This is a genomic window from Winogradskyella echinorum, from assembly GCF_014297365.1.
In the GTDB taxonomy this organism is placed as follows: Bacteria; Bacteroidota; Bacteroidia; order Flavobacteriales; family Flavobacteriaceae; genus Winogradskyella; species Winogradskyella echinorum.
The window spans coordinates 173,014-230,684 of sequence record NZ_JACOQD010000002.1; the positions used below are offsets into that span (position 1 = coordinate 173,014).

Below are 57,671 nucleotides of genomic sequence, written 5' to 3' on the forward strand. Positions count from 1 at the left end.
TTTTTACAATGGGTAAAGAAAAAACGATACCAACGCTAAGTTCTTATGAAATTTCGAACTTTCATTTGCATCAAGTTGAATGGTTACCTATAATAACGAACACAAAACACCCAGATTTTCATATTAACAGAATTGATGACATCGTAGATAAGGTTAATTTTCAAGTGCTTCCGCATCGAAAGACGTTTTATGATTTTTTCTTTCTCAAAAAGGGATCAGCTATAAGAACAAAAGGACTTAATAGTTATACCATTACTGCTCCAGCTATTTTTTTTCTACCAGCATATCAAATTACGGAACACAAAATGATGAGTGAAGATGCTGAGGGCTATTATTGTCATTTTAATGAAAAGATGATACAAGATATATTTCCTAAAGTAGTTTTGAATGAGCAATTTGTTTTTTTTCAATACCAATCAAATCCCGTTATACCAATAAATTCAAAAACCCTTTTAATTGTTGAGGGTCTTATGAGGCGTTTGTTTATGCTGTACCAAGAGACAGAATACAATAGAAACCTCGTTGCGCTATATCTCATAGCTATATTTGAGGAAATAAAGTCTGTTTCTACGATTTCAGTTTTAAAAAGTAGAAAGTCTAATTACGAAATTACTAAACGATACAAGCATGCACTAACCAAGCATATTTATGAATACAAGAGTATTGCGGATTATGCCAATATGTTGAACGTCACTCCTAACTATTTAAATAAATGCGTGCGCACTGCGTTAGGTAAAACGGCTCAAGATCTTTTAAAAGAAATGCTGATATTAGAGGCGAAAACTTTAATAAAGCATTCACAACTTAATATTGCTGAAATAGCGGTAAAATTAAGTAACCAAACTCCAAGTAATTTTGCCCGTTTTTTTAAAAAGCAAACAGGGATGTCGCCAAAAGAATATGCATCAAAAAATTAATTTAATACTGCGCTTTACTTTTTTTTTAATATCTATCTCAAATAATTTCATACAGTATTATATAGTCTTTTAAATTCTATCGAGTTGAATTCTATATAAAAATAGAATTGTTTTATTAACAGTTTTTATACATACTGATAAAAAATTTTAAAAAGGTTAATTATTATCTTTTTTTAATCGCTTAAATTCTACCTAGTTTGTAAAACTAATTTAGTTTCTTAATATGCTTTCCTTTTTTAGTTTTTATGCTGACTTTTTGTTCTAATCAAAAAAAATAACATAAAACATGATTTTTATCATGAATGAATATATTTAAATTAAAAATGATAAATAATGATTGATTTTGAATAGTTTTTGCCATTTTTTGATTCTTTATGTGTTTTGATATATCCTAATTTTGACAGGTGATATATTGTGATAAATTAAATAATACATTTAAATTATTGTTTAATTCTTAAAAAATAGCTCATTCTAACTAATAACAACAACATTATGAAAACAATCTGTAAACTAGCTTTAACACTATTTTGTTCTTTTTTAAGCCTCAATGCAAGTTCGCAAAACAGTGAAATAACTGGTAAAATTTATGATATAAACAAAATACCATTACCTGGTGTTTCTGTTTATATTGAAGGAACGTCCAAAGGTGCAGCCTCGGATTATGAAGGGCTTTTTGTCATTAAGGATATAGATGACGGTGACTATACTCTAGTCGTTTCTTATCTTGGTTTTTCGACACAAAATATTAAAGTCTCGGTACCATTAAGTGCACCTTTAAACATTACACTATTAGAGGACGCGTCACAATTGGACCAAGTAGTAATCACAGGTGTTTTTGATGCACGGTCAAAAATGGAGTCCTCTATTGCTATTTCTACAATTGGGACGAAAGAGCTAGCAAGAGTTGCACCAACAAGTTCAGCTGATTTACTTAAAAATATACCCGGTGTATTTGTAAATCAAGCTCGAGGTGAGATTTGGAACTCAGTTTATTCTAGAGGTTTATCTGCAAATTCTATTGACAACATTAATGGATACAGATATGTGTCACTTCAAGAAGATGGCTTGCCTGTTACAAATGTTGAGTTATTTCCAGATTTATTTTTAAGAGCAGATGCCATGACAAAACGTGTTGAGGCTGTAAGAGGTGGAACAGCTTCCATTTTAGGCGCAAACGCACCAGGTGGAATTTTTAATTATGTATCAAAAACAGGTGGTGATACTTTTTCTGGTGAAGTAAGAGCAAAATACGGACTTGAAGGCAATGGACAAAACCCTTATCAAAGAGTTGATCTTAATTTTGGTGGACCACTTGCTAAAGGTTGGACCTACAATGTCGGTGGGTTTTTAAGGCAATCAGATGGAGCAAGAGATCGTGGATACGCTATTAATAAAGGAGGGCAAATCAGAGCAAATTTCTTAAAAAAATATAATACTGGTTCGTTACAAATAAACCTGAAGTATTTGAATGATAAAAATGATAGAATGGCTTTTATACCTTCTAGAAATTGGGATGATCCAGATATTGCAGACGGATTTTCTAAATATGATTCTTATGCACTTTATGAATTTGATATTGATATACCATTTAACGAAGAGGGTACTAGAAATTTCGACCCGACAAATTTATTACATAACATTGATAAAGCTATAGGGTTTAATTGGAAACAAGATCTTGGAAACGGTTTTTCTTTAAAAAATGATTTTAAATATTCTAGAAAAGATGACGAAAGAAATGGTACTGCTGTTGTAACACCAATAAGTGTATTAAGTACGGCGTTTTATGGTATTCCAGGTGGACTAATTGGAGGTCCAAATCCTGCAAGAACTGGTACATATATTTTTACCGACCCAACAACAGGTACAGATTTTGGAAGTGTTGATTTTGGATGGGGTCCAGGGCCACAAATAAGTCTAACTCCTGGCTTTAATCAAAATTTTCCAGGTGCAAATGTGCAGGATCATTCATTATTGTTTATGCCGATGTTCTACCAAGATATAGATAGAAACGAAATAGCAAATCAATTAGTGTTTAGCAAAAAAACGGAGAAAAGTAGTTTTAACTTAGGAAGTTTTTACAGCCGATCTAAATTAGATGTTACTAACTGGAGTAAAGGTATGGGACTAAGTGGAGGCTTAATTCAAGATCGCCCTGTACCAGCACAAATTAGATTAGAAGCTAATAACGGAAATACGTATCAGGTTACAAGCCCTGAAGGGTTTATGAATGTTGGTTGGTCAGGTTCTGACAATGGGGAAACCACACAAGGTATTTTCGCATTATTCTTCGGTCATAATTGGAAAATTACAGAAAAACTTACGTTAGACTATGGAATGCGATATGAGAGCGTAACATCAGAAGGATTTAATACTATAGGTGTTCCAAATCCTCAACAAGGTGATGCCTCTTATGGAGGTCGCGATGGAGATCCTTTAACTCTTTGGGATAACGGAGGAGGAACGGAAGGTGCGCCAGTTAACTATGATTATGATTTAAATAGCTTTTCATATACTGCTGGTTTAAATTATAAATTTAGTGATAAACAAGCCATTTATGCAAGATTTGCTAGAGGTAACAAAGCACCTTCAACATTCTTTTACTTAGATTTAAATGATGACAATTTGGTTGCTAATACCCCTGCTCTTTTAGAGGAAATTACTCAGTTTGAAATAGGATTTAAGTTAAATACTGATAAATTAAAAATGGTGGCAACACCTTTTTATAGCAATTTAAATAATGTTCCAAATATTCAAACATTTTCTAATCCGGATGGGACAAGATATTCGCCAGACTTTCAATTTAACGAATTTACCACTTTTGGATTTGAGCTAGAAACCACTTACAGAATAACAGACAAATGGTTAGTTAGATTAAATGGGGTTGTTCAAGATGTAACTGCCGATAAATATACAACTTGGGCAGAAGGAGATGATGGGCCAGATGATGATGTTATTCTTAATTATTCAGGTAACGAGGGGGATAATGCTGCTAATCTAATATTTAATATTAACCCTATTTATAATGGTGAAAAGTTCTATGGCTCACTTAACTATAGCTATATGGGAGCAAGACAAGCCAATGTGCCAAATGCTTTTCTATTACCTGCATTTGGTAATATAGATTTAGCTTTTGGTTATGATTTTTCTAAAAAATTCGGCTTACAATTAAATATTAATAATGTACTTGACAAATATGGAATATTAGGATGGCAAGGACCAGGAGGTTTTCCACAAGCCTTAAATAGAGATAATGTCCTTCCAGAAGATGTTACTAATAATCCAAACGCCATATTTTCAACACAAGGTAGTATGCCAAGAGCTTATTTCTTGACTGCGACCTATAGATTCTAATTCTTTTTAATTGATTGTATTTAACTAAGGGTACAAAGTTTATATAATTTAGTATCCTTAGTTTTATGAAATAAAAGGAATTATAACTTGCATATAAAATTTTAAAAGAAAACTATGAGAATACTTGTTTTAGGAATTGCGATGGTGTTTTTTCTCGGATGTAAAGAGGGGAAAACAGAAAAAAAAGAAGAAACTGAATCCCTGAAAAAGCCGAATATTGTCTTGATAATGGCTGATGATATGGGTTTTTCAGATTTAGGAAATTATGGTTCAGAAATAAATACACCTAGTCTTGACCGACTAGCATCTGAAGGCACAAGAATATCGCGTTTTTATACGAATACCATTTGTGCCCCTTCACGTACAAGTTTGCTTACAGGTCAATATCCGCACAAAGCAGGTATGGGATTTTTTAATGAAGATTTTGGTGTACCTGGGTATGAAGGGTATCTTAATAAAGAATCTTTGACCTTAGGTGAGGTATTTAAGACTGGAGGCTATGCTACCTACATGGCTGGCAAATGGCATGTTGGTAATGAAAAACCTCATTGGCCTTTACAACGAGGTTTCGATAATTTCTTTGGATTTTTAGATGGCGGTGCTAGTTATTTTGATACTAAGCCTTTACTAAAAGGTCCGCCTTCAACAGCATTCTTATATGAGGGTAATGAGGTTTATAACATAAATAAGGAAGACTTTTATCTAACCGATGAATTAACCAGCAGAGCTATTGATTTTGTGAAAGATAAACCAGAAGAAAAACCATTCTTTCTCTATATGGCTTATAATTCACCACATTGGCCTTTACATGCAAAACCTGAGGATATTGCGAAGTACAAAGGCAAATATGATGCGGGTTGGGATGAGTTACGTAAACTTCGTTTTGAAAACATTAAAAAACTAGGCCTAGTCAATGAAGACTGGAATATTTTTAAAGATAAATTATTACCACCATGGGATAGTCTAAGTGCAGAAGAAAAAAGCGAATGGACCTTGAAAATGGAAGTTTATGCTGCAATGGTAGACAATTTGGATCAAAATATTGGTAAACTTTTAAATTACTTAGGTACTTCTGGTCAATTAGATAATACAGTGGTCATATTTCTTTCTGATAACGGAGCAGAAAATATGGATGTTGGTAAAATGCCTTTTACTGTTAAACGAAATGAAGGACCCGTTGGTACAGCTGGTTCTATGGAAGCTTACACAAAAAACTGGGCTCAAGTTTCAAATAGTCCTTTAAGAAGCTACAAATCTTCTCCTTATGAAGGCGGAGTAGCTACTCCGTTCATAATTCGATATCCAGGTCAAAAAGAAAAGAGCAATATATTAAAGGGCGGCACACATGTTATTGATATTATGCCAACCTTATTAAATATTGCTCAAATTGATTATCCAGAAACCTATAATGGCATAAAAGTTAACTCCCTAGCAGGTGAAAGTTTTCTGCCATTATTACAAGGTGAAGATTGGAAAAGAGAACAACCCATTTGTTTTGAATGGTTTGGTGATCGTGCGGTTTGGTTGGGAGATTTAAAAGGAGTTTCAGTGTATCCAGGAAATACATGGGAGTTATATGACCTAGCTGCGGATAGAACAGAAACAAATAATATTGCAGACTCACAACCAGAAACCATTGCAAAAATGGATGCTATTTATAACGAATGGGCAAATGCCAATGGCGTTTTTGCATGGTCAGAGGAAATGAGTAAAAAAACACCGTTTAGAAAATCACCACACTAAAAATATAAGAAATGAAAAAACTCTTCTCGTATGAAAATGGCATAGTGAGCTTAATGGCACTAACCTTTGGTGTGTTGTTTTTTGACAGGCTTGCACTTAACTATTTGGTGCCTTATGTAGCAAAAGACCTAAGTCTTAATAATACTCAAATAGGCTTATTAGCTGCTGGTTTATCATTAGCTTGGGCCTTTTCTAGTTATTTTACAACGGCTTGGTCTGAGTCTAAAAACAAAAATAAAATTACTTTTATTTTAGCAATTTTCATTTTTTCTATTTGCTCTTTCGGATCTGGTTTAGCGATTGGTTTTGGTACATTATTGGTGGCCCGTTTAATTATGGGTTTGGCTGAAGGTCCAGTAATTCCATTGGCGCAGGTCTTTGTGGAACGGGAGTCAACACCTAGTAGACTTGGTCTTAATGTAGGTATATTACAAGCCGTTGGTGGTGCCTTATTCGGTTCCATTTTAGCACCAGTAATTTTGATTCAGATAGCTGAAAATATGGGTTGGCGTACAGCCTTTTATATAGCAGGTGTTCCTGGTTTGGTATTAGGTCTAATTGCGGTCTTCTATCTTAAAAAGTCGACTACAGAAAGTAGAGGTGCTAAAAACAATACAGGTTTTGCACTAAAAGAAATTTGGGCTTATAAAAACATTAAATGGGGAACAGCTTTGGCTTGTTGTGTTTTTGGATGGTGGTTTGCTACCATTCCTTTTATTACCAAATATTTTACTGATGTACAAGGCATGTCGGCAGGTGATATGCAAAAGACCATGGGTTTACTGGGAGTTGCCATGCTTTTGTCATCTCTTTTTTTTCCAGGTATATCAGATAAAATCGGAAGAAAAAAAGCACTCTATATCGCTATTAGTTTAGGTATATTTTATCCTTTTGTGGTATATTTTTTAAATGGATCAAGTATTCATTTACCAGCTATGTTTTTAAGTTATGCTATGGTTGGTGCGATACCATTAGTTGCTGCTATAGTACCCTCAGAAGCTGTACCTAATCATTTAAAAGCTAAAGCGATTGGTTTTGTGACTGCGGTTGCAGAAATTGTAGGTGGTGTAATTGTACCTGCTATATCTGGAGCACTTTCAGATATATTTGATGAATCAGCATTTTTATGGGTAGCTGCCGTATTAGCAGTATTATCCTTGTTTTTCCTTTCTAAGTTAGAGGAAACAAAAGGTAAAGAATTTCCTGCAGAAGAGGTTAATTAAAAAGATGATGAAAAAAGCAAATACATACAAATTAAGATTAGAACTCTTAGAACTATTAAGACCAGATGATACGATTTACGAGCCTATTGAATTAGAATTTGGAAATCATGACAACATATTTGCCATTATTGAAAAAATGAAAAAAAGAAACCGTTTTAAAACAGAACAAGATTCGGTTGAATTTGCAATTGGACTTAAACTTTTTAGTGAAGTTATGTTAAAAAACAAAGACAATCCACTATTTGAAGATTTCAGACCAGCTTTTGGTGAATTAATGAAAAAAATAAAGTCAAGTTAATAATTTATGCAGCTAGATCCAAGTTTTAAAAAAGTTTTAGAAGATTATGATAAACGCGTGAATGATGAAAATCAGTTAATGGAATCATTATCTAAAGTTGATGCAATGAAACGTCGAGATGAGTTTTTACTTCCTGTTGGTGAAGATGCCGCTATTTTCATGAATACTTTAATAAAATCAGCTAAATCTAAAAGTATTTTAGAGATAGGGACCTCTTACGGGTATTCAACACTTTGGTTAGCTGAGGCAGCTAGAACAAATGGCGGTAAGGTTATTACTTTAGAGAATAATTTAGATAAAATAATGTATGCCAAAGATAAAATATCAAAAGCTGGTTTATCAAAATTTGTCGATTTCAGACATGGTGATGCTTTATTAAACATAAAAAATGCTACAGAAACTTTTGACTTTGTTCTTTTAGATTTATGGAAAGAATTATATGTGCCTTGTTTCAATTTGTTTTCGCCTAAATTAAATGATGGTGCATGGGTATTGGGTGATAATATGATTTTTCCACCTATTTCTAAAAAAGAATCAGAAGCTTATCAAAATATAATTAGAGCGAAAGAGACTTTTACATCAATATTGTTACCTATTGGAAGTGGTATAGAAGTAAGTCAATATCACTCATGATGGAATTATTTAGAGGTATCCTTTTTTTTGCATTTTGCTGCTTTTATTCTTGTAATAAAAGTGTTAAGGTCTAGAACCTGTGAGCTACCAACAATTTGAAAAATTTGTAATTGAAACGGGTTATGTAACCGATGCAGAGAAATATAAATGGTCTATTAATATGTAAAAACAATTGACATCTCTTAATTTAAACTAAAGAAGTTTTGAATGTGAAATGAATATTAATTTTAGACATATCTATAAAATACTATTAAAAGAGTTGATTTTGAATATAATTAGCTGATTACTGATTAACTAAAACAACAGAGAAGAATTAAATTTGAATTAGAAAATTCTTATTAAAAAATAAATTTTTATAAAATGGCAAAGAACCCACATTATTTTTCGCAATTAGCGCACATTGAAGTGCTTACTGAGAACTTAGATAAATCTGTAGAATTTTTCAGGGATGTTGTTGGAATGGATGAAACAGGAAGAACCGAAAAATCTGTCTATCTGAGAGCATGGGGTGATTACTTTCATCATACCTTAAAATTAACGCAAAGTAAAACATCAGGTTTAGGTCACTTAGGATGGCGTGCTGATAGTCCTGAAGCTTTGGAAGAGGCAGTGGAATATTTAGATAGCATTGGAGCCGGTCTAGGCTGGGAAGAACCAGATTTAGGTCACGGAAAAGCCTATCGTTTTAAATCTCCTGAAGGACATATGCATGAAGTATTCTGGGATGTAGAATGGTTACGTGAAGAAGGAGAAAGAGGAAGTATTTACGCAGACCGATATTCTAGTAATCGTCTAAAAGGTGCAAACCCTAGAAGATTTGACCATGTTACCTATATGGTTTCAAAAGGAGCCTATCCTGCAGAAAAAGCATTTTGGAAAGGCTTAGGGTTAAAAAACCCTGATGAAATTCGTATTGAAGACCATATTCCACCTATTGGTGGCTTGCATACCATTGCCAATCTATCGCATGACATCGCAATTTTTACAGACCCAAATATTGAACCTAATGAGGCAGTATTAAACCATATTTGCTGGAATGTAGATAGCAGAGAAGAAGTTCTGTTAGCTTTAGATTACTTTATAGAAAAAGGGCACAAAAGCGTAATGGGAGCACCAACCAGACATAAGGCTGATGAAGGTTTCTTTATATACATACGTGACCCTGGAAGTGGCGTTCTATTTGAATTCTATGCCTGTGCCAGATTGGTGTTTGCACCAGACCATTTAGATGTGCATTATTTAAAAGATAATCCTAATGATGCTTGGGGCTCTGTAAATCCGTTTGCGGAAATGGCAAAAGGGAAAAAACTAGGCCTTTCAGAGGATGGTACGGTTAAGCCTGTAGATATTTAAGTGGTATCACAACTATTGAATTGTAAGCAAAAGAAAATAAATAAAAATAGATAGCGGGTACTCATTAACATTAAGGTTATTAGAGTACTAATATCAAAATTAAAAATACATTATGTGGCATTTTTTTCCGGGCAAATATATGCCTTCGTACCAAGTAAATAGAGCGTTAACCCAAGCCCATTATGGCGGTGGTGAATTTGCAGAAATTTTGGAAGTAGCAGGTAATATTGACCCAGACAATAGAGAGACCTTTAATATAGCTTGGTTAAACAAAGGCAACGAAGTTTATGAATGGGCAGAAGATTACGAGAATAAGAAAGCTTTTGTTTCTGCAAGAAGAACCTATTTAAGAGCGTTCAATTATCTGCGTACGGCTGAGTTTTTCATGAATCTGCATGATGACCGAAAAATTAAGACCTACGTGAAAGCACGTCAGGCATTTATTAATGCAACAAAATACTTTGAAGAGAAACCACTAACAGTAGAAGTCCCTTTTGAAGGTTCTTTTTTACCTGGGTATCTTTTCAAGCCTAAGGGCGTAAAAAACCCACCAGTTATGGTTATGTTTGGTGGATTAGATAGTTTGGCTGAAGAACTCTATTTCGGAATTGGAGACCACTTGATGGAAAGAGGCATCGCTTTATTAGCAATGGATGGACCAGGTCAAGGCGCAGCGTTACGTCTAAACCATATTCATTCTAGACACGATTATAATGTGGCCGGTACAGCTGTATTGGATTGGGTTTTAGACAACTTAAAGGATGAAGTGGACACTACAAGTGTGGGTATTGCAGGTGTATCGATGGGTGGCTATATGGCAGCTCGTTGTGCAGCATTTGAGCCACGTTTTAAAGTATGTATGATTTTTGGTGCCGTTTGGTCTTATTATTCCGTTTGGGCTGGCCGAAGTGGTAAACATCCGCTGGCGGAAATTGTACAGCATATTATGGATGAGGATACCTACGAAGGAGTGCTTAAAAAACTAGAAGGCTTTACACTGGAAAATGGCGTTGCAGAAAAAATTTCAATGCCTACATTCATTATGCATGGCGGTGGCGATAAGCAAAATTTTGCAGAACATGCCATCACACTAGAAAAGCATTTGACTTGTGAGCATAAAATGAAAATTGTTCCAGAAGGAGAAAGCGGTGCACAACATTGTCAAGTAGATAATTTTATGCCAACGTTAGATATGTACGATTGGATTGCTGAAAAAATTCATGCATAGCTCTTCGTATTACAGTATAATTTAAAAAAGAAAACACATGGCAGCAGTAAAAAAGGTACTTGTAGTTGGAGGAGGCATTGGTGGTCAATCTGTGGCAATTGCTTTAGCCCAAAATGGTGTTGAAGTTGAAATAGCAGAAAGACTAGATGTATACAATGTATATGGTGTAGGAATCATTCAACAAATGAATGCTTTAAGAGCACTAGATTTATTAGGTCTAGCAGATGAAACTATGAAGCAGGGATACCCATACGGGCAATTAAAAATGAATACCGCAACAGGTCATTTTATTGGTCTTGCAGGAGCACCACCAATGGGAAAATACCCAAGCCATAATGGTATTTCAAGACGTACTTTGCATGAAATCATGTATGAAAGAGCTATCAAACTTGGTGTTCACTATAAAATGGGAACTACAGTAAGTCATATCGAAAATGATACAGATGACGTTACCGTAACTTTTACCGATAACACTAAAAAAACCTATGATATCTTAATCGCTTCAGATGGTATAAATTCTGATATGCGTAAATTGATTTTTGGTGATTTTAAACCAAAATATATGGGTGTTTCAGTTTGGCGATATGCTTTTAAAAAGCATGAAGATTTAGATACTGCATATATGTATTATGGAAAGCGCAGTAAAATTGGGTTTATACCAATGTCAGAAGATAGTATGTATATGTTTTTGGTATCTGCTGAAGGAGCAGATAACCCATGGATTGAAAAATCAGCTTATATTCCTATGCTAAAAGAGTATTTAGCTGAGTTTCCTATTAAAATTGCTCAAGATGCCAGAGAACAAATTACAGATCCAGATTTAGTAAACTATCGCCCAATAGAAGCTAGTCATTTGCCAGACCCTTGGTATAAAAACAGAGCTATAGTTATTGGCGATGGTGCGCATGCAACTGTACCGCAATTAGGTTCTGGTGCTGCATTAGCCTTGGAAGATGGTGTAGTTTTGGCAGAAGAATTAGAACAGGCTGGTACAGTAGAAGAAGCATTTAAAGCCTTTATGAAAAGACGTTATGAACGCTGTATGGCTATTGTAACAGCATCTGAGACTCTCGCAGAATGGGAATTATTAGAGTTTGAAGGAAATCAGTTACCTGAAGGAGCAAATATAGGTCAGGTTATTGGTAAGGCAATGGGTGTTTTAATGCAGCCCATCTAATAAAATTGAATAGCTATGAAATTAGTAACATTTGAAGATAAACTAGGCACTGTTCATACCGGATGGCTTAAAGGAGAAGGCGTAGTCGGCATGAAAAAAGCAGACCCAAATTTGCCAAATGATATGCTTAGTTTTATAGATGACCATGAACGCTATTTCAAAATTATAAAAGATAATAATCTAGAAAATGTAGCACCTCATTATCAACTATCAGAAGTAAAACTATTGGCTCCATTAACGAATCCAAGAAGTTTTAGAGATTATGTTGCTTTTGAGGAGCACATGTTAAATGCTTCAAAGACTTTTGGGCATACTGTTAGCCCAGAATGGTATAATATTCCTATTTTCTATTTTACCAATCACCAAGCTATTTTTGGGCCAAATGATGAAATTAAACGACCAGAAAAAGAAACCAAATTTGACATAGAATTGGAGCTAGCTGTTATTATTGGTAAGAAAGGTAATGATATTCAGGATGAAAATGCAGATGATTATATTTTTGGATATACTATTTTTAATGATTGGACTGCAAGAGCAATTCAAAGACAAGAAATGACCGTGCCTCTTGGGCCGCACAAAGGCAAGGATTTCGCCAATGCTATCGGACCATGTATTGTAACTAAAGATGAGTTCGAGAAATATAGATGTACGATTTCAAGAGAAACACATCCAGAGCATTTGCAAATGCCACATACTACAGATGGTCGTTTCGATTTAAAAATGACGGCACGAATAAACGGCGAGACTATCTGTGAAGGAAATTACAAAACCGTGTATTGGACTTTTCCACAAATGATAAAACGAGCTTCAGAAAATAATGTGTCTTTAATGCCAGGTGATATTTTAGGGAGTGGTACTGTTGGTTGGGGAAGTTTAATTGAAAAAAATTTTTCAGTACATAGATCATTAGAGCCTGGAGATATTGTAGAATTAGAAATTGAAAATATAGGAATATTAAAAAATACAGTAGTTTGATTTATCTTTAAAAATAAAAAACTCAAAGAAAAGCTAAACTCGAACTTCTATAGAGATATTAAATAAAAAATGTCAAGAGGGCTAAAATAATATTTAGCTAAAATTGAAAAAAATAATCTTGACATTTTATCCATTCCACACACATTTACTCATTCAATTTTTCTATTAAATAAATAGGTGTTGTGAATCTCACAAGTTCGATTTACATCCACTCCTCTACCCTTTATTCATGTGATTTCTATTTTATTATATCGGTATTAGTGAATCTCGTGCCTCGATTTCAGAAAAAGAGTGTTTTACTCAAATTAATAATTGCGTATTATGGATTCGTGAACCAACAGAGTTGGTTTCTTGCACTACACTTATTTAATAAATAAGTGCTCGTGAATTTCAAAATCAGAGATTTCTCGATTTCATTAACATCATAAAGCAACTTTTTAAGATAAAGTTTTTCAGGAACAATATACTAACATGCGCTTTTAACCACATCGAAGATTCATGAGTTCCTTAATTTAAAATAGAAATCTTACGAATAAAGCCCATGTTGTACAAAACGCAAGTACATTATGAAACAATAGATTATCATAATTTGACCTGTCGCCTGTGTTGAGCGTAATCGAAGTATAAAATGGCATTAATCATTAAAATATATGCTTTAATGTATTAATTGCTTTCTACTCAAAAAAAATGAAAAGTTATTTACTAATACCAAACCATAAAGTAAATAACTTGACAATACTATGTTATGTCCTTATCTTGCAATTTCGTTACATTTTCCAAAACCAATGATATAAAATGACCTACAACATAATAGATGTTGAAACCACAGGACAAGGTAATCGCATAACCGAAATTTCTGTGTTTAAATATGATGGTGAAACAATTATTGACGAGTTTACATCATTAGTAAATCCGGAATGTCTTATTCCACAGCATATTACAGCACTTACTGGCATTGATAATGCTTTGGTGGCTAATGCTCCTATTTTTAAGACTATAGCACAAAACATACTAGATATCACTGAGGGCTCTATATTTGTTGCTCACAATGTTAACTTTGATTATAACGTAATTAATGGAGAATTTAAACGTATTGGGTTAGATTTTGAAAGAAAAAAACTTTGTACAGTACGTTTATCTCGTCGCCTAATTCCTGGTCATAAGTCTTATAGCTTAGGTGAAATTTGTAAAGCGCTAAACATCAATTTAGTAGATAGACATAGAGCTCGTGGTGATGCTGAAGCTACAGTTGTTTTGTTTAAATTGTTATTAAAACAACCTAATGCTGAAGCCGTATTTAAAGAGTTTTTGAATAAAAATTCTAGACAATCTACGTTACCTCCTAATTTACCAAAAGCAACATTTGAAGCTTTGCCCGAAGTAGCCGGTATCTATTATTTTAAGGATAAAAAAGGGAAAATAATCTATGTTGGCAAAGCCAACAATATCAAAAAGAGAGTACTGAGTCATTTTTATAGTAAAATTAAAAAAGCACAAGATATGGTGCGAGAAACTGGTGATTTGGATTTTGAAATTTCGGGCAGTGAATTAATTGCCTTACTTATGGAAGATGCAGCTATAAAGCACCACTTCCCTATTTATAATAAAATGGCAAAACGAGCAGTTCAGTCCTTTTCTATTTGCTCTTATGAAGACAGAAATGGTATTATTCATTTGGCAAGTAATAAAAGTCGCTTTGTGCCCAATCCTATTGTAACATTTTATAATGTGCGAGATGTAAGGTTATTTATGGAGAAATTATGTTCTAAGTTTAATCTTTGCCCAAAATATTGTCATTTACAAGAAGCTGTTTCTGCATGTTCGCATTATAGTCTTAAAGATTGTAAAGGGGTTTGTAGAGACCAAGAAAATGTTGAAGATTACAATAACCGAGTGCTAGACGCTATACACTTTATGTCTAATCAGAAAGAAGATGTTATTCTTAAAGAAAAAGGACGACATACCAATGAAGACGCCTTTGTAATGATAAAAAATGGTGAATATTTAGGCTATGGATTTGTAGATAAAGAGGAACAGATAAATCATATTGATGATTTACAAACCTATCTAATTCCTCAGAAAAACAGTGTTGACATTCAAAAAATACTAAGAAACCGTTTGTTTCAATTAAGTTAATTTCTATTTATGGGTTTAATATATAGATAGAATCGTTATTTACGGCTTTAAAAACGTAAAATAAAACGTTGTCCCTTGGTTTTCTTGGCTCTCTAACCAAATAGCACCTCCATAATAATTAACAATTTTTTTAACAATAGATAGTCCAATACCTGAAGAGGAGCTCGTATTTTCGAGTTTGGTAAAAACTTTAAATATTTTATCGAAATAATTAGATTTAATACCAATTCCGTTGTCTTTTACATAAAATTCAAAAGTGTCAGTTTTCTCTACACAACCTACTTCAATTATACCTTCATTTTTATCGGAATACTTGATAGCATTTTGTATTAAGTTTTGAAATATCTGTTTAAACCTCCAGGCATTGCCATATAAATGAGGCAAATTATCTTGAATATTAAGAGTAATAGTATTTGGAATTAATAGTGTTTGTTTAACTTCTTCTAATATGAGGTTAATATCAATTTTACTGTCTTCAGACTCTAGCCTATCTACAGTAGAATAATCTAAAATACCTTTTATTAGATTATCCATTTTCTCTACATTGAATAAGGCAAGATTTAATGGTTTAATGTCGTTTTCATCTAAAGCATCTTTGTGATCATTGATAAACCATGTAATCAAGGTATGAATATTTATGAGTGGAGCTTTTAAATCGTGAGATACTACATGTGCATATTCATTTAATTGTTCATTTTGACGTGATAAATCTTTAAGTAGTTTTTCTCGCTTTTTATCTTGTTCTATTATATGTTCTTCATTTTCTTTTCTTTGAATAATGTTAACCAACATACTGGCATAAACAAATAGAATTTCTTTTTCGTTTTCGGCATATTTATTAATCTTCTTTACCGCATCAAAACCTATAAACCCAATTAACTCATTATTTTTAATTTTTGGAATTGCAATTAGACTTTTAATACCTTGAGGTTCTAATACTGCACGTAAGCCATTTTCTCCGTCATGAGGAAGAAGACTCACATCTTCAATATAAAAAGCCTTACCTTTTCTGTGTGCATCTACCCATTGCGGTATAAATTCTACAGGAACATTTTGTAAATTATTAATTTCTGGATCTATACCTTCGGCACACCATTCATAAGTATTAGATGTGGTATTATTTACAAAATCATAAGAAAAAACATAACTTCTATCTGCCTCTACAAATTCTCCAATTTGCTTTAAGGAATCTCTAATTAGTTTATCTATATCTGTTAAATCTGCATTGATATATGTTGTAGAAATACTTATTAATAAATTTTGAAAACGTAACTGTTTTTCTATAATTCTATCTTTTTCGGTCTTGTTTATCGCATTGCTGGCATCCATATCTTGTAAAGTCGTTTAACTAAAGTCTTGATTTAATTAATAATTAAGAGCAAATATAAATTTACAAAGTATTATATAAGGAGACAATTTTATTTGAATCATAAATTATTTTAAGTAATTAACTCTAAAGCATTTAACACAAATATTCTATGAAGGTTTATAAATGCTATGTCTTAAAAAACTAAAAATTATTTATAAAATAGAGAAGTTTACAATAGAATAAACTAATATCTTCGCGCGCAATATGTGGATGTACCTTGGACTTTTAGCGGCTTTGTTTTTAGGATTGCACAATCTGTGTAAAAAGCATGCAGTGCAAGGTAACGAAGTGTTTCCTGTTTTATTCGGTACTATATTTTCTGGATTTCTTCTACTACTTCCACTTTATTTTGGATCTTTATTTTATAAGGATAGCTTGCTAGAAATGCATCTTTACATTGCCGATATTCCATGGCAAACACATGGTTTTATTGCTATTAAATCTGCGATTATGGCATCCTCATGGATTTTGGCATATCAAGCATTAAAACATTTACCAATTACAATCGTAACTCCTATAAGATCTGCAGGTCCGTTTTTTACCTTTTTAGGTGCTATAATAATATATCAAGAACGACCTAACTTTTTGCAATGGATTGGTTTCTTTCTTATTATATGTTCAGTAATATTATACTCACGTATTGGAAAGAAAGAAGGTATAATATTTAAAAAGAATAAATGGATTTTCGCGATTATTGGGGCGACCTTTTTAGGAGCTTCCAGTGGCTTATACGATAAATTTTTAATTCAAGAATTAACATTAACACCACAAACCTTACAATTCTGGTTTTGTTGGTATACAGTACTGATTTTATTAGTCATTTTAGCTATCACATGGTTTCCATATAAAGTAAAACGACAAGCATTTACATTTCGTTGGACGATTATTGCTGTAGGAGTCTTATTGGTTGCTGCAGATTACTTTTATTTTAAAGCGCTTCAAGATCCTGAGGCTCTAATAATGTTATTATCGGCAATTAAACGCAGCCAATTAATCATAGCTGTGGTTATTGGTGGATTAGTATTTAAAGAACAGAATAAACGTAAGAAGCTAATGCCTCTTACAGGAATTCTATTTGGTGTCTTCTTGATTTTGTATTCTTAAATTGTTTTGTACACCCTAAAGTTATAAACCTTTGTTAAAAAAAGAATGAACATTCATTTTTATATATAACTTTGTACTACAGAATAAATAATCATGGCTAAACTTCAAAAAAGTATCGATAAGCGAAATGCGCTTTTAAAAGCGACTATTGAGTTGGTAAACAATAGTGGTTTCCATGCAACACCTATGAGTAAGATTGCAAAAATGGCAAACGTTTCGCCTGCAACCATCTACTTATATTTTGAAAATAAACAAGACTTGGTTAACCAAACTTATTTAGAAGTAAAAACAAAATACACAGATTTTGTATTTAAGGCATATGACGAAAACACGTCTGTAAAAACCGGCTTTGAAATCATTTGGAAACGCATTGCCGAATTTAATAGTAACGAATGCGAATATGCCTTTTTTTTAAATCAATGTAACAACACACCAATGATTGACGAACCGAGCAGAAAAGAAGGTATTAAGTACTTACAGCCTCTACTCCATCTTTGGCAACGCGGAAAGGAAGAAGGTGTTATAAAACCTGTATCAGACTATATTTTATATGCTTATTCTATAAATCCTTTGTCATTTTTAATCATGGCTCAAAAACGTGGTGAATTTCAATTTACCAAAGCACATATTGACGAAGCGTTTTTAGCTGCTTGGGATAGTATAAAACTATAAAATGAAAAAAACAGCAATTATATTAGGTGCAACTGGTTTAACGGGTTCTATTTTATTAGAGAAACTTATTAAAGACCATCGGTACGAAACGATAAAACTATTTTCTAGATCGAAAATTGAAGGATTACCTTCTAAGGTGAAACAGTTTGTTGGCGATATTTTAGAATTAGAAAGTTTTAAATCCGATTTTACTGCAGACGAAGTATATTGTTGCATTGGTACCACTGCCAAAAAAACACCAGACAAAACGCTCTACAAAAAAATAGATTTTGGGATTCCGGTGACTGCTGCAAAGCTTTCTAAAGTAAATGGAATACCAACATTTATAGTTATTTCTGCATTAGGCGCCAATGCTAAAAGTTCTATTTTTTATAATAGAACCAAAGGTGAAATGGAACAGGCTGTACGTTCAAAACAGATTAAAAAGACTCATATTTTACAACCCTCTATCATTGGTGGCGATAGACAAGAAAAACGCATTGGTGAAAAAATAGGATTGATGGTGTTTAAAATTCTTCAACCGCTTTTTATAGGAAAATTGAAAAAATATAGGATTACACCAGCTGAAGCTATTGCACAAGCTATGGTCAACTTGGCGAATTCAAATATTTCAAAAACCGTCATAACATCAGAACAAATAACAAAAATTTAAACATTTATAAGACTATGGAATTATTAGATAAATTAAACTGGAGATATGCTGCCAAAGCCATGAATGGTGAAAAAGTGCCTCAAGATAAAATAGATAACATAATAGAAGCGGCACGTTTAGCGCCAACTTCGAGTGGTTTACAACCTTTTGAAATTATTGTAATAACAAATCAAGAAGTGAAAGAAAAGATTAGACCAATAGCATGGAATCAGTCTGTAATTACGGACTGCTCTCACCTACTCGTTTTTGCTGCTTGGGATACCTATACAGAAGATAGAATTAACTATATGTTCGATCTTACAAACGAGATTAGAGGTTTTAAAAACGAAGGTTGGGAAAACTACCGTCAAATGCTCCTAAATGCTTATCCGCAAAAAGATTCCGAAGAAAACTTTAATCATGCTGCTAAACAAGCTTACATTGCATTTTCACAGGCTATTATAGCAGCTGCCTACGAAGGCGTAGATGCAACACCGTTAGAAGGTTTTGATGCAGATAAGCTAGATGAAATTTTAGATTTAAGAGCAAAGGGCTTGCGCAGTGCTGTAATGTTACCGATTGGTTATAGAGATACAGACAATGATTGGTTGGTAGATCTTGTAAAGGTGAGAAAACCTACAGAAGATTTAGTGACTGTCATTGCATAATTAACACATAAAAAATAAAGAAAAAGATGAACAATTTTGAATTTAAAAATCCAACCAAAATAATTTTTGGAAAGGATACAATAGAAAAACTAAAAGAAGAAATTCCTGCAGATGCTAAAGTATTATTACTTTATGGAGGAGGAAGTATTAAAAAGAATGGTATTTACGACCAAGTAAAAACAGCCTTAGCAGACGTTGATGTTACTGAGTTTGGAGGCATACCTGCAAATCCAGAATACGCCACATTAATGGAGGCTTTAAATGTAATTAAAGAACAGAACATTACATTTCTTCTAGCTGTTGGTGGTGGTTCTGTAATTGATGGTACTAAGTTTTTATCTGCTGCAGCAGTTTATGATGGTGAAACCCCTTGGGATATTTTAACGAATAATATAAGAACACAAAAAGGCATGCCTTTTGGAACTGTGCTCACCTTACCAGCAACAGGTTCTGAAATGAATTCTGGCGCTGTAATTACTCGCGAAGAAACGAAAGAAAAATTGGCAATGGGTGGACCAGGTTTGTTTCCAGAATTTTCAATTTTAGACCCTGAAGTTGTAAAATCAATTCCGCAAAGGCAATTGGCAAATGGCTTAACAGATGCGTTTACACACGTTTTAGAACAATACATGACCTATTCTGTTGATGCTAAATTACAAGATCGTTTTGCAGAAAGCATTTTGCAAACTCTCATTGAAATTGCACCAGATGTAATGAAAGACGAGTTTGATTATAAAGCTGCTTCAAATTTTATGTGGAGTTGTACAATGGCACTCAATGGATTGATACAAAAAGGTGTGCCAACAGATTGGGCAATTCATGCTATGGGACACGAATTAACAGCGTTATACGGTATTGACCATGCAAGAACACTGGCCATTATAACCGAAAGCCATTACAAATATAATTTTGAGGCTAAAAAGGAAAAATTAGCGCAATATGGCGAACGTGTTTGGAATATTACAGAAGGAAGTATTGATGATAAAGCCTATGCAGCTATAGAGAAAACAACGGCGTTTTTTAAATCATTAGGGATTGACACCAAACTATCTGATTATACTAACGATTACGAAGGTACAGCAGAAGAAATTGAAAAACGTTTTACAGATCGTGGTTGGTTAGGATTAGGCGAACACCAGTCGTTAACGCCAGAAAAAGTTGAGAAAATTGTAAAAATGGCCTATTAAAGTTATGGTTAAAAAAGGATTAAACATTATAGCATTATTGCTAACGGTTTTTACGGCATTTAGTTGTAAAGATACAAATGAAGAAACACCTTCTAAAAAAGTTTTAAAAGAAAACATTGAAATACAAAAAGAAAAAGAAATGAAAATATTATTCGTATTAACATCTCACGATAAGTTAGGTGATACAGGAAAAAAAACAGGATTTTGGGTTGAAGAATTTGCCAATCCATATTATACGTTATTAGACAAAGGAGCAGAAATTACAATAGCAACTCCAAAAGGTGGAGCTGCACCAATTGATCCTAGTAGCGATGCACCAGATGCTGCTACTGAAGATACAAAGCGCTTTGATAACGATGCTGAAGCCAAAGAAAAAATTGCTAATACTAAAGTATTGGCAGATATGAATCCAGATGACTTTGATGCAGTATTTTATCCTGGTGGCCATGGTCCATTATGGGATTTGGCCAATGATAATATCTCTGCTGCCTTAATTGAAAAATTTAATGCTCAAGAAAAACCTATAGGTTTTGTGTGCCATGCACCAGCAGCATTAAAAAATGTAAAAGACGTAAACGGAGATCCATTGGTAAAAGGTAAAAACGTAACAGGTTTTACAAATAGCGAAGAAGCCGCTGTTGGTCTTACTGATGTTGTACCGTTTTTAGTAGAAGATATGCTAAATAACAATGGCGGAATTTATTCTAAAAAAGAAGATTGGGCTGCGTACGCTATACAAGATGGAAATTTAATTACGGGTCAAAACCCAGCATCATCGCAATTAGTAGCTGAAAAATTATTAGAAAGTTTAAAGAAATAAGGCTTATTAAATAAATAAAAGGTTATCCATTATGGGTAACCTTTTTTGTTTTGTAGAATTTGATATTTGTTGCTTTAACAACTTAGTAATTAAACCAAAAATCTTACTGATGCACAGTCAATACAGTATTAGAATTTAATTTACATATAGTGGCGATAACATTAGATTTTACAACACCTATTTTTCTAAATAAATCGGGTTTATTATCTACAACGCACATTATTTCGTTAATATGACTAAAAGCGTAATCCTTTAATCTGAAGGCTGGTTTTAAAAATTCTAGTTCAATAGGTTTGTTAGAAAGCTGCTTTAGATATGTTAATAATAGCTCTAAATTTTCTGATGCTTTCTCAGATAGATTTTTCTTTTCTTTTAGTGCTAAGATGCCAATTTTAGTGTTGGTGTTTTCGAGCGCTTTGATAAAACGTTCAATTTCACCGGTGTTAATTTTTTGTTGAAAATCGGACGCTATGGTTAGCGTAATGCCATTGCAAGTTGTGGCGTGTGGTGGCACAATTAAAACTGGGCAAGATCTTACCTTTTCTAATATATTCTCAGTTGTGGTGCCAAGTGTAGAAGTACCATTACCTGTTAGTACAACTACATCTATGCCTATAGTCTCTACACTAATATTTATGCCATCTACAATATCTCTATGTTCTGAAATAGCATGGAAAGAATGGTTTTTATTAGATTTTAAGGTGTAACGTGTGACTAATTTTCCGAGTTTTTCTAGAGAATCTTCTTTTGGTTTTTCAAACCATTCATCGTCGGCCTGAAGCATTTCAAATGCATTTAAACCAGAATTAATATATCTAAACGTATTTAAAAAATAAAACTCACAATTTACCTTTTTAAAAAGATTGGTGATATAGTCCGCAGTTTGGTAACTATTTAGCGAGAAATCTGTGGGAATCAAAATTTTTTTCATCGTTCTAAGGTTTTAATGGTGATACTTCTTTTATCATACTTAGGCTAACCGCAAAGTCAATCATCTTTGCGGTTAATTGCATGCAAAACCTTCTTAACGCTAACTAGCTTTTTATTTAACCAATCACAATTTTGCTTACCTAAGTATTTTCTACTTTTTATTTACTTCCATATCTTTTTAAGAGCTTGTAAATCTGATTCTTAAATAACTTTATCTCTTCTAAAAATTGAAAATAGTTTTGTTGTCTTTGTTTATGATATTTTAATCTTATTTCATTGTATTCTCCTTTACCATATTCGTATTCAGTTTTAATTTCTTGCTCATATTTACAGATTGATGCCATGTTTAATATGTTCTTTCTTCGCATGGCTTTAATTACATTAGAAACCGAACTGTTTTTTATCAATTGTTTTTCTATAATATTAAGATGGTCTAACTCAGTATTAAAATCTTCGAGCATAGTGGTCCAAAGATTGATTTCATTTAAATCTTTCTTTAGACATAAGCGTCTATGTTCGTCTATTTTATATGCAGATATTGTGCTCAAATGTTAGTGTCTTTACAATGATTTTTCTATTCTTGAAAGCGAAAATTTACCCTGAACTTTATCAAAAAACGCATCTTTTAATCGTCTGTATTTATCTAAATGATAGAGATAACTTCTGCGATAACTCTCGTGTTCTGTTATATATATCATATCGCATTGCGTGTCTTCGCATTCTGCTATATCTGTTCTCGAATTTGCATATTTTAAAAGTGCGTTTAACAAGGTGTTATTTTCGGATTTCTTTTTTTCAAAACGCTCAATGATATCGTGCTCTCCCAGATTGTCCTTCAAATCTTTATTACAGATAATTATAAGGTTTATAAGTTCCTTTTTAATGTATTTTAAGTGATTGATCCAATTATCTAATTCCATAGTATTGATTTTGTGTGTAACATCAATACTGGTGTCGTGGTCAAATATGTTAGTATTTAGAGTTTCCATAGTTTAAAATTTTATATCACTATATCCATATCGCTAAAGGTTTCATGCTGTTTAACCTCTTTAACAGTAATCTGTTGAGTACCATTTGGAAAGTTCCATATAATAGCATCTTCTTGTGAGTATCCAATTAATGCAGATCCCATCGGTGTTAGCACAGATATTTTATTGTTTTTTACATCTTTATTCGTGGGTATTACCAGTTGCACTGTTTTTTCTATTCCGTTATTAAAGGCAACTGTTACTATAGAGTTAAAGCGTATAACATCTTTCGGCATTTCTTCTTCATCTGCGATGTGCGCTGTTCTTAACTCTTCAGATAATTTCATTAAACACTTCTGAATTTCGTGGTTTTCTGCATAGCCAGAAATGTTGAGTATGCGTTTTAAATAGACATACTCTTTTTTTTCTAATATTAAACTTCCGTATTTCATGGGTTGAGTTTTTAATTTTTATGGAAAAATACCTCTTTGTATGTATGCTTTTTCTATGCGTTCAATAGCGATACAGAAAGCAGCTGTACGCATATCAATCCCTTCATTTTTAGAGTAATCATAAACTTTATCAAAAGATTCTTTCATCTTTTTATCTAGTTTGGCCATAACCTCGTCTAACTGCCAAAGTTCACCGTTTCGGTTTTGAAGCCATTCAAAATAACTACCAATAACACCTCCCGAATTACATAATATATCTGGGATTATAGTGATACCTCTTTTTAACAAAAGCTTCTCCCCTTCTACATTTGTTGGTCCATTGGCACCTTCTGCAATAAGTCTTGCTTTAATTCGAGAGGCATTTTCTTTAGTAATTTGATTACCTAAGGCTGCAGGAATACAGATATCGCAGTTTAATGTGAAAAATTTGTTTTTATCTACAGGTTTGGCACTAGGAAAATCAACAATACTTCCATCATTAATTTTAGTGTACTTAAACAAGTCCTCTACCTTTATACCCTTTTGGTTTTGAATACTGCCATAAGCATCTTGAACTGCTACCAATTTTGCACCATCTTTCTCTAAGAAATGTGCTGCCCAATACCCAACATTACCAAAGCCTTGAACAATAAACTTCTTACCGTCTAGACTCTTGTTGTTCTTCTCTGCCCAAAATTTAATGGACAAGTACACTCCATAACCAGTGGCTCTATCTCGTCCTTCTAAGCCTCCACTGCCATCTGGTTTACCTGTAACAACATGCTGATTTGCAGTACGTTCTGCAGGAGGACGCGTACTCATATATGTATCTGCAATCCATGCCATAGTTTGGCTATTAGTGTTAATATCTGGTGCAGGTATATCGTGTTCTGGTCCAATATTGTCTGCCAAAGCAAAAGTGAAACGTCTGGTAATACGCTCTAACTCTTCTTTAGAATATTTTGCTGGATCTAGTTTTATACCACCTTTTCCACCACCATAAGGTAAACCTGCTAAAGAAGTTTTCCAGGTCATCCACATGGCCAACGCTCTTGCGGCATCAATATCTACTGTTGGATGATAGCGCAAACCACCTTTATATGGACCTAAAGCGTTATTATGTTGTACTCTGTAACCCGTAAAAATCTCCACATCACCATTATCCATTTTTACTGGGAAATTTACTATGATTTCATTGTTGGTAATGCTTAAAATTTTTCTAATGTTTGGATGAAGACCAATTTGATCTGCAGCACTGTTAAACTGGTCCATAACATTATCCATCATACCTCTAACAGGTACCTTTTTTAAAGGTTTCTTCAAATCTGCTGTTGCTATTGTCATCTTTATATATTTTAGCTAAATTGATTTTAAAATTGTCTATTACTTGAAATATCTATTGGTAATAGATCGCTCATTGTATTTTTGAGAGATGTATTTGTTTCTTAATACTGTATCAGATGTTTTAGGTCTCGAATTTTTACAAGTCATTGCTGAAATAATTGCATTATAAATCATGATATTTTCTATTTAACTGTTAAACTAATTCTAGTGTTTTTTCTTCATTTTCTTTTGGTTGTACCATAGTCTTTATAGCGTTTGAATCTGTTACCTCTTTGTCATATTCGCTACAAGACCATACCTTGTCTTTTTGCATCGTTAATACGCAGTTATTGCGATATATGCAACTCGGACAAATACTAATGTTGTTCATATTAAAACATATTAATGTTATACACATACCAAAAAGGCAATGTCTATACCATAAAATTTTAATAGTAAGGTTTTTAAAGACCAAACCCTTTAAAATAAAGGGTTTGAAGTTGTGTGATGTGTGTTTTGATAAAGAATAGAGTTGATACTTAATTACCCAGTTGGGTAAAAAAGTATCAGTTAGGAATGGCTATTCTGAAAGTTTTTGACGAATGGTTTTTCGGTCTATTTGAAGAATTTCTGCGGCTTTAGTTTTATTATTTCCTGTAGCTCTTAATACCTTTTCTATATATTGTTTTTCAATAACTTTTAGTGGTACCAATGCTTCTTCAGAAAACATTATGGTGTACTTTAAATGATCGGGTAGATGTTCTACATCTACAACCTTGTCGCACATAATAACTGCACGCTGAATGATATTTTCTAGTTCTCTAATATTTCCAGGCCAATTATAACGTTTTAAAATAGCTAGAGCATCTGGTGTGATTTTTAAAAATCGGTCTTTATACTCAATACCGTATTTAAATAGAAATTTATCAACTAGCAAAGCAATATCATCCTTTCGCTCACGCAATGCCGCAATATGAATTTCTACTACAGTTAGTCTGTAATACAAATCTTCTCTAAAGCTTTGTTTCTGTATCATATCTTGCAAATCGCTATTTGTAGCTGCGATGATACGAACATCTACTTTTACGGCTTTTGTAGACCCTACACGAACCACTTCTTTTTCTTGTAGTACACGTAATAATCGAGATTGTACTGCCAGTGAAGCGTTTCCTATTTCATCCAAAAAAATTGTGCCTCCATTTGCCGCTTGAAAAAACCCTTCTCTATTGGTTTCTGCACCTGTAAAAGCACCTTTTACATAACCGAATAACTCTGCCTCTAATAAATTTTCTGGAATACCACCACAATTAACCGCTATAAATGGTGCTCTAGAAAACTTACCTTGATAGTGAATGGCTCGCGCTACTAATTCTTTACCAGTACCACTTTCACCTTTAATAAAAACAGTCGCCTTATTATCTTTTACACGTTTAATAACTTGTATAACCTCATTTATTTTTTCAGAATTACCAATAATGTCACCATAAGCTTCAGATTTATCTGCGGACATGTTATTTGATTGAGATATGTTTGCTCTTGAAGTAACTAAAGATTTATCTACAGCAGATTTTAACTCGTCTTTTGTAAAAGGTTTGGTTAAATAATCTACTACTCCAGATTTAATTACAGACAAAGACCCTTGAACAGATGGATAACCCGTAACTACCAGTTTGGGTAATTTAGGATAATGCTCAGACACAAATTTTATAAGTTCAAAGCCATCTACCTCTGGCATTTTTAAATCGGTAATTAATAAATCAATTTGTGTGTCTCGCAGAATAGTAACTGCCTCTTTTACAGAAATGGCTTTAAATACATGGTAATTCCAAGATTGTAAATGACGCTGCAATAACTCCAGAATATTTATATCATCGTCAACTATAAGTATATTTTCTTTAAGTAATTGCATAATTCAATTAGTCTTTTGGCAATGTTACTGTAAAGATAGCACCTTTTTTAATGTTATTTTCTGCTGTAATAGTACCTTTGTGTGACGCTACAATGCCATGAACAACACTAAGCCCTAAACCCGATCCATCTCCTAATGGCTTAGTTGTAAAAAATGGCTGAAAGACTTTTGCTAAGTTTTCTTTTGAGAAGCCAGGACCTTCATCAGAAATTTTCAAGACGATAGTCTTTTTTGTGCTTGTAGTTTCAATGGTTACTTTTCCGCTTTTTGGAGAAAAGTATATAGCATTCATTAATAAGTTGAAAACAATCTGTGTTAATTGTATAGGGTCTGCCTTTAACCATATAGCTTCGTTATCTGTTTTTACCACATATTTTACCTGTTCTTTTTTAAAGGTTGCATCTAATAATTTAATGGCATTTTTTATTTGTTCTATAAGGTTGACGTGTTTCATTTCTTGAGGCATTTCACAAGCAAAAAACATTAGTTTTTTCACCACTTCCCTAGAAAATATTGCATTCTTAATAATTTTATCTACATCTGAAATTGCTTTGGTATTCGATTCTAGATCGTCTTTAAGTAGTTCTGAAAACCCAAGAATGTTCGCCAAAGGTGTATTGAGCTCGTGAGCAATACCTGCTGTAATTTCTCCTAAAATACTTAATCGATCAGCATGCTCCATTTGACGCTTCAGCGAAGCCTCATTTTTTTGGATTTCTATGCGCTCTAAAAGGTTGCCTAATTTAAGCGCTACGCTATCTAATAATAATTGTTCTTCTTTTAGAAAATTAATTTCTTTAAACTCTGAAGTATTTAAACGTGCAGTAATTTTACCCTTTTCAGTATTAAAAATTTTAACAATAGAAGCAATCGTAAGATGATCGTCAGAAAAAGAATTAGTCTTAATGGACACGTCATTATAAGCAATTAATATATCTGTTTTATCTGGATATTGAAATGCTTTTTTAAGACTAAACGCAATGGCTTTTAAAGTATCTTCAATAAGCTCAAAATCGGTATTAGCTATAATTGAAGACACCTCATAAAGACAAGTAAGTTCTTTGATTCGTTCTTTTAATGCTTGTTTAGTCTTACTCATTATCAGGTGTTTTATCTTCTATATTTTAGCATTAAGCAAATTAGTTTTACTACGCGTTCTGCAATTCTGAGATAAGATATTAAAAGAATTTGAAATGTTTTCACATTTTAACAAGTGCTACAATTACTATTATTGTTAATGTTAGGAGTGTTTTTCTTTCTTAGCTTTCTCAAATGATGGATATGGATGATACAAAATATGATACCAGAAATAATTAATGGTCCAGAAGCTAAAAAGAAACCATAAATGACATAGAAAAAACTAGACACTAAATGCCATAATCTAAATCCAGACATGTCCTTTTTAGTTACTGCATAAAAACCTGCAGCAATTGCTAGATATCCTAATGTTTCAGCTATTATATTCATTTGGTTTTTAATTTTAATAATACGCGTTGTTTATAATCTAATTGATTTACTTTCTCTTCAATTTTTGTTAGTTCTCTCAACAAATTGGGACTATCTTTAAAAAGGTCTTCTACCACCTTGGTACCTGCCAGCCAATAGGTTTCAAAAGTTTTAATGTGTTTATTAGCTTTAGATGTTAAGGATAAAACTTGTTTGCGCTTATCGTTTTCATCTGCATAAGAATTGATATACCCTTGCTTTTTCATTTTCTTTACAATTTTTATCACTGCAGGATGTGAAAATTGAAGCGTATCAGCCATTTCTGTAATTGTCATTTCTTCATGCTCTTGTAAGAGTCTGAAAATTAAATTCCAATTAGGATCTATGTCTAAACCTTCAGATTTATACAAATCTTTAGTGCTATAAAGCAGCGTATCACTTAATCGTTTTAATCTACTGGTTATGCCCTCGTACTCTATATCTATTAAAAAATCACTCATAATAATGTAACTGGTTACACAAATGTATAAAAATTATATGTAACTAGTTACGTATATATGTAAATTTTAACAAAAAAAAGACTGTTTTAAGTAAACAGTCTTCTTACTATTAACCAATCAAGCACACATCATTTGTGCTTATACAACAACAAAACCATTTATCTTTATTTTAATTCGAGGTCGTTTTATATGCTTTAATTAGCTCTAAAGCCCTTGGATGCGGTACACCTGCAACTTTTTGGTAATCACTTTTTACATCATAGGCGCCATTATGCATACTTTCATAAATACCACCAATTACAGTGCCTAAAAATTCGCCCAAAGCTTTTTGACGTTCTTTTGTATAAGCATTAATTGAAATTGCGCGATAACTTAAATTTGTATCATATACTGTATTGATATAATCAGCAAGTTCTTCTTGTGTAATGGCTTCACCTACTAAATTATAAGTGTTTCCGTTATGTTTTTCTTCGGTAAGCATTTTGGTATAAGCAATTGCTAAAGCTTTTCTGCTGGTGTAAGTGCACTTCCCTATTCCGGCGGAATTTCGAATTTCACCATCTTTTACATAAGTTTCAATATATTCTAAATCAGGCTCAATGTAAATGCCATTTCTACCAATAACATAGTTTAAACCAGAGTTTTTAATATCACTTTCTGTTTGGCGGTTACTTTGTACTATTGGACTAAAAGCTGAACCTTTTTCGGCACCAATAATACTGGTATAGACAATTTTAGCTACTTTGTTTTGTTTAGCCGCTTCAATAATATTGCGGTGTTGTTCTATACGTTTATCTGGTGCATCCATACCAGAAACTAGCAATACAGCGTCAATACCAACTAATGAGTTGTTAAATTGTTCTCTACTGTTGTTATCACCTTTTCTAACTTCAATATCTAAATGTTGTGCCTTTTCTGGTGTACGTGCAATACCAACTAAATGATCCTTTCCTATGGTTTTCATTAATTGCCTGGCTATAGAAGAACCTAATTGTCCGCTAACCGATGTGACTGCTATTTTCATGATTTTAATTTTTGTAATTCTTTTTCCAAAGCTTCAGCTTTGTTTTTAAATTTCTCCATAGCCTTTTTCATCTGCCCTATTTTTTTTAAGGCTTCTTCGTCTTGTATAGCGCTAAAGCTAACTTTGCCGTTCTTTTCTTTATATTTTGCTTTTGCTCCACACGTTGGGCATGTTCTTACATCAGACATCGTATTTATTTTTTAAATGTTATACAAATGAAAAGGCTATGTAAACAATAGCCTTTTCTGCTATCAATCAACCAACAAAGGTTTGTTTAACTAGTTAGGAAAATTAAACTTACCATTTGTATTTTTTCTATTAGTTTCTGGTATAATTGTTTCCATAACATCCCAGTGCTCAGCTATTTTTCCATCCTCTACTCTAAACAAATCGTAATAAGATGTTGGTTCACCTGCAAATGATCCTTCGCTAATTGCAAGTACAAAATTACCTTGACCTAATACTTTATGTACCGTATCGAATTCCATACGTATACCTTGTTTTGCCATAGTTTCTAATGCTTGTCCTAATCCAGATAAACCGTCTGCAATATTTGGATTGTGTTGTATGTAATTGTCTCCATTAAAGTAACCTTGAAGCTTTTCCATTTTACCATTTACTAAAATGTCGTTTATAAAATTTAAAACTAGCGTTTTGTTTGCTTCGGTTTTATCTAAATCGGTTATGGTGGTTGTACCATCTATTTGCGTATGACCACTTGAGTTTGCCGGTTGTTTTTCAATTAAATTATCCCAATGTTCTACAATTAAACCATTTTCAAATCTAAAAACATCAAAGCCAATTTTTGGTCCAAAAAAGTCATAGTCGGTTTGCGTAAATACGTAATGGCCATCTTCAAAAGCACGAATGGTATTTACTTTAAATCCTCCTTCTGGTGCATTTTCTAATACGGCACCAAATCCGGCTAAACCATCGGCTACAGCTAGGTTATGTTGAATGTATTTTTCTGGATTAATGTAACTTACTGGTGTTTTATCTCCAGTTTCCATACTTTTTAAAAGCGCTACAACTTTTTCCTTGTTTGATACTTTTATTTGTGTTTCCATAGTGTTTTCTTCTTGTTGTGTGTTATGATTTTGTTTTTCTGATTTGCAAGACACAATTGCTAGTATTAGCATAAGTGTGATTATTAAATGTTTCATTTTAATTTGTGTTTTAATTACACCACAAAATTATTACGGAACAGAAGATATATTAAGATGAATTTCAGAAGAAAAATGGTAAATATCGAACCACGAAAGCTATATATATTCTTTTTTGAACGAATTTGGGGTAAATCCTGTATGCTTTTTAAAGTATTTTACAAAGTTAGTTGGCTCTTCAAAACCTAAATTATATGCCAATTCGGTACTTTTTATATCTGAATTAACAAGTAAGCGTTTGGCTTCTAAAACCAAAAACTGATCTATAAATTGTTTGGCTGTAACACCAACAGTAGATTTACAAATGGTATTAAGATGTTTGTAAGTGATGTTTAGTTTATCAGCATAAAAATCTGCATTTCTACTAGATTTGTAATGTGTTTCTAATAATGATTTGAATTGCAAAAACATTTCAAGTTTATCAGTTCGTTTTAGATGAAAGGTTTGGTATTGCTTTAAGCGTTCTAACTTCGAAAATATGATAGAATGTAACGATTTATATGTATTTTCTTGATTATAATCTTCCTTAGAATTGGTGTATTCTTCATAAAATAAATTGAAATAACTTAAGACATTTGAATCCTTTGGTACTTGAATTATTGGCGAAAACAAATGTGCATTGAAGAGTCTTATAATTTCATTTTTTGGTAATGCATTTATTTGTTTTTGAAGATACGAATCTGTAAACAACAAGATGTATCCTTTTAAACCTTTGGTAAATTGAAATGCATTAATTTGTCCTTTTGAAATATGAATTATGGTATTTTTTTTAATGGGATACCACACAAAATCTACCAATTGCTGGCTTTCACCTTCAGTATAGTAGACAATCATATTAAAAGCCACTTGATGCGCTTTTTCGGGATGATGATCTTTAACTAAATCTTTGCGAGCAGCTAGACTTTCTATAGTAAGGATATCTATTCCTGAATTATTAGGTTTCTTCGCATTAAATTCAATATTTGGAATATCCTTTTGCATTTGTTATTGCCACCACGTTTTTGTATTGTAGGTACTATCTTTCGGAAAAATTTCATCACCTATTTTGGGTGTTACCATATTTACATTGAATTCTTTAGCAGTTTTAGTGAAACGCTCAATAGGATCTGTCCATGTATGCATAGCAAGTTTAAACGCTCCCCAATGTATAGGCATTACTTTTTTTGCTTTTACATCAATTCCTGCTTGAACGGTTTCTTCAGGAAACATATGAATCTCTGGCCACATTTCGTTGTATTGTCCGCATTCTATCATCGCAAAATCAAACGGACCGTACTTCTCTCCTATTTCTTTAAAATGATTCGCATAACCACTATCACCACTAAAGAAAATATTATCCTTTTTGGATTGAACAATCCAAGACGACCATAGTGTTTTTGCTCTATCTGTTAATCCGCGACCAGAAAAATGTTGCGCTGGTGCACATACTAGTTTTAATTCTTTAAACGTTGTTTCTTGCCACCAATCGAGCTCAGTAATTTTGGTATTATCTACTTCCCATTTTTGCAAATGTGCACCAACACCAAGCGGTGTAAAAAAATGTTCTACTTTATCTTTAAGTACTTTAATAGATTCATAATCTAAATGATCGTAATGATCGTGCGAAATAAGCACTGCGTCAATTTTGGGTAATTGTTCAATAGTAATAGGTAGATCTTCATTAAAACGTTTACCGCCTAACATTGGATGTGGCGCAGGAACATTACCTAACATTGGGTCTATTAAAATGGTTTTTCCTTCGGTTTGTAGTAAAAATGTAGAATGGCCAAACCAAACTAACCGCGTATCTCCTTTGTAATTTACAATGTTTAACGAATCGATTTTTGCTAAAGGTAAATCATGATCTGGCTTTGTATTTGGTTGACTTTTAAAAAATCCTATTAAGGCTTTACCCATGTCCTTAAGGCTCATATCGAGCTTTACATCGTTAGTGTTTTTAAATACACCCTCTTTATAGTTTTTTGAAGTTTTATAGGTTGCAATAGCTTCATCCGAAGCTTTTCCTCCAAATTGAGGACTAAATTGTATAAATAATACTGCAACTAAAGCGATTGCAGCTATAATTATTACGATGCTTAACACCATACGTTTTAAAATTTTTAAAAGTTTACGTTTCATTAGATTTTTCTAATTGTTTTCTAATGTGCTCACTATCCCAATGATTATCAAAATCTACTATACCACGTTTAAAGTCTTCTTCTAGTGATTTTTCTTGTTGTTCTATTTCTTTTCGGGCCTTAAACACATAGTCTTCTTCGCGTTTAGGTTCAGCAGCCAATCGTCTTAAACTGGCTTCATCGTACTTAATAAAATTCTGTACTTGCCGATTTAATGTATATTTTCTAAAACCTAACTTATGTAGTGCATCACTTGCCAATGCTAAGGACGTATCTAGAGTTTCACGGTAGATATTATTTACATCCAGGTTTAAGAGTTCATAAGCATCGTATCTATTTTTAGTACGTACCATTAGTTCTACGTGTGGATATTTTTCCTTCACAATTTTTGTTATAGCTTTTGCTACCGCTATTTTATTTGTAGCACAAATGAGCAATTTAGCGTCTGCAATACCTGCAGATTCTAATAAATCTAATCTTGTGGCATCTCCATAATATACTTCAAACCCCATTTTACGTAAAAAGTCCACTCGATTAGAATCAAAATCTAGAATCGTAGCTTCTACTCCGTGCGAACGCATAAAACGCCCAACCGTACTTCCAAAATGACCAAATCCTACAAGAATCACTTTTTGTGATTTAGCAATATGATCCATAGGTCTTTTTATAAACTCTTTAGTGCCTACTTTTGGTAAAATAAATCGCTCATTAATCATACCCAAAATTGGTGTTAAGGACATACTTAAAGCTGTAATTACTAATAGAATGTCCATTTGCTCTTGCTCTAATATATTAAGCCCGAATGCAAAAGACAGCAATACAAATGCAAATTCACCAATTTGCGACAAATTAAAAGTGAGCAATAATTTCTGGTCTAATTTTAATTTAAACATATGACCTACTACAAAAAGTACAATTGCTTTTAATACAATAACTGCTATAAGTATTCCGCCTATAGTTAATGGGTTTTTGGCAATGACTATAAAGTTAATGGAAGCACCAACTGCCATAAAAAATAGTCCTAATAGCAAGTTCTTAAAAGGTTCTAAGGTACTTTCTAATTCGTGTTTAAATTCACTATTAGACAAAACCACTCCACCTAAAAAAGCACCTAACGCAGGACTAATACCTACAAATTCCATTAAATATGATATCGCAAACACAATTAGAAATGCAGCGGCAATCAGTAATTCGCGCACTCCAGTTTTGGCCACCTTTCGTAACATTGGAACAATTAAATAACGTCCAGCAACAACAATTAAAGCAACAGAAATTATAATTGCCAACGTTTGAAATCCTAAAGGTAAACTTTCCAATAAGCTAAGATCCTCTGAATGGTCTAAGGTTGCAGTATCGTTATTAGAATTAGACATTAAAGGTAAAACACCAAGCATAAAAATAACGATGATGTCTTGAAATAGTAATATAGAAAAGGATGACGTGCCAGAAGTGGTTTCCATCATTCCTTTTTCTTTTATAGTTTGCATTGCAATAGCCGTAGAAGATAGTGATACTGCCATAGCTATAACTAGTGCAACAATGGAATCATAACCTAGTAAAACGAATAAACCATAGGTCAATAACATGGTAAGACCAACTTGTAATCCTCCCATTCCTAAAATGGTTTTACGCATTTTCCAGAAATTTTTTGGTTCAATTTCTAAACCAATTAAAAAGAGCATCATTACCACTCCAAATTCTGCAAAATGTAAAATATCTTCACCTTCTTCACCAATAAATCCTAATACGTATGGACCTATTAAAATACCAGCTAATAGATAACCAATAACAGAACTTAGGCCAACACGCTTTGCTAACGAAACACAAATTATAGCTCCTGCTAAAAAGACTATGGCTTCAAAAAGTAAATTTCCTGTCATAATTAATTAGAGAGTATAGGTAAATCGTTAACAAAAAAACAATTGGTCAAAGCGTCTTGTTTAAAATCTGATTTTAAAATATCTAAAAGTACTTCATATTGATTTGCATAGTTTTCTAAATCTTCATCAGATAAGGTATGCGTTCCCATAACGGCAAATGGTGGTAAATAATGCATGCCACATAATTTAGCGGTTTGCTCAAACGGTCTTAAAAACTGATTCACTGTAAAACTGTTGTAACCTTCAGAACAATATACGTCTCTTGTACCACCAGTTGTAATAACATTCATAACTGTTTTTCCTTCTAGAGCTTTACCTTCTGGTCCATAGGCCCAATTAAATTCTAATACCATATCCTGCCATTGTTTTAAAATTGCAGGACTACTATACCAATAAAAAGGATGGTGCCAAATAATAACATCGTGTTGCTCTAGCAATTCTTGTTCTTTATTTACATCGATATGAAAATTTGGATATTGCTCATACAAATCGTGAAAAGTTATATGGCTTTCATCCTTTAAACGCTCTATTAAAGCTAAATTCGCTCTAGATTTTTCAAATTTTGGATGCGCAAATATGATAAGTATCTTTTTCATTAAACTAATTTAATCAAAATAAGTGTTAGTGTAGTTGTTAGCAATTATTCCTTTTAAGTTATAAACTACTAAATGTTTAATTAAGCTGTTTTTTGTTTAACTATCAAATAGATTATTGTTTTTAAATATGAGTTGATCTCTTCTATAAAAATAGATTCTAACGACTAGCTCCAAGTTAACATCATTTCTAATATGATTTAAATCTTGGGCTTGTTTTAATAAACTATATATTATTGAACTAGCTAATTATTCACTAAAAGACTTAAAAATAGTATTGGCCTTAGGATAATACTTTTCTAAACCAAAAAGAAAAGAGGGTTTAAAGTATTTTAGATACTCAAACCCTCTCTGGTAAATTAATATAACACTCAAAATAGGGTCTTTACCATTGCTATTAATCAACCTATTTATATCTTCTTTATACTTATTAATTAAAATTTGAATACTACTAGCAACTAAATCTTCTTTGTTTTTGAAAAAAGTATGAATTGTTTTCTTTGAAATACCAAGTTCGTTTGGTAACTCATCTAGAGTGACATGTTTACTGCCATACTGAGTAAATTTTGCAATAGAATGCTCTAACAATTCTTCTTTGGTAATCATGGTTTTTATATTATTTCCATCCGCCTCCAAGTGCTTCATAAAGATTTACTACAGAAACTAATTGCTGTAGCTTACTATCTATTATATTTAATTCTGCACTTAATGCACTTTCTCTTGCAGTAAGTAAGTCTAAATAGTTGGCATAACCATTTTTAAGTAATTCTTCGGAGTTAGCTTCGGCAGCACGTAAGGCTTCAACTTCATTTTTCCTAAACTCAAACTTTTTAACTTCAGACTCATAACTAAAAAGTGCATCAGATACTTCGCTACCTGCAACTAGTAAAGTTTTTTGAAATTCTAACAAGGCTTGCTCTTGTATTGATATAGCCACTTCTTTTTGGGTTTTAAGCTTTCGTTGATTAAATAGAGGTTGTGTTAATCCACCCACTAAATTTGCAAATAAAGAGTTGGTATTAATTAAATTATCTAATTCTAAACTTTCGAGACCACCAGAAGCCGTTAATGTTAATGATGGATACAAATTACTTTTTGCAACATTTGTCAGTTCAAACGACTGAATTAAACCGTACTCTGCGGCTATTACGTCTGGTCGATTACGCAATAAGGTTGCAGGTATTCCAAGTTTAATGTCTTGTTCAATACTCTGAATATCTAGAGTACTCCTGTCAAAATGTTGAGGTGACTTTCCTAATAAAATACTTAGTATGTTTTCGGTTTTAAAGATAGCAGTTTCAATATCTACTTGTAAAGCCTTTGCACTATTATATTGCGCAATATTTTGGTCTACTGCTACCTGTGTTACTTGACCGGCATCCTTTAAAGCTTTAATTGTTCTAACACTGCTATCTCTAGTTATAATGGTTTCCTTAGTCACCTCTAATTGTGCATCTAATGCGAGTAAGTTATAATATGTATTAGCAATATTAGATACCAACTGTGTTTTAACCGCCTGATGTCCTGCTACACTTTGCATATAAGCTGCTTGAGTTGCCCTTTTATTACTTCTTATTTTTCCCCAAATATCAGCTTCCCAAGATAGATTTGCTGTAATATCGTAGGTGTCAATGGCGCCATTAAAAAGTGAACCGAATTGGCTATTTTCTGACAATTCTTGGTGTGTTGCATTGGCTCCAATATTCACTGACGGTAAATAACCAGCTTTGCCTTGTTTTGCATAGGCTTCTGCAGCAATTATTTGCTGAAGTGCTATACGAATATCCATATTATTTTGCAGACCTTCTTCTATATATTTCTGAAGGTATTGGTCTGTAAATAATGTTTTCCAAGACACATCTGCAATCGAAATACTGTCCGTTGGCAAATTTTCTGTTCTATAAAGTGCTTCCGTTTCGGAATTCAAATCTGGTCGTACATAATCTTTTGCCACGAAACAACTTTGCAATGTTATGGCAACAATTAGCATTAACGCACCTTTACTAAAATTTTTATATTTTAAAATTGATTTCATCTTAATTAGTCTTCAATAGTTTGTATTACTGATTTATTAGAAACTTTTTCTTGTAACCACTGAAATAATATAAATAGGATAGGAATAACGAAGACTCCTAAAATAGTTCCGATTAACATGCCTCCTGCGGCTCCAGTACCAATAGAATTATTACCTTCTGCTCCAACACCTTTGGCTAACACTAATGGCATTAACCCTAAAATAAAGGCAAAAGAGGTCATTAAAATTGGACGTAATCTTGCTTTTGCACCATGAATAGCAGCACCTACAATACTTTCACCATTTTTTCGTCTTTGTAATGCAAACTCTACAATAAGGATGGCATTTTTAGCCAATAAACCAATAAGCATAATTAAGGCAATTTGAAAATAGATGTTATTTTCTAAGCCAAAAAACTTCGTGCTTATATAGGCTCCAAATACTCCAAATGGCAATGATAATACAACTGCAAAAGGCAATAAATAACTTTCGTATTGTGCACTTAATAAGAAGTACACAAACAGAATACTTAAAATAAATATGAAAGTAGTTTGGTTGCCTGCATTAACCTCTTCTCGTGTTAAACCGGAATAGGCAACAGTATAATTACTTGGCAATTTTGCTACCTCTTCTTCAATCACCCTAATGGCATCACCTGTACTAAATCCATCATTTGTAGCACCAGTTATACTCGTAGAATTAAACAAGTTGAAACGTGTCACCGATTGTGGACCATATACTCGCTTAAGGGTTACAAACTGCGTAATGGGTGTCATTTCTCCAGAATCGGTTCTAACATACATACTGTTTAAAGCACTTTCATCAGCTCTATCTTCTGGTAAAGCTTGTACGTACACTCTAAATTGCTTCCCAAATTTTGAAAAATCTGATGCGTAAACACCACCAATATATCCTTGCAAGGTTGAAAAAATACTGGTTACTGAAACACCTTTTTCTTTTGCTAAAGGTACATTTACCTCCATTTCATATTGTGGGTAATTGGTGTTAAAGGCAGATTGTGCATACTTAATTTCCGGATGACTCATTAAAGCCATAGCAAAATCTTTATTTGCCTGATCTAAATCGGTAAACTCACCTCCAAACTTATCTAATAAATTAATCTCAAACCCTGAAGAGTTACCAAAACCACGAATACTTGGTGGTGAGAAAAAGATAATATTAGCATCAGGAATCGTTGCTGCAATACCAAATAATTGTCCAATTATGGCTTGTGAAGACAATGATGGGTCTTCACGTTTGCTCCAATCGTCAAGCTGAAAAAAACCAATACTATAATTACTACCTGCTCCACTAATTAAACTTCTTCCTTTAATAAAAGAGACGTTTACAACTCCTGGTAATTCATTTGTTTTTGCATACAACTCTTTAGCTACTGCGTTTGTTCGGTCTAAAGATGCTCCTGCTGGCAATTCTATATTAGCAAAAATAATTCCTCTATCTTCATTTGGCACAAACCCGGTTGGTGTTGTTTTTGCTGCCCAATAAATTCCAATTCCTGCAATTATTAGTAATAAAACAGAAACAAATTTTCTTTTGTATAAAAACTGAAGTGATTTTCCGTATCTGTTAATAGTTGCATTAAAGCCACGGTTGAATAATGTGTAGAATCGTTTTAATGGACTTTTCCCTTTTAATTCTTCATCTTCTTTATGGGTTTTTAATAATAAAGCACATAATGCAGGGCTTAATGTTAATGCGTTTACTGCTGAAATTAAAATAGCTATGATTAAAGTTACACCAAATTGCTCGTAAAACACACCTGTTGGACCCGTAATAAATGTTACAGGAATAAATACAGCTGCCATTACTAAAGTAATAGATATAATAGCTCCTGAAATTTCGTTCATGGCAGTAAGTGTTGCTTTTTTAGGATTTTTTTCACCTTCATCCATTTTGGCATGAACTGCTTCTACAACCACAATAGCATCATCTACCACGATACCTATGGCGAGAACTAACGCAAATAGCGTTAATAGGTTTATGGAATAACCAAAAACACCAAGAAAAAAGAAAGTACCAATAATAGAAACCGGAACTGCAATTGCAGGAATTAGTGTAGAACGGAAATCTTGTAAGAAGATAAACACTACTAAAAATACAAGCAAAAAGGCTTCTAATAAAGTGCTAATAACTTTTTCAATAGATGCATTTAAAAATAAACTGGTGTCATAAGGTATGGAAATATGTAATCCTTCCGGAAGGTCTTTTTCAACATCACCAAACGTGGTTTTAATGTTTTCAATAATTTCTTGTGCGTTTGATCCTTTGGTTTGAAAAATACCCATAAACACTGCAGGCTTACCCAATGTCATTGCGTTAGAAGCGTAGGATTGTGCATCTAACTCTATAGTTGCCACATCGTTCAATCTCAAAAATTCGCCATTTCCTAATGCTTTAATAACGATATCTCCATACTGTTTTTCTTCTTTAAAACGTCCACTATATGTTAATACATATGAAAATGACTCTCCATTATTTTCTCCTAAAGCTCCTGCTGCAGCTTCTAAATTTTGCTCTTGTAAAGCAGCTGAAATATCTGAAGGAATTAAATTGTAAGCAGCTAATTTATCTGGTTTTAACCAAATACGCATCGCGTAATCTTGCTGAGAAAATACACTAACATCTCCAACACCATTAATACGTTGAACTGCAGGGATTACGTTTATTTTTAAATAATTCTGAATAAATGTAGCATCATAATCTTCATTTTCAGAATACATTGAAATAAACATTAAAGCACTCGTTTCTTGCTTTTGTGTCGTTACTCCTGTTTGAATTACCTCTTGTGGCAATAATGGATTTGCTCTTGCTACACGGTTTTGCACGTTTACAGCTGCAATATCTGCATCTATTTCTTGATTAAAATAGACTGTGATTTCCGCAGTTCCGTTGTTTGAAGCTGTAGAAGTTATATAGGTCATTCCTTCTACTCCATTGATTTGTTCTTCAATAGGAATGATAACGCTCTCTAAAACCGTTTCGGCATTTGCTCCTGTATAATTAGCAGATACCTTAATTGTTGGAGGTGCAATATCTGGATATTCTTCTATTGGTAAGGAAGTTATACTGATAACTCCTAGTATAACTATGATAATAGAAATTACTGTTGAAAGCACTGGTCTTTCAATAAATGTTTTTAACATGACAAATAAATTGTTAGCTGATTATTTAATTTCTGAATAAGGTTGCTACAGGTTTTATAGCATCTTTAAAAGTTGTTTCTTGAGGTGAAATAGCCATTCCGTTTCTAAGTTTACTCACACCAGAAACAACGATCTTATCATTGGTTGTTATACCCGCTTCAACCACATATAAGTTATCTACCGTGCCTTTAACTTCTATAATAGATGTAACAACTTTATTATCTTCACCAAGTTTAAAAATCATAATGTTTCCTTGCTGTTCAAAAGTTGCAGATTGCGGAACAACGATAGCATCTTTATATTCTATCGGAAATCTTATTTTTCCACTATTTCCATTGGTTAAAATTTCGTTTGGATTATCGAATACTGCGCGTATCTGTATGGTTCCTGTACTTTGATTTATTTGACCAGTACTGGTTTGTATACGTCCCTTTTTAGAATATTCTTTACCATTAGCTAAAATTAAAGTTAAATCTGGCGAATTTTTTATGCGCTCTGCTTTGTTTTGACCTTCTGAACGTTGCAAATGATCTATATATTGAGCCTCGTTAAAACTAAAAAAGGCATATACTTCATCAATTTGACTAACTGTTGTTAATGGTGTAGCATCACTTGGACTAATTAAAGCACCTTCTCTAAAATTTATTGCTCCAACAAAACCATCAATTGGACTTTTAATTGTAGCATAACCAATATTTGCAGTAACACCGCTATAGTTTGCTTTAGCTTGAGCCAAATTGGCTTTAGCAGTTTCTAATTGTACCGGGCTAATAATGTTTTTTTCTACTAAAGGAATTAATTTATCGACCTCAACTTGTGCTACATTTACCTGTGCTTTTGCTGCACCTGCATCTTGGCTTAACGATTGTGTTTCAAGTTTAAAAAGCACTTGTCCTTTACGTACTTTTTGCCCTTCGTCTACATATACTTTTTCTATATATCCAGAGGTTTTAGCTCTTACATCACTATTCACTCTACCTTCTATAGTTGTTGGATATTCTGTAAAACCTGTAACAGTTTTTGTTTGTAATTGAGCAACAGGAAAAGGTAAAGCTTGTTGCTGCTGTACTGTAACTGCTTGCGTATTCTCATTATTATCACAACTAACCAGGACTAGAAAAACACTAGCTATGGTTAATATTGAAACTATATTATTTGTTTTCATTATTTTATAAGTTGAATTTATTATTAATTAGGTTTTCTTTTAGTTCTTTCATTGATGCAGAAGCACTTGAAATAAATTTGAGATAATTGTTATGAAATGTTAGATCGAATTTCTCGTCTTCGTCTGTAATATGTTCGTTTATAGCTTCTTTATAAGCTTTTATTTCAAGATGTAGTACCTCGACAGTTTCCCATTCTTCAATCATATTATCAATATGATTTAATACCGAATCTTTATTAATGACAAAATACTTTTTACGGTCGCCTGTTTTGGTGAAGTATTCTATTTTTTTTAAGTCTTGTAAGTGGTTTAAATGGGTAGAAATGGTGCTTTTACTTGCGCACAATACCTCTACCATTTCATCAAAAGTTGCACCTCGTTTTCCTGTTAAAATCACGTAAGCCATTATACGCGCTGCAACAGGTGCTAAACCATCTTTACTTTCTAAATGCACACCTAGTTTTTCAACTAAGCGCATTTTTTCTTTACATATAGTGTCCATCAGTCTTAATTATGTCATTGCTTTTCAACAAAAAAAATTAATAGTCTAATAAAATTTCTATGCAAATATATATATTAGTTCGTAACAAACCGAACTAAACGAAGTTAAAATGTTGTTAATAGTTTTCAGAAAATTATTAATGAACTTAAAACAGTGTTAAAAGCTTATTTGTGTCCTTAATTAAAGCAGATATCTTTTGCGCATCATAAGCATCTGGATGTACATTATTATAACTTCCTCTGTCATTATCAAAGTAGTGTGCAGACATATTTGAATGAATTGAATCTAGTGCTAAAGAATACAAAATATCCACACCTTTTTCAGCAGGCGACCAATGTTGCCCATAGGCTTCTTTTGCCATTTTTGTATTTAACAAAGAACCAGGATTTACAGCTATTGTTACTATATTTGGATGACTTTTAGCAAAGTTGAATGACCACATAGTTAACGCCAATTTACTCTGCGCATAGCTTTCGCTATCATTTACAGTAGCATCTCCAGTTAAAACCCCTTTTTGAACCGTAGATTGTGCTGCTGAACTTAAATTTATAATTCTGGTTTTTGAACCTTTTTCTAAAACAGAAATAATATTCTCTGTTAAAACGTAAGGCGCCAAATAATTCACTGTCATTCTTATATCTAAACTGTCTTTAGTCTTGCTTGAATTGGTTTTGTAAATTCCTGCGTTGTTGATAAGAATATCTAGCTTTTCAACTTCATTTTTAATTTGTTCTGCCATTTGTTTCACGGCTTTTAAATCTGAAAAATCAGCTACAAAACCATTGATGTTCTTATTGTTTGAAGCGCCTTTTAATTCATCGATGACTTTAGTTACTTTAACTTCACTTCGACCGTGAATATAAATTTTGTGCCCATCTTTGGCCAATTTTAAAGCGGTTAGTTTACCGATGCCGTCTGTACTTCCTGTTATTAATATGGTTTTCATTATTTTTATTTTTTGTTGAAATGTCAGTTCGAGAGATGTTCTCGATACTTTTTTCTTCAGAATGTATTCTGAAGTAACATCACTCAAACTGACGTTCCTAAATCATTTGTAAAGTATTCTAATTTTTAAAATGGTGCAATAGTATCTTTAGATCCATCTGGTAAACTCCAGCGTTGACGAGCTGTAACACTTTCTAATGCCATATCTTTAATGGTACTAACACTGCCTATATTACCATAGCTGCTTTGGTTTCCTCGTGGTATTTGCATACGGTCTCCATACAACCAAACTACTAAATTACTGCGCTGTCCGCTAGTAATTGGGTGTGTTGCGTGAGGTACATTACCTCTGTGAATGATGGCTTTACCAGGTTCAAACTTTGTTTGTACTGTTTTACCTGAAGCTTTATCATAGAAATCTACAATGGATCCTGTAAATGCTTCATCTGGTAAGTTAATGTTTATATTCAACGTAGCTGATGATGCATCGGTATGTGCATGCAGATCTTTGTCTTTATCTGGATTATATTGTATAGAAAACCCAAATGTTTGGTTATCATAACCATAAGTTCCTAATAATAATCGTGCAATCGGACGCATATATCTGTCCATGATAGCATTATAGAATGCTTGGAAACTTGGTGCAGCAAAATGCCCTTCAGAACGAGGATCTAACATCATTCCATAACGATTTAATTGAATTCCGTAAGGCGCACGTTTTGGAATTTCTGAATTTACCGCATCTTCTAGATACTTACGAAAATCGGCTAAACGCTCTAAATCAAAAAACTGTGTTTCGTAAACACCAGGAATAATTTCTTCCCATAAATCGGCAACAGCAGTTTCTTTTTCTGGGTTTTCCCAAGCGTCGTTTATAGCTTTACGTAATTTAGGGTCAAGTAAAGATTCGTCTGGTAGTAATAAATGGTCTTTATTTTCTAGTTCCCACTCAGCCCAAGCAGACTCTAATAATTTGCGGTTATCGTTCCAAAATTTTGAAACTGATGGATCGCGTCTTAATGATAATTCTCTTGATGGTACTTCTATAGCACGAGCTTCTGTAAGTGCATTTGTATTTGTTATTGTTTTCATAATTTCTAATCTTTTTTTATAATTGAATTTCCTGCAGATCCATTAACATAGACTCCCAATTCTTTTGATTGTCATGATCGAATTGCGCACCATTTTCATCTGCAATTGTAAAACGTTTAATTGCTGGTGTTTTACTGGTTGCTTGAAATAACTGGTACGCTTCTTCCTTTAAAGCGTCTTTAATTGGTAAATCGATAGAGGCATAAACGGCACGTTTACAAGCTTCAATAGATTCTGCTGGGAATTTAGAAATACGTTCTGCTAAAGCATCTACATAAGGTCCAATATCGTCAGCATCTAAAGCTTTATTGATCGTTCCGAAATTTTCAGCTTCGTCTGCATCCCAATCTCTTGCTCCCAAAATGATTTCTAATGCTTTACCAAGTCCTGCTTGTCTTGCCATACGAGAAGCTCCTCCTCCACAAGGTAAAATTCCCATACCAACTTCCATTTGCATGAATTTGGCTTTTCCTCTTGCTGCAAATCGCATGTCTAATGCTAATGCCATTTCGTGTCCTCCACCACGAGCAAAACCTTCAATTTTTGCGATTGTTGCTTGTGGTACATTACTTAATCGTTCTAAAACCGATTGTAAGTCTAACAATTGTACTTCATTTCTTGGTACAGCTTCCGTAGACATGTCTCTAAGTAAATTAGTATCGTAATGACAAACCCAATAGCCAGGATTTGATGATTGAAAAACGACTACTTTTACACTTCTATCACGTTCTAAACGTAAACACAAACTACTTAAGTCTGCTAGCATTTCTTGTCCTTGTACGTTTACTGGTCCAAAGTTGATATCAACCGTTAAAATTGCTCCATTTTGTTTTGCTGTAAATGTTTGAAAATTTTTGTAATCCATGATTTCTATTGTTTTAAGTTAATACTGTATTTGTTGTTGTGTTATAATTACAGTACAAACTTACTTAAGACATCAAGGCTATTTTTGGTAGAAAACAATGTGTTATTAGTAAAAAACAAGGTTTGTAGTAAAAACCTAAGCTAAATTGGCTTTAAAGTCACTTAAACTGATGCCTTTATAGGTTTTAAAAATTTTATTTAAGTGGCTAGAATCTGTAAAACCAAGCTCTAAAGCTATTTCAGAATCTTGTGCATCTGTATACTTTAATCGTGTTTCTACCGACTTTAATTTATAATTAAGGATGTATTTTTTTAAAGGCACATCGGTATGTTTTTTAAAATACTCACTAATATAATTGTCTGCCATATGAAATTCTTCAGCTAGACTTTTAGTGCTTAATACTTCGGGATTATAGATATTAGAGTGAATAAAGTTTATGATTTGCTGAATTTTTGAAGATTTTACCTCTTTGATAGTTTCAGCATTTATATACTGAATATTTCTAGCGATTAAATGCAATATAACTGATAGTGAGTTTTGAATGATAAAAAGATCATTGGATTGCTTGTTTAAATATTCCGTAGCTACCATGTTTACTAAGGAGATCAAATGCGCTCTATCTGAAGTGGTTTCAAATTGCATTTCGCGTAGTTGATGACTTTCACTATTTAAAATTTCTTCAATTTTACGAAACCAATCATTAACAGGAAACGTTGCATTTTGTGAAGATGTATTTCTAAAAAAGCTCTTTAAAAATTTAATAGCTGTTACAGTTGTGGGTGTTTCAGCTTGTATAATATAAACGTCATCAGGAATAAATACGAAGATACTATTGTCTGCATAAGGCACAGTTTTTCCGTTAATTTTTATAGTTCCTTGGCCTTTTTCTATATAAACTATTTCGAAAAAACGTATTGTTGTGTATTGACAAAATGTGAAAAATGTTTCGTCTTTATATTTCTGAATTACGATGTTTTCGAGAATAGTTCTTGCCATAATAGTTACTATAATTAGTGTAATTAAAATAGAAGAAGCCACCTAATAAAGTGACTTCTTCCTGCTATTAATCAATATTTAGGGTTATTGCGTAACATTGTTTATTCTGTTTTAGTCACTTCGAATTCACCATTAGTCCTCGTATAAATAACAGCTTCTTCATCATCTTTTACAGTAATTGTTTGTGTGGTATCTTTTTTGGCTCCAAAATAACTTCCTGCTTCTAGTAAATTTATGTGCTTATTATCCTTCACTTGATGTGCTATAGTGCCTTTAATAACGATAGCTCTAAAATTATCACTAAGGTTTTTAATTTCACCTTTATAGCCAGCTGGTAATTTAACAAGTGTTGAACGTAATTCTTTATCCTGATGATTTCCCCATAAAAACGCAGTTTCCACATTACTTTCATCAGTAACCCAAGTAATATCATTAGCATTTAACCAAACGAGATTGTTTTTATCTACATTAACTGGTCGTTCGCCATTATCAAAAGCTTCTTCAGTTGGTTTAACCAAATATGGACCTTCTTGGATTTCTATGTATGCCAAATTATCTTCAGCATCTGCAGCTGTAATATGAGCTTCGCCAGCTGGTTGAGCCCAAAAAGAGCCTGCTGGCAACCATTGTTTTTCGGCATTTTCATCATCATTATGCAATAAGCCTTTAATTACGACACCTCGATATGTTACATTATGAATGTGTGGTGGTGACGAAAAACCTTTTTTAAATTTTACCAAGAATCCAGATGCTAACGTATCTGTTCGGTCTCCCCAAAGTTTTCCTGCAACTGGACTTTTATCACCTCTCAACGGATTTAACCAACCCCATTCTATTTGGTCTGTTGTAACGACTTCGTTTTTGGATTTTGTGTGGTCTGTTGTTGGTGTTTGTGCAATTGTATTAACACTAGCTACCAATCCAATTAATATAGTAATAAACGTTTTCATTGCTTGTTATTTCCAAGTTACTATATCTTCTAATGGACGTCTCGATTTTGGGAATTCTGGATCTGCTTTTCTGTAACCAAAAGCAGCCATAAATGATAACCCGTATTTGTCTGTATCTACTCCGAATTTTTCTCTTAATAATGCTTCTGCTTGTTCTTGATGAAACCCTTCAATTGGGCACGAATCAATTCCTGCTAAAGCTGCCGCTGTCATCATATTACCAAGGGCAATGTATGTTTGCTTAGATGACCAATCGAATAATTTTTTATCGGAATCTAAATTAAAATCGCGCTCTTGAAACTCTCTATAGAATTTTGAATACATTTCAATGACATCCTCTGGCATTTGCTTGACGTCCTTCATCATATGTTCAATGTATGCTGCATCGTGCTTTACCATTGGTGCTTTCATGCTTAAACCTAATACAAAATGACTTGCAGTGTCTAATTTTAATGGTGCTCCCCAAGCTACAGGTTTTAAAAGTTCGCGTAATTCTTTGTCTTGTACAACAACAAAATGCCAAGGTTCAAATCCAAAAGAACTTGGTGATAAGTTGGCTGTTTTCAGGATAAAATTAATCTGTTCGTCTGTTAATGTTTTTGACGCGTCAAATTCTTTTGTTGCATGTCTGTAATTAAATGCGTTTAAAATGTCTTCTTGTGCAATGTTTGGCGTATTCATTATTATATTTTTCTATTTAAATTTATTGTACTATCAAAAGTATAGTGACAAAAGTATGTATAGTGTTTAAAACTAACAATAACGGTCAAAAATGATAGTATACTTTTATGACGATAAAATATGCAGTAAGGTCAGTAAAAACAAGACTTTTTAAAAATTGTTAAAATTACTATAAAAAGTATAGTTGTGTAATTTAGTATAGTATCATACCTTTGTATAAAAATTATATTTAAATAGTTGTTTTATGTATAAATTCAAAGGGAAAGAATATCCATGTTGTGCTAGCCTAACAATGGGTGTCATTGGAGGTAAATGGAAGACTGTAATTTTATTTCATTTACGAGATAAAACGCTTCGATATAATGAACTGAGGAAAGAAATGCCATCAGTAACTGAACGGACTCTTAGCTTACAACTAAAAACATTAGAGGAAGATGGTATTATAAAAAGAAAAGTGTACACCTCTAAGCCTCCTTTAAAAGTAGAATATTCATTGACTGATTTTGGCAAAACCTTAATACCTGTTGTACAATCTATAGCAGATTGGGGCGTTTCGGTTGTTGAAGAAAAATATGAAATGATTGATTGATAAAATCTTGATGTTATTTACTATAAATCACTGGCATCTGCCCTTTCCATTTGTTCCATAAATTGTCATCAGTAATTAAACGCTCCATAAAGTGCGCTACATTGATACGGCTTACTTTACCTGCATTAAAAATAGCGCTACGTGTTGGTGATGGGTGAATCTCATAAGGTGTTACCTTGTCTTCATTAATTAAGCCATCTGGTCTTACAGCAGTCCATTCTATATAGGTATCATTTTGTCCAATTTGTGTACGTAAATAGTCTGCTGCTTTTTCGTTATCTACATGAGGTGGTAACAACAAACGCAGTATACCAATAACACATTTTTGGGCAAAGGAAATAGATTCGTTTAAATCACGATTGCGATTGCCTGTGGTGTTCATTAAAACAAACTTTATTGTGCTTTTTGGATGATTCGCTTTTATAGCATCGCATAAACGTCGCGTAGCATCTGTAACTAATCGTCTTGGTTTGCCATAGATGCCTTTAAACGTTAGGTTATGACCAAGGCATGACGCTACAGCATCACAGTCGCTAACAATAGTACGCATTTCTGCATCGCTTAAGTCTAAAACACTTGCTGTGATAATCTGTAAATTGTCGTTAGTTTTCCAAGATAGAGGTAATTTTTCTGGTGATCTTACAATAACTTTCACTTTCTGATTTTGAACAAGCAATTGCTCTACTAATTTACTTCCTGTGGCACCACTTGCTCCTACTACTAAGACTGTCATGTTGATTTTTTTTGATTGATTTATGTATTTTAATGACGATAAGCTTAAACGATTGTTTCACAGTGCATTATAAATCTTTTGCCTTACGTAAAATCTTTACAACGCGACTATGCGTTATTTCTAATAAATTCCATTGGTAGCCTTCAAAGTCTGTAGTATTCATAAATTGAATAACAACTGCATCAATATCTTTATGGTATTCTGCCATACATTGGTAGCCTGGAGCTAATCCTCCATGATTAAACTCATAAAGCGAACTGTAGAGTTCCATTTCTTTTTCATTGAGTAATGTGCCATCGTTTAGAGCTCTTAAAAAGATACCAACATCTTCTGCAGTAGCTATCATCATACCGTTATTCTCGTTTTTAAAGTCTTCGTCAATGCCAACATAATAACCGCTCATAACATCATCCAGATTTTTTACTTCATCTAAAGAACCATAGGTATTTTTTAGTCCAAGAGGATTTAAAATTTTGGTTTTAAAATACTCTTGACGAGAACCTCCTGTAACTTGCTCAATAATTCTTGAAAGCAATAAATAATTGGTGTTAGAATAGCCATAATCTTCGTTAGGTTCAAAGTTGGCTGGTAAATCGAGTGCATATTTAAGCACGTCGATATTGGTGTTGGGTTGGTTTTTCCAAAAGTCTGGATTATCCGTAAAATTAGGAATACCACTTCTGTGTTGCACCAGCATTCGCAACGAAATCTTGTCTGTATTTTCAATTCTTCCTACGAGGTCTGGGAAATAATCCGCTACTGTTTCATCTAAAGAAATATGATTCTCATTGGCTAGTTTAGTGATAGCAACGGCGACATACAGCTTGCTAATACTCGCAATTTTGAATAAGGCATTTGGTTTGGCTGGTATTTTCTCTTCTTTATTATGATAGCCGGCTGTATAAAAGGCTGGTGGTTTTCCGGCTTCATCTACATAAACAATGACACCATCAAAACCATAACCCAAGGTTTGGTCCACTTGCTCTTGAACCGTATTTGGTAATGGCAGTATCCATGCTTTAACTAAAATCCATGGAACAAACCATAAGGATATAAATGTCCCAACAAATAATACAATTCTGAAAACCTGTTTGCCTTTTGATGTCTTCTTTTTGTTGTTTTTCATTTTTAGATGGTGTACTAATGTCAATTATAGTACAAATATCTTTTAGGTTAAAACAATAACAAATTATGACTTACCGAACTGTAAAATATTAGGGATGAATTGGTTAAATTATCTTTTTATAAGTATATAATAGAGTTATTGTTAAACCTCACGTCGTAATACTTCCAAAGGAGAACTTTGTAACACACCTCGAATATTGCTGAGTCCAATGCCTAAAACCAAAAGCGAAATAACAGGTAAAAACACTAAAAATGGAATAACAGAAGGTACAAACGGTTCGTTAAACACAAAAACAGCTAACAACATGGCACTTAGTAATGCCAAAATAATTCCAACTAAACTTCCAATGAGACCTAATAATACGTATTCTAAAGCCGAAATTTTGAGAATTTGCTTGTTTTTAGCGCCTAAGGTTCTTAGTAAAACACTTTCTTTAATTCGCTGATATTTACTGGTTCTTACAGAACCAATTAAAACGATAATACCAGTTAAAATACTAAAGAATGCCATAAAATTGATGATCCAAGTCACTTTGCTCAATATATCCTCAACAATAGAATAAACTTGTCTTAAATCTATAACTGTTACATTAGGATAATTTGCCACCACATTGCGTTGCAAATCGGCTGAACTGACTTCATTTGGCGCGTTTGTGGTTAAGACATTAAACTGTGGTGCGTTTTCTAAAACACCTTTTGGGAAGACAATAGAAAAATTAAGCTGTAATTGTCCCCAATCTACCATACGAATACTGCCAACAACGGTTTCCATAAGTACACCTTGCACATTAAATACAATAGGATCGCCTACTTTTACTTGGGCATCTTCAGCAAGATTGTGTGAAATAGAAATTGGTATCACGTCACCAGATGCTACTTTTGGTGTCCACTCCCCTTCTAGAATTTCTTCGGAAGCAATTAGACTATCTCGATATGTCGTTCTGAATTCATGATTATAAACCCAACGCCTTATATGCACAGTACTATCTTGTTCTGCAACATTAGAAACTAAGCCTTTAACGCTATGAATACGCATGGTTACTAAAGGAATATCATCTATAACGTCTAAATTATTATCTGTAATGGTTTTACTAATAGCAACACCTTGTTCTGGTTGTACATCTAATAAAATAATATTGGCAGATTGTGCCGTATTACCAACTTCGGTTTTAGACAGCAAAATATCTTTGGTGAAATATAACGTACTAATTAAAAATGTTCCTAAACCTATAGCTACTATTAACACCAAAGTCTGATTATTTGGTCTAAACAGGTTTAATAAACTCTGACGTGTCGTATAACCCAACGATTTTGGAAACCACACTTTTATCATTCGCATAGTTAATTTTGCTATTCCAGCGAGTATGGCAAAGGTTATGAGTACACCAACTACAAAAGCAATGGCATAAGGCACATGTCTCAGTAACCAATAGGAGAACAAAAACAAGAATAAAATAATAGCACCAAAAACAGCAAACCTAGCTAATTTGGGTTGTATAGCATTGTTATCATCACTAATACGTAACGCTGAAAGCGGAGATACATACCATGTGTTTAATAAGGACAATAATGCAAACAATACAGCCATTAAAAACCCAAGAACAATACCCATTAAAATTGGTTGTGCTGTAATGGATACAGTAACATCAAAAGGCAAAAATTCCTTTAAGATATACGGAAATGATTCTTGAATACCAATACCAATAAGGCCACCAATACAACCTCCTATAATACCAATTCCAGCAATTTGAATGAGGTAAATTAAAAAACTTTGACGTCTTGAAGCACCTAAACATTTTAAAACCGCAATATGCCTCAGCTTTTCCCTAATATAGATATGAACCGAACTTGCAATACCAACACAACCTAAAAGCAATGCAATAAATGCCACAAGATTTAAGAACTTGCCCATATTTTCATAACGACGACCTAAACGTCTGCTCGTACTTGTATGCGTATCTAAATCTGCATTCTCAGCATCAAGCATGGGTTCTAACACGTCTTCTAATTGCTCCAAATCTGTTTGTGCATCAGCTTTATAATAGTATTGGTATTCTTTTCGACTTCCAAATTGGAGCAATTCGGTTTTTGGCACCAAACCATAAGGTATAACAACAGGTGGAGCCACAGAAGACATTACTGCAGAGCTACCAGGTAAACTGTTTAATGCGCCAATAATTGGTAAGGTTAACTGCCCAACTTTAATGGAATCTCCTGGTACAATATTGTATTGCAGCATTAAAGTGGCATCAACCAAAGCCCCTTGATCTTCTTGATATGTCGTTGTAGCATCCTCTGGTTGGGTTTTCATTTTACCATAAATAGGAAATGTACCTTCCAGTCCTCTAACACGAACCAACTTTGTGCCTCCATTTTTTGGAAAGGCAATCATCGATACAAAATTGACTTCGGTAGCCACAGGTTTTAAAGAATCGATAATGGCTTGCGCACGTTCATTTGGAGTTTCGTTAATATCAATAAGATAATCGGCTCCCATTAAAGACTTGGATTGTTGTTGAATGTTATCCTGTAGATTATCTCTGAATAACTGAATGGATACCACAGCAGCAATGCCTAATACAATGGATGCCATAAATAATACTAAGCGCACGCGACTAGCCTTAGCATCTCTCCATGCCATCTTAAAGAGCCATGGCAAATTAGTTTTTGATGTTAATTGTTGTGAATTCAATGTGCAGCAGTAGGTTGATTAGTTATTATTTTTCCACCTTTTAATCGAAGGATTTGTTGGGTACGGTTTGCTAAATCTAAATCGTGAGACACAATAACCAAAGTTGTATTAGAAGCTTTATTTAAATCGAATAACAACTTAATCACTTTTTCTCCGGTTTCCTCATCCAGATTACCAGTTGGCTCATCAGCAAATAAAATAGAAGGTGAATTAGAAAATGCTCTCGCTAAAGCCACGCGTTGCTGCTCACCACCAGAAAGTTGTGACGGATAATGATGAAAACGGTCAGCTAATCCAACCTGTTCTAAGAGTTCCATACCACGTTTTGAAGCATGCTTTGCACCTTGAAGTTCTAGCGGAACACTAACATTTTCTAATGCTGTAAGTGTTGGTAATAACTGAAAGTTTTGAAAAATAAAACCCACTTCTTTATTTCGTAATTGGGCACGTTCATCTTCACTTAAGGTGTTAAGATCGTAGCCGCACAACTCAACACTTCCTGCATTTGGAGTGTCTAATCCAGCACAGATGCCCAATAAAGTGGTTTTTCCACTACCTGAAGGTCCAATAATAGAAAAGGTCTGCCCTTTTTCCACATCAAAACTAATATTTTGTAATACTGTTAATTGTTTGTTACCGCTTGTATATGTTTTTTCAAGACCATTAATCTTTAATATCTTTGACATAAATAGTTTAATTTATTGCTTCATTTATGAATAAGGCTCAAAATAATCAATTGGTTTCAATTCTTATTAATTCTCTATCGCTTAAATTCTTAAAGTTTTGTTATTTTATGATGCTTTGCCTATTCTTAGCATCTTGTGGTGATGATAATAAAAAACAAAACACAGAGAATAGTAATGCCATAGTTACTGAAGAAGCCGAAAACACCAATTCTTCAGCAACTAAAACAATTCTCTTTTTTGGTGACAGCATTACAGCAGGTTATGGTTTAGACACAACTGATGATGCTTATCCAGGAGTCGTTCAGCAAAAGATAGATTCACTCGACATGAATTATACAGTTGTTAATTCTGGTGTTAGTGGTGAAACTTCTGCAGGTGGTAGAAGTCGGATTGGCTGGATATTGAATCAAGATATAGAAATTTTCCTTTTAGAATTAGGTGCTAATGATGGTTTGCGTGGTGTGCCTCTATCTGAAACACGAAACAATTTACAAGCCATTATAGATTCGGTAAAGAAAAAAGATTCAAGTATAAAAATCATATTAGCAGGTATGGAACTGCCACCAAATATGGGTCAGGATTATACTTCCGAATTTAGAAAAATGTATGCAAAACTGGCCGAAATTAACGAGCTAGTATTTATTCCTTTTATTCTAAAAGATGTTGGAGGTATTGCTGAACTCAATCAAAATGACGGCATTCATCCTACTATTGAAGGTCATAAAATTATTGCCAATACTGTTTGGGAATATTTGAAGCCATTATTTTAAGATAAACATTAGAGATTTTTATCAAAGTCTTTCGCATACGACGCTAATTTTAAAATATCATAAAACTTTATAAGATCTCCTTGTATAACTGAAATTGCACTATGATTTACTAATAATTCTCTAGAAATTGACTGCTTTTTATTTTTAGCAATTTGTTTAATTAATTTTTTAGAGTAGTCTAATCCTTCTGTTTCAAACGCATATAATACTTTAACTGCGTTTTCTTCTGGAGTTATAGTTCTTGGTTTTGGGATATATCCTATTTGCTTTATCATCGCTTCTGCTAATACCCAAACTGACCATGGATTTTGACCCGTAATTAAATTGTTATCATGACTTATTTTTTCGAGATACATTCTGCCTTCATTAAATTCGGCTCCTTGGGCAATCAATTTATCTTGCAATAGGAAAGGAAATATGGATTTTGCTTTCGGAATTAATAACAATTCTTCTTTATTGGTAAAGCCACTTACTTGCCTATTTTTTAAGAACGATTGCCCATCTTCTAAGGTTACATTCACTAATGCGGCAGGTCCATGACAAACTGCTCCAATTACTTTATTTGAATTGTGCACCTCTTTTACAATTGATTGAATATATTTATTATTTGGAAAATCGAACATGGCTCCTTTGCCACCAACAAAATAAACAGCTTGGTAATCTTTCGGTTTAACAGCTTTTAAGGGTATTGTATTGTCTGTCTTAGATTGTGCGATTACATCATTTAAAAAGGCGTAATCAAAAATTCCCATGTCATCATCATCTAAAACAACAGGAGGTTTACCACCTAATGGACTTGCAATATCTACATCGAAACCGTTGGCTTTAAAAACATAGTACGCACGTGCCAATTCTGTTAGTTCATAGCCAGTGCTTTTGCCACTAGTTCCCATAGAATCAATACTCGTAACAACCGCAAGAATCTTTCCGCGATATGCTGGAATATCATGATTAATATATGCTATATCAGATGCTTGAGCATTAATTAATGTATCATCTGTTGGTGGTAAAAGACTAGCAATATAGACACCTACACAAATTAGTACTGTTACAACAATGGTTATTGTTGTTAGTATCCATTTAATAATTCGGTATTTTTTAAACATGTTATTTTTAATTGATTTATAATATTGAGACGTTTAATAATAAATTTTGCTACAGTTAATAGTAGAATAAAATGATTATTTTAAATGCTCTCTAAAGAAGTAGTACAATCGCTTTGTACCAAATCTAGGAGCGATATTGTCTTCTGCCATTAAGGTTAAAAAGAACTCTATAGGTCCATAGGTTTTGGACGATGTAAATGTGCGAAAACACCAAATTATAAAACGTCTGATCCAATCTGGCAGGTGAATAATTTTTATAGGTTTTTCTAATGCCTCTAATGCCATCTCACCTATTTCGTTCAATGTAAATACGTCTGGCCCACCAACGATAATTTCATTACGAGTCGATTTAATTGCTTGCAAACATATTATCGCTAAATCTTCGCCATGAATAGGATTAAATTTTTGTTCTCCATTTCCGAAAAGATATATTTTTCCTTTTCTGGCCATGTCTAAAAAGTCTTTCATATCTGAAAAAAAACCATTCGGACGTATTACACAATAATCTAATCCTGAGTTTTTTAACGCATCTACAAACTTCTCTTTAGCTTCGAAAATCTTTAGATGTCTATATTTATGGCCATTAATAGCAGAGACATATATAAACTTTTTTACACCTGCTTTTTTTGCTTCGTTTAGGAGGTTAAGATTTGCCTTATAATCTACATCCATATACGTTAAACCCTCTTTTTGTCTCGTAATACCAACGGTAGAAATGACCGTTGTAACTCCTTCGCAAATGCCTATTAATGTGTCTGGTTTTGTGACTTCTGCTTCAATAATTTTAACCTTTTTATTTTCTAAAGTTTGAAGCTTCTTAATCGATCTTGCAATAAGTTTAGTATTGAATTTGTCTTCTACTAAAGCTTTAGCAATATAACTGCCCAAGTAACCTGTAGCTCCGGCAAGTAATACAGTTTGGGATCTATTATTGTTCATTTTTAACTTTCGTTTTCTATTATTTTAAGTATTTCGTATACCAGTTTCAAGGCACTTTTAGAAGCTTCCAATTGATTTAAAGTTCCAGATATATAAGTGTCTAACTGTGGACAATACCATAGAAAAGCAGCTGTGCTTCCTGAATGTCCAATCAGTTGTAAGTCTGAGTTTGAATCGGCTAAATCTTTAAACGAGACCTTTCTTACACCAAATCCATAGGTCATACCTTTTGTTTCGTATGTCCAATTTTGCATGGCTAAACGGGTTGCTTTGGTTACAACGGTATCGTTATTATAAGCCTTAAGAAATGCAATTAAGTCTTTGGTTGTTGAAACTAATCCACCACCACCCCAATCAGCACTTAAACTTTTAAGCGATGATAACTTTATGTCACCTACATAAAACTCAGCCATTGCATGTGTGGTTTCTACAGGTGCTGATTTTAAGTTGATGTAGGAGTCATTCATATTTAATGGCTTGAAAATATATTGCAGTAAGAACTGATGGAACGATAAACCACTAACATTTTCTATTATCAGTGCTAAAAGCACATACTCTGTATCTGTGTAATGATAGCTCGTTCCAGGACCAAAATGTGGCATCATTTTTTGTTTTGCAAACTGAATCATTTCTTCGGCAGACCATGACTTATGAGCGTTAAATAATAACTGATTAATAATATTAGGACTTTCATCTGTAGTTTGGTCTGTAAAATAATCTGGTAACCCTGAAGTATGCTGCAACAAGTGTTTAATGGTAAGGTCTTTTGAATAATCTACACCATTTAAAACGTGAATATTATTCATTAAGGATTCAGGTAAATATTTGGCAATTTTGTCTTCAAATCTTAGTTTGTTGCTATCTTTTAAAATCCCAATGGCTGTGGCT

General features: G+C 33.2%; 54 protein-coding genes (1 of these 54 running past the window's edge). 19 read left to right on the top strand and 35 right to left on the bottom strand.

Going from position 1 to position 57,671, the window contains the following annotated elements:
• Positions 1–8: 8 nt before the first annotated feature.
• The 11 genes from H8K90_RS07960 to H8K90_RS08010 all read left to right on the top strand — a co-directional run bounded on the left by H8K90_RS07960 (position 9) and on the right by H8K90_RS08010 (position 15,034).
• Positions 9–917 (top strand): helix-turn-helix domain-containing protein, encoded by a 909-nt coding sequence (locus H8K90_RS07960; RefSeq protein ID WP_186845434.1) that lies wholly within the window; start codon positions 9–11, stop codon positions 915–917.
• Positions 918–1,409: 492 nt separating this feature from the next.
• Positions 1,410–4,268 (top strand): TonB-dependent receptor, encoded by a 2,859-nt coding sequence (locus tag H8K90_RS07965; protein WP_186845435.1) that lies wholly within the window; start codon positions 1,410–1,412, stop codon positions 4,266–4,268.
• A 114-nt stretch (positions 4,269–4,382) separates the two neighbouring features.
• Positions 4,383–6,011 carry an arylsulfatase gene (locus H8K90_RS07970; protein WP_186845436.1) on the top strand — a complete coding sequence of 543 codons (1,629 nt, stop codon included), beginning with the start codon at positions 4,383–4,385 and terminating at the stop codon, positions 6,009–6,011.
• Positions 6,012–6,022: 11 nt separating this feature from the next.
• Positions 6,023–7,234: an MFS transporter gene (locus H8K90_RS07975; protein ID WP_186845437.1), complete on the top strand. Its 1,212-nt coding sequence runs from the start codon at positions 6,023–6,025 to the stop codon at positions 7,232–7,234.
• Positions 7,235–7,238: 4 nt separating this feature from the next.
• Entirely contained in the window at positions 7,239–7,532 is a 294-nt protein-coding gene (locus tag H8K90_RS07980) for a DUF3861 domain-containing protein (protein WP_186845438.1), read from the top strand.
• A 6-nt stretch (positions 7,533–7,538) separates the two neighbouring features.
• Positions 7,539–8,165: an O-methyltransferase gene (locus H8K90_RS07985; protein ID WP_186845439.1), complete on the top strand. Its 627-nt coding sequence runs from the start codon at positions 7,539–7,541 to the stop codon at positions 8,163–8,165.
• A gap of 360 nt (positions 8,166–8,525) precedes the next feature.
• Positions 8,526–9,518, top strand: coding sequence for a VOC family protein (locus H8K90_RS07990; protein WP_186845440.1), 993 nt, complete (start codon positions 8,526–8,528; stop codon positions 9,516–9,518).
• 112 nt (positions 9,519–9,630) lie between these two features.
• Positions 9,631–10,746, top strand: coding sequence for an alpha/beta hydrolase family protein (locus H8K90_RS07995; protein ID WP_186845441.1), 1,116 nt, complete (start codon positions 9,631–9,633; stop codon positions 10,744–10,746).
• A 37-nt stretch (positions 10,747–10,783) separates the two neighbouring features.
• A complete protein-coding gene (locus H8K90_RS08000) occupies positions 10,784–11,923 on the top strand; it encodes an FAD-dependent monooxygenase (RefSeq protein ID WP_186845442.1) in 1,140 nt (379 codons plus the stop codon).
• A 15-nt stretch (positions 11,924–11,938) separates the two neighbouring features.
• Positions 11,939–12,898, top strand: coding sequence for a fumarylacetoacetate hydrolase family protein (locus H8K90_RS08005; RefSeq protein WP_186845443.1), 960 nt, complete (start codon positions 11,939–11,941; stop codon positions 12,896–12,898).
• A gap of 795 nt (positions 12,899–13,693) precedes the next feature.
• The gene (locus H8K90_RS08010) at positions 13,694–15,034 is read left to right on the top strand and encodes an exonuclease domain-containing protein (RefSeq protein ID WP_186845444.1); all 1,341 of its coding nucleotides are present in this window, start codon (positions 13,694–13,696) and stop codon (positions 15,032–15,034) included.
• Positions 15,035–15,073: 39 nt separating this feature from the next.
• On the opposite strand, the gene H8K90_RS08015 is transcribed toward H8K90_RS08010, so the two are convergent.
• On the bottom strand, positions 15,074–16,363 hold the full coding sequence (locus H8K90_RS08015; RefSeq protein ID WP_186845445.1) for a GAF domain-containing sensor histidine kinase: 1,290 nt from the start codon (positions 16,361–16,363) through the stop codon (positions 15,074–15,076).
• Between the two features lie 244 nt (positions 16,364–16,607).
• Here H8K90_RS08015 and H8K90_RS08020 point away from each other — a divergent pair, with 244 nt between their 5' ends.
• The 6 genes from H8K90_RS08020 to H8K90_RS08045 all read left to right on the top strand — a co-directional run bounded on the left by H8K90_RS08020 (position 16,608) and on the right by H8K90_RS08045 (position 21,485).
• A complete protein-coding gene (locus H8K90_RS08020; protein WP_186845446.1) occupies positions 16,608–17,507 on the top strand; it encodes an EamA family transporter in 900 nt (299 codons plus the stop codon).
• 93 nt (positions 17,508–17,600) lie between these two features.
• Positions 17,601–18,179 (top strand): TetR/AcrR family transcriptional regulator, encoded by a 579-nt coding sequence (locus H8K90_RS08025; protein ID WP_186845447.1) that lies wholly within the window; start codon positions 17,601–17,603, stop codon positions 18,177–18,179.
• Position 18,180: 1 nt separating this feature from the next.
• On the top strand, positions 18,181–18,831 hold the full coding sequence (locus H8K90_RS08030; protein ID WP_186845448.1) for an NAD(P)H-binding protein: 651 nt from the start codon (positions 18,181–18,183) through the stop codon (positions 18,829–18,831).
• A 14-nt stretch (positions 18,832–18,845) separates the two neighbouring features.
• Positions 18,846–19,478 (top strand): NAD(P)H-dependent oxidoreductase, encoded by a 633-nt coding sequence (locus H8K90_RS08035; RefSeq protein WP_186845449.1) that lies wholly within the window; start codon positions 18,846–18,848, stop codon positions 19,476–19,478.
• A gap of 26 nt (positions 19,479–19,504) precedes the next feature.
• The gene (locus H8K90_RS08040) at positions 19,505–20,665 is read left to right on the top strand and encodes an iron-containing alcohol dehydrogenase (protein WP_186845450.1); all 1,161 of its coding nucleotides are present in this window, start codon (positions 19,505–19,507) and stop codon (positions 20,663–20,665) included.
• 139 nt (positions 20,666–20,804) lie between these two features.
• Positions 20,805–21,485, top strand: coding sequence for a type 1 glutamine amidotransferase domain-containing protein (locus H8K90_RS08045; RefSeq protein WP_246457659.1), 681 nt, complete (start codon positions 20,805–20,807; stop codon positions 21,483–21,485).
• Positions 21,486–21,588: 103 nt separating this feature from the next.
• Here H8K90_RS08045 and H8K90_RS08050 read toward each other — a convergent pair whose 3' ends face one another.
• The 27 genes from H8K90_RS08050 to H8K90_RS08180 form a co-directional block, all read right to left on the bottom strand.
• Complete coding sequence (locus H8K90_RS08050) at positions 21,589–22,416, bottom strand: universal stress protein (protein WP_186845452.1); 828 nt, start codon at positions 22,414–22,416, stop codon at positions 21,589–21,591.
• Positions 22,417–22,573: 157 nt separating this feature from the next.
• Positions 22,574–22,963, bottom strand: a complete 390-nt coding sequence (locus H8K90_RS08055) for a hypothetical protein (RefSeq protein ID WP_186845453.1) — start codon at positions 22,961–22,963, stop codon at positions 22,574–22,576.
• A gap of 12 nt (positions 22,964–22,975) precedes the next feature.
• On the bottom strand, positions 22,976–23,404 hold the full coding sequence (locus tag H8K90_RS08060) for a hypothetical protein (RefSeq protein ID WP_186845454.1): 429 nt from the start codon (positions 23,402–23,404) through the stop codon (positions 22,976–22,978).
• A gap of 11 nt (positions 23,405–23,415) precedes the next feature.
• Positions 23,416–23,835, bottom strand: a complete 420-nt coding sequence (locus tag H8K90_RS08065) for a GreA/GreB family elongation factor (protein WP_186845455.1) — start codon at positions 23,833–23,835, stop codon at positions 23,416–23,418.
• Positions 23,836–23,853: 18 nt separating this feature from the next.
• On the bottom strand, positions 23,854–25,158 hold the full coding sequence (locus H8K90_RS08070) for a Glu/Leu/Phe/Val family dehydrogenase (protein WP_186845456.1): 1,305 nt from the start codon (positions 25,156–25,158) through the stop codon (positions 23,854–23,856).
• Between the two features lie 559 nt (positions 25,159–25,717).
• Positions 25,718–27,046: a sigma-54-dependent transcriptional regulator gene (locus H8K90_RS08075; RefSeq protein WP_186845457.1), complete on the bottom strand. Its 1,329-nt coding sequence runs from the start codon at positions 27,044–27,046 to the stop codon at positions 25,718–25,720.
• Positions 27,047–27,053: 7 nt separating this feature from the next.
• A complete protein-coding gene (locus tag H8K90_RS08080) occupies positions 27,054–28,145 on the bottom strand; it encodes a sensor histidine kinase (RefSeq protein WP_186845458.1) in 1,092 nt (363 codons plus the stop codon).
• A 107-nt stretch (positions 28,146–28,252) separates the two neighbouring features.
• A complete protein-coding gene (locus tag H8K90_RS08085) occupies positions 28,253–28,513 on the bottom strand; it encodes a YgjV family protein (protein ID WP_186845459.1) in 261 nt (86 codons plus the stop codon).
• Positions 28,510–28,992 (bottom strand): MarR family transcriptional regulator, encoded by a 483-nt coding sequence (locus tag H8K90_RS08090; protein WP_186845460.1) that lies wholly within the window; start codon positions 28,990–28,992, stop codon positions 28,510–28,512. Before H8K90_RS08090 ends, H8K90_RS08085 begins: the two co-directional genes overlap by 4 nt.
• A 169-nt stretch (positions 28,993–29,161) precedes the next feature.
• Entirely contained in the window at positions 29,162–30,016 is an 855-nt protein-coding gene (locus H8K90_RS08095) for an NAD(P)H-binding protein (protein WP_186845461.1), read from the bottom strand.
• Positions 30,013–30,204 (bottom strand): hypothetical protein, encoded by a 192-nt coding sequence (locus H8K90_RS08100; protein ID WP_186845462.1) that lies wholly within the window; start codon positions 30,202–30,204, stop codon positions 30,013–30,015. The genes H8K90_RS08095 and H8K90_RS08100 overlap by 4 nt, the downstream gene beginning before the upstream one ends.
• A 90-nt stretch (positions 30,205–30,294) precedes the next feature.
• Complete coding sequence (locus H8K90_RS08105; protein ID WP_246457619.1) at positions 30,295–31,179, bottom strand: nuclear transport factor 2 family protein; 885 nt, start codon at positions 31,177–31,179, stop codon at positions 30,295–30,297.
• Positions 31,180–31,278: 99 nt separating this feature from the next.
• Positions 31,279–32,160, bottom strand: a complete 882-nt coding sequence (locus H8K90_RS08110) for a helix-turn-helix domain-containing protein (protein ID WP_186845463.1) — start codon at positions 32,158–32,160, stop codon at positions 31,279–31,281.
• 3 nt (positions 32,161–32,163) lie between these two features.
• A complete protein-coding gene (locus tag H8K90_RS08115; protein WP_246457621.1) occupies positions 32,164–33,297 on the bottom strand; it encodes an MBL fold metallo-hydrolase in 1,134 nt (377 codons plus the stop codon).
• Complete coding sequence (locus H8K90_RS08120) at positions 33,287–35,176, bottom strand: monovalent cation:proton antiporter-2 (CPA2) family protein (RefSeq protein WP_186845464.1); 1,890 nt, start codon at positions 35,174–35,176, stop codon at positions 33,287–33,289. Before H8K90_RS08120 ends, H8K90_RS08115 begins: the two co-directional genes overlap by 11 nt.
• Before the next feature lie 2 nt (positions 35,177–35,178).
• Positions 35,179–35,772: a glutathione-regulated potassium-efflux system oxidoreductase KefF gene (kefF, locus tag H8K90_RS08125; RefSeq protein ID WP_186845465.1), complete on the bottom strand. Its 594-nt coding sequence runs from the start codon at positions 35,770–35,772 to the stop codon at positions 35,179–35,181.
• Between the two features lie 246 nt (positions 35,773–36,018).
• Positions 36,019–36,375 (bottom strand): TetR/AcrR family transcriptional regulator, encoded by a 357-nt coding sequence (locus H8K90_RS16970; protein ID WP_246457623.1) that lies wholly within the window; start codon positions 36,373–36,375, stop codon positions 36,019–36,021.
• 10 nt (positions 36,376–36,385) lie between these two features.
• A complete protein-coding gene (locus H8K90_RS08135) occupies positions 36,386–37,804 on the bottom strand; it encodes an efflux transporter outer membrane subunit (RefSeq protein ID WP_186845466.1) in 1,419 nt (472 codons plus the stop codon).
• 5 nt (positions 37,805–37,809) lie between these two features.
• On the bottom strand, positions 37,810–40,947 hold the full coding sequence (locus H8K90_RS08140; protein WP_186845467.1) for an efflux RND transporter permease subunit: 3,138 nt from the start codon (positions 40,945–40,947) through the stop codon (positions 37,810–37,812).
• Between the two features lie 25 nt (positions 40,948–40,972).
• Positions 40,973–42,112: an efflux RND transporter periplasmic adaptor subunit gene (locus tag H8K90_RS08145; protein ID WP_186845468.1), complete on the bottom strand. Its 1,140-nt coding sequence runs from the start codon at positions 42,110–42,112 to the stop codon at positions 40,973–40,975.
• 4 nt (positions 42,113–42,116) lie between these two features.
• Positions 42,117–42,614 carry a GbsR/MarR family transcriptional regulator gene (locus H8K90_RS08150; protein ID WP_390622204.1) on the bottom strand — a complete coding sequence of 166 codons (498 nt, stop codon included), beginning with the start codon at positions 42,612–42,614 and terminating at the stop codon, positions 42,117–42,119.
• A gap of 145 nt (positions 42,615–42,759) precedes the next feature.
• Positions 42,760–43,560: an SDR family NAD(P)-dependent oxidoreductase gene (locus H8K90_RS08155; RefSeq protein ID WP_186845469.1), complete on the bottom strand. Its 801-nt coding sequence runs from the start codon at positions 43,558–43,560 to the stop codon at positions 42,760–42,762.
• A 125-nt stretch (positions 43,561–43,685) separates the two neighbouring features.
• Positions 43,686–44,651 carry a 2OG-Fe(II) oxygenase gene (locus H8K90_RS08160; RefSeq protein ID WP_186845470.1) on the bottom strand — a complete coding sequence of 322 codons (966 nt, stop codon included), beginning with the start codon at positions 44,649–44,651 and terminating at the stop codon, positions 43,686–43,688.
• A gap of 16 nt (positions 44,652–44,667) precedes the next feature.
• The gene (locus tag H8K90_RS08165; RefSeq protein WP_186845471.1) at positions 44,668–45,516 is read right to left on the bottom strand and encodes an enoyl-CoA hydratase/isomerase family protein; all 849 of its coding nucleotides are present in this window, start codon (positions 45,514–45,516) and stop codon (positions 44,668–44,670) included.
• 135 nt (positions 45,517–45,651) lie between these two features.
• A complete protein-coding gene (locus H8K90_RS08170; protein WP_186845472.1) occupies positions 45,652–46,512 on the bottom strand; it encodes an AraC family transcriptional regulator in 861 nt (286 codons plus the stop codon).
• Positions 46,513–46,613: 101 nt separating this feature from the next.
• The gene (locus tag H8K90_RS08175; protein ID WP_186845473.1) at positions 46,614–47,462 is read right to left on the bottom strand and encodes a DUF4437 domain-containing protein; all 849 of its coding nucleotides are present in this window, start codon (positions 47,460–47,462) and stop codon (positions 46,614–46,616) included.
• A 6-nt stretch (positions 47,463–47,468) separates the two neighbouring features.
• Positions 47,469–48,143 carry an NAD(P)H-dependent oxidoreductase gene (locus H8K90_RS08180; RefSeq protein ID WP_186845474.1) on the bottom strand — a complete coding sequence of 225 codons (675 nt, stop codon included), beginning with the start codon at positions 48,141–48,143 and terminating at the stop codon, positions 47,469–47,471.
• Between the two features lie 244 nt (positions 48,144–48,387).
• On the opposite strand from H8K90_RS08180, the gene H8K90_RS08185 reads away from it, so the two are divergent.
• Positions 48,388–48,732 (top strand): winged helix-turn-helix transcriptional regulator, encoded by a 345-nt coding sequence (locus H8K90_RS08185; protein ID WP_186845475.1) that lies wholly within the window; start codon positions 48,388–48,390, stop codon positions 48,730–48,732.
• Between the two features lie 13 nt (positions 48,733–48,745).
• Here the strand turns inward: H8K90_RS08185 and H8K90_RS08190 are convergent, their stop codons facing one another.
• The 4 genes from H8K90_RS08190 to H8K90_RS08205 all read right to left on the bottom strand — a co-directional run bounded on the left by H8K90_RS08190 (position 48,746) and on the right by H8K90_RS08205 (position 53,968).
• Positions 48,746–49,465 (bottom strand): NAD(P)-dependent oxidoreductase, encoded by a 720-nt coding sequence (locus H8K90_RS08190; RefSeq protein ID WP_186845476.1) that lies wholly within the window; start codon positions 49,463–49,465, stop codon positions 48,746–48,748.
• Positions 49,466–49,532: 67 nt separating this feature from the next.
• Positions 49,533–50,591 (bottom strand): serine hydrolase domain-containing protein, encoded by a 1,059-nt coding sequence (locus H8K90_RS08195; protein WP_186845477.1) that lies wholly within the window; start codon positions 50,589–50,591, stop codon positions 49,533–49,535.
• 141 nt (positions 50,592–50,732) lie between these two features.
• A complete protein-coding gene (locus H8K90_RS08200; protein ID WP_186846180.1) occupies positions 50,733–53,231 on the bottom strand; it encodes an ABC transporter permease in 2,499 nt (832 codons plus the stop codon).
• A gap of 47 nt (positions 53,232–53,278) precedes the next feature.
• The gene (locus H8K90_RS08205) at positions 53,279–53,968 is read right to left on the bottom strand and encodes an ABC transporter ATP-binding protein (protein WP_186845478.1); all 690 of its coding nucleotides are present in this window, start codon (positions 53,966–53,968) and stop codon (positions 53,279–53,281) included.
• Between the two features lie 26 nt (positions 53,969–53,994).
• Between H8K90_RS08205 and H8K90_RS08210 the strand changes: the two genes are divergently transcribed.
• On the top strand, positions 53,995–54,738 hold the full coding sequence (locus H8K90_RS08210; RefSeq protein WP_186845479.1) for an arylesterase: 744 nt from the start codon (positions 53,995–53,997) through the stop codon (positions 54,736–54,738).
• Between the two features lie 8 nt (positions 54,739–54,746).
• Here the strand turns inward: H8K90_RS08210 and H8K90_RS08215 are convergent, their stop codons facing one another.
• The 3 genes from H8K90_RS08215 to H8K90_RS08225 form a co-directional block, all read right to left on the bottom strand.
• On the bottom strand, positions 54,747–55,844 hold the full coding sequence (locus H8K90_RS08215; RefSeq protein WP_186845480.1) for a type 1 glutamine amidotransferase domain-containing protein: 1,098 nt from the start codon (positions 55,842–55,844) through the stop codon (positions 54,747–54,749).
• Between the two features lie 75 nt (positions 55,845–55,919).
• The gene (locus tag H8K90_RS08220) at positions 55,920–56,783 is read right to left on the bottom strand and encodes an SDR family oxidoreductase (RefSeq protein WP_186845481.1); all 864 of its coding nucleotides are present in this window, start codon (positions 56,781–56,783) and stop codon (positions 55,920–55,922) included.
• 2 nt (positions 56,784–56,785) lie between these two features.
• A protein-coding gene (locus H8K90_RS08225) for a serine hydrolase domain-containing protein (RefSeq protein ID WP_186845482.1) crosses the window boundary here: on the bottom strand, positions 56,786–57,671 show its 3' portion. The gene runs 242 nt beyond the window's last position; only the last 886 of its 1,128 coding nucleotides appear in the window; the start codon falls outside the window, past its right edge — the gene reads right to left on this strand; it ends in the stop codon at positions 56,786–56,788.

Excerpts from the sequence above, each read along its gene's own strand:
- H8K90_RS08065 (WP_186845455.1), bottom strand. The coding sequence starts at position 23,835 with ATGAAATACGGAAGTTTAATATTAGAAAAAAAAGAGTATGTCTATTTA.
- H8K90_RS08115 (WP_246457621.1), bottom strand. The coding sequence starts at position 33,297 with ATGAAACGTAAACTTTTAAAAATTTTAAAACGTATGGTGTTAAGCATC.
- H8K90_RS08205 (WP_186845478.1), bottom strand. The coding sequence starts at position 53,968 with ATGTCAAAGATATTAAAGATTAATGGTCTTGAAAAAACATATACAAGC.
- H8K90_RS08060 (WP_186845454.1), bottom strand. The coding sequence starts at position 23,404 with ATGGAAACTCTAAATACTAACATATTTGACCACGACACCAGTATTGAT.
- H8K90_RS08025 (WP_186845447.1), top strand. The coding sequence starts at position 17,601 with ATGGCTAAACTTCAAAAAAGTATCGATAAGCGAAATGCGCTTTTAAAA.
- H8K90_RS08135 (WP_186845466.1), bottom strand. The coding sequence starts at position 37,804 with ATGAAATCAATTTTAAAATATAAAAATTTTAGTAAAGGTGCGTTAATG.
- H8K90_RS07995 (WP_186845441.1), top strand. The coding sequence starts at position 9,631 with ATGTGGCATTTTTTTCCGGGCAAATATATGCCTTCGTACCAAGTAAAT.
- H8K90_RS08095 (WP_186845461.1), bottom strand. The coding sequence starts at position 30,016 with ATGAAAATAGCAGTCACATCGGTTAGCGGACAATTAGGTTCTTCTATA.
- H8K90_RS08010 (WP_186845444.1), top strand. The coding sequence starts at position 13,694 with ATGACCTACAACATAATAGATGTTGAAACCACAGGACAAGGTAATCGC.
- H8K90_RS08040 (WP_186845450.1), top strand. The coding sequence starts at position 19,505 with ATGAACAATTTTGAATTTAAAAATCCAACCAAAATAATTTTTGGAAAG.
- H8K90_RS07980 (WP_186845438.1), top strand. The coding sequence starts at position 7,239 with ATGATGAAAAAAGCAAATACATACAAATTAAGATTAGAACTCTTAGAA.
- H8K90_RS16970 (WP_246457623.1), bottom strand. The coding sequence starts at position 36,375 with ATGATTACCAAAGAAGAATTGTTAGAGCATTCTATTGCAAAATTTACT.
- H8K90_RS08100 (WP_186845462.1), bottom strand. The coding sequence starts at position 30,204 with ATGTCTGATGTAAGAACATGCCCAACGTGTGGAGCAAAAGCAAAATAT.
- H8K90_RS08165 (WP_186845471.1), bottom strand. The coding sequence starts at position 45,516 with ATGGATTACAAAAATTTTCAAACATTTACAGCAAAACAAAATGGAGCA.
- H8K90_RS08145 (WP_186845468.1), bottom strand. The coding sequence starts at position 42,112 with ATGAAAACAAATAATATAGTTTCAATATTAACCATAGCTAGTGTTTTT.
- H8K90_RS08170 (WP_186845472.1), bottom strand. The coding sequence starts at position 46,512 with ATGGCAAGAACTATTCTCGAAAACATCGTAATTCAGAAATATAAAGAC.
- H8K90_RS08140 (WP_186845467.1), bottom strand. The coding sequence starts at position 40,947 with ATGTTAAAAACATTTATTGAAAGACCAGTGCTTTCAACAGTAATTTCT.
- H8K90_RS08195 (WP_186845477.1), bottom strand. The coding sequence starts at position 50,591 with ATGAAAAACAACAAAAAGAAGACATCAAAAGGCAAACAGGTTTTCAGA.
- H8K90_RS08000 (WP_186845442.1), top strand. The coding sequence starts at position 10,784 with ATGGCAGCAGTAAAAAAGGTACTTGTAGTTGGAGGAGGCATTGGTGGT.
- H8K90_RS08030 (WP_186845448.1), top strand. The coding sequence starts at position 18,181 with ATGAAAAAAACAGCAATTATATTAGGTGCAACTGGTTTAACGGGTTCT.
- H8K90_RS07970 (WP_186845436.1), top strand. The coding sequence starts at position 4,383 with ATGAGAATACTTGTTTTAGGAATTGCGATGGTGTTTTTTCTCGGATGT.
- H8K90_RS08045 (WP_246457659.1), top strand. The coding sequence starts at position 20,805 with ATGAAAATATTATTCGTATTAACATCTCACGATAAGTTAGGTGATACA.
- H8K90_RS08190 (WP_186845476.1), bottom strand. The coding sequence starts at position 49,465 with ATGACAGTCTTAGTAGTAGGAGCAAGTGGTGCCACAGGAAGTAAATTA.
- H8K90_RS07985 (WP_186845439.1), top strand. The coding sequence starts at position 7,539 with ATGCAGCTAGATCCAAGTTTTAAAAAAGTTTTAGAAGATTATGATAAA.
- H8K90_RS07990 (WP_186845440.1), top strand. The coding sequence starts at position 8,526 with ATGGCAAAGAACCCACATTATTTTTCGCAATTAGCGCACATTGAAGTG.
- H8K90_RS08120 (WP_186845464.1), bottom strand. The coding sequence starts at position 35,176 with ATGACAGGAAATTTACTTTTTGAAGCCATAGTCTTTTTAGCAGGAGCT.
- kefF (WP_186845465.1), bottom strand. The coding sequence starts at position 35,772 with ATGAAAAAGATACTTATCATATTTGCGCATCCAAAATTTGAAAAATCT.
- H8K90_RS08220 (WP_186845481.1), bottom strand. The coding sequence starts at position 56,783 with ATGAACAATAATAGATCCCAAACTGTATTACTTGCCGGAGCTACAGGT.
- H8K90_RS08035 (WP_186845449.1), top strand. The coding sequence starts at position 18,846 with ATGGAATTATTAGATAAATTAAACTGGAGATATGCTGCCAAAGCCATG.
- H8K90_RS08050 (WP_186845452.1), bottom strand. The coding sequence starts at position 22,416 with ATGAAAAAAATTTTGATTCCCACAGATTTCTCGCTAAATAGTTACCAA.
- H8K90_RS08150 (WP_390622204.1), bottom strand. The coding sequence starts at position 42,614 with ATGGACACTATATGTAAAGAAAAAATGCGCTTAGTTGAAAAACTAGGT.
- H8K90_RS07960 (WP_186845434.1), top strand. The coding sequence starts at position 9 with ATGGGTAAAGAAAAAACGATACCAACGCTAAGTTCTTATGAAATTTCG.
- H8K90_RS08020 (WP_186845446.1), top strand. The coding sequence starts at position 16,608 with ATGTGGATGTACCTTGGACTTTTAGCGGCTTTGTTTTTAGGATTGCAC.
- H8K90_RS08090 (WP_186845460.1), bottom strand. The coding sequence starts at position 28,992 with ATGAGTGATTTTTTAATAGATATAGAGTACGAGGGCATAACCAGTAGA.
- H8K90_RS08175 (WP_186845473.1), bottom strand. The coding sequence starts at position 47,462 with ATGAAAACGTTTATTACTATATTAATTGGATTGGTAGCTAGTGTTAAT.
- H8K90_RS08185 (WP_186845475.1), top strand. The coding sequence starts at position 48,388 with ATGTATAAATTCAAAGGGAAAGAATATCCATGTTGTGCTAGCCTAACA.
- H8K90_RS07965 (WP_186845435.1), top strand. The coding sequence starts at position 1,410 with ATGAAAACAATCTGTAAACTAGCTTTAACACTATTTTGTTCTTTTTTA.
- H8K90_RS08210 (WP_186845479.1), top strand. The coding sequence starts at position 53,995 with ATGAATAAGGCTCAAAATAATCAATTGGTTTCAATTCTTATTAATTCT.
- H8K90_RS07975 (WP_186845437.1), top strand. The coding sequence starts at position 6,023 with ATGAAAAAACTCTTCTCGTATGAAAATGGCATAGTGAGCTTAATGGCA.
- H8K90_RS08075 (WP_186845457.1), bottom strand. The coding sequence starts at position 27,046 with ATGCAATTACTTAAAGAAAATATACTTATAGTTGACGATGATATAAAT.
- H8K90_RS08105 (WP_246457619.1), bottom strand. The coding sequence starts at position 31,179 with ATGAAACATTTAATAATCACACTTATGCTAATACTAGCAATTGTGTCT.
- H8K90_RS08155 (WP_186845469.1), bottom strand. The coding sequence starts at position 43,560 with ATGAAAACCATATTAATAACAGGAAGTACAGACGGCATCGGTAAACTA.
- H8K90_RS08215 (WP_186845480.1), bottom strand. The coding sequence starts at position 55,844 with ATGTTTAAAAAATACCGAATTATTAAATGGATACTAACAACAATAACC.
- H8K90_RS08080 (WP_186845458.1), bottom strand. The coding sequence starts at position 28,145 with ATGAGTAAGACTAAACAAGCATTAAAAGAACGAATCAAAGAACTTACT.
- H8K90_RS08160 (WP_186845470.1), bottom strand. The coding sequence starts at position 44,651 with ATGAAAACAATAACAAATACAAATGCACTTACAGAAGCTCGTGCTATA.
- H8K90_RS08085 (WP_186845459.1), bottom strand. The coding sequence starts at position 28,513 with ATGAATATAATAGCTGAAACATTAGGATATCTAGCAATTGCTGCAGGT.
- H8K90_RS08005 (WP_186845443.1), top strand. The coding sequence starts at position 11,939 with ATGAAATTAGTAACATTTGAAGATAAACTAGGCACTGTTCATACCGGA.
- H8K90_RS08200 (WP_186846180.1), bottom strand. The coding sequence starts at position 53,231 with ATGGCATGGAGAGATGCTAAGGCTAGTCGCGTGCGCTTAGTATTATTT.
- H8K90_RS08180 (WP_186845474.1), bottom strand. The coding sequence starts at position 48,143 with ATGAATACGCCAAACATTGCACAAGAAGACATTTTAAACGCATTTAAT.
- H8K90_RS08070 (WP_186845456.1), bottom strand. The coding sequence starts at position 25,158 with ATGACAATAGCAACAGCAGATTTGAAGAAACCTTTAAAAAAGGTACCT.
- H8K90_RS08015 (WP_186845445.1), bottom strand. The coding sequence starts at position 16,363 with ATGGATGCCAGCAATGCGATAAACAAGACCGAAAAAGATAGAATTATA.
- H8K90_RS08110 (WP_186845463.1), bottom strand. The coding sequence starts at position 32,160 with ATGCAAAAGGATATTCCAAATATTGAATTTAATGCGAAGAAACCTAAT.